The sequence below is a fragment of the Streptomyces sp. NPDC102514 genome, from assembly GCF_055584525.1.
The window spans coordinates 1-56,932 of the sequence record NZ_JBVJLW010000032.1 but is presented as its reverse complement, the minus strand read 5'-3'; the positions used below and the strand labels follow the sequence as shown (position 1 = coordinate 56,932).

Sequence of the window (56,932 nt, the reverse complement as noted above, 5' to 3'; positions counted from 1 at the left end):
GACCGCGCCGTTCCCCGCGCCCCCAAAGGCCCCGCCAGGGGCGCGAGGAACGGCGCGGGTGACCCCCACAAGCCGCACCCGCCCGTGTACCTCGGGAGGCAGACGCGGCTGCGGGACGGTGGGGGCGGGCCCCAGGAGAGGGCTGCGGGCCCCCAGGACGTGTCCTGGGGGCCCGTAGCTGCGTACCGCGGAGCGGTCAGGCCTCGGTCTTCTCCGGGGCGGCCTCGACGGCCTCCTCGGTCGAGCCCTCGTCGGAGGCCTCGGCAGAGCCCTCCGTGGAGGTCTCGTCCTCGTCCTCGTCGTCGAGGTCCACGACCTCGCCGTTCGTGTCCTTGACGGTGGCGGCCTCGACGACCACGGCAAGAGCCTTGCCGCGGGCGACCTCGCCGACCAGCATCGGGACCTGGCCGCCTTCGACGACCGCCTGGGCGAACTGGTCGGGAGACATGTTCGAAGAGGCCGCACGCCGCATGAGGTGCTCGGTGAGCTCCTCCTGGTTGACGTTCAGCTTCTCCTTGTTGACGAGCTCGTCCAGGACGAACTGCGTCTTGATGCCCTTGACCGCCGCGTCCTTGGTCTCGGCGTCGAACTCCTCGGCCGTCTTGCCCTGGATCTCCAGGTACTTTTCGAGGTCGAGGCCCATCTGGCCGAGCTGGTGGTGCTCCAGGTTGTGCTTGCGGGTGTTGATCTCGTCCTCGAGAAGCTTCTCGGGGACGGGCACCTCGACGAGCTCCAGCAGCTTCTCCAGGACTCGCTCCTGGGCCTGCGTGGCCTGGTCGTACTGCTTCATGTTCTCAAGGCGCTTGCGGCTGTCGGCACGCAGCTCTTCGAGGGTGTCGAACTCCGACGCGAGCTGCGCGAAGTCGTCGTCCAGCTCGGGCAGCTCGCGCTTGGCGACCTGGCTGACCTTGACGGTGACCTCGGATTCCTTGCCGGCTGCCGAGCCGCCCTTGAGCTCGGAGGCGAAGGTGGCCTCGCCACCGGCCTCCAGGCCCTTCACGGCCTCGTCGATGCCGTCCAGCAGCTCACCGGAGCCGATGGTGTAGGAGACGCCGCTCGCGACGCCGTCCTCCAGGACCTCGCCGTCGACCTTGGCCTCCAGGTCGAGGGTGACGACGTCACCGTCCTCGGCGGCACGCTCGACGGGAGCGGTCGAGGCGAAGCGCTCGCGCAGCTCCTCGACGGCCTTGTCGATGTCCTCCTCGCCGACCTCGACGGCGTCGACCTCGACCTCGATGCCGGAGTAGTCCGGGATCTCGATCGTCGGGCGCACGTCGACCTCGGCGGTGAAGTTCAGCGTCTCGCCGTCCTTCAGCTCCGTGATGTCGACCTCGGGCTGGCCGAGGACGTTCAGCTCGGCTTCGTTGACCGCTTCGGTGTAGAACTTCGGAAGCGCGTCGTTGACCGCTTCCTCAAGAACCGCACCGCGGCCGAACCGCTGGTCGATGACACGAGCCGGAATCTTGCCCTTCCGGAACCCCTTCACCGTGACCTGCTGGTTGATCTTCTTGTACGCCGCGTCGAGGCTGTCCTTGAGCTCCTCGAAGGGCACCTCGATGCTGAGCCGAACCCGGGTCGGGTTCAGGGTCTCCACGGCGCTCTTCACGGTTCGGTCTCCTTGGGGGCTGACTTCTTTGGGTTCTACTGACGGTCTCCGCCGGATACGGCGGAGCCTCAGCGGACTGGCGGCCCTTGAGGGACGTAAAAATGCAGACACACGGGCGCGCAGTTTGCATACTAGCCGCAGCCGGTACACGCCCCAAAAAGGTGATCTCGCCGGTGGTCCGGCACGGTGGTCGGGGTGGCGGGATTTGAACCCACGGCCTTCCGCTCCCAAAGCGGACGCGCTACCAAGCTGCGCCACACCCCGTCTGGTGCGACACGTAGGGTACATGCCCGCGGACCGTGCCACGCCCGCATTTCCGGGGGCGTCGCCGCCCACCGGAACGGGGTGTGCGGCGAGGGGGTGCGACCCGCTACGATGCTTCAGTGCCGCGGGTCACTGACCTGCGGTGCATGCTGTGCGGGCGTAGCTCAATGGTAGAGCACTAGTCTTCCAAACTAGCTACGCGGGTTCGATTCCCGTCGCCCGCTCCAGATGACGTAGGGCCAGGTCAGAGATCGAAATCTCTGCCTGGCCCTCACGTGTTTCCGGGCCCCGGTCAGTCGCCGAGGAACGTGAGCAGGGCCGCGAGGAGGCGGGCCGGGGCGTCCAGGGGTACGAGGTGGCCGGCGGCCGGGATCGTGCGCAGGCGTGCGCCGGGGATCAGGGCGGCCAGTTCCTCTCCCTTGGCGGGTGGGATCCAGGTGTCCTCCGCGCCCCAGCAGACGGTGACGGACAGGTCCATCGAGGGGTACAGGCCCTGGATCTCGTCGGTGTGGGCCTGGTCGGCCTGGGCGATCTGCCGGTAGAAGGCCGCCTGTCCGTCCTCTCCCGTCCAGGGGGCGACGAGTCCGGTCAGGACGTCGGGCCGCAGTCCGCGATGGCTCGCGGAGCCGACGTACTCACGGACCAGTGCTTCGTGCAGCGGGGCCGGGAGTTGGCCGAAGACGTCGGCGTGCGCGGCGACCAGCCGGAAGAAGGGTGAGCCCCAGGGTGCCAGCGCGACCGGGTCGACCAGTGCGAGACGCCGGTAGGCGGCCCCGTGGAGCAGATGCGCGCGGAGGGAGACGCAGCCTCCGAAGTCGTGCGCGATCACCGAGGGGTTCGTGAGCCCCCAGCGGTCGAGGAGTTGGGCGAACACCTCTCCCTGCGCCTTCAGCGAGACGTCCTGGCCGTCGCTCTTCGCGGAGGCGCCGTAGCCCGGCATGTCCCAGACGTGGACCCGGTGCCCCTCGGCGGCCAGGGCGGGGGCGATCTCGTGCCATACGTACGACGAGAACGGGGTGCCGTGCAGCAGAACCACCGGTGGGCCGTCCTGCGGTCCGAGGCGGTCCCATCGGAGGGTCCCGATCGGACTCTCCCAGCTCTCGCGCAACCGCCAGGAGGTCTTTCCGTCCACTCCGTCCACTCCGGCGTGCTCCTTCGCTCTCGCCGAGTCGCCCGGCGTCCGATGCGGGGGGCGCGGTCACGACCGCGGGCGTCACGGCGACAGAAGCAGCGACAGCAGCGGCGCGCAGAAGCGGTGGCAGTAGCGAAGACGAAGTGCCGATTCCGGGGTCGTCGACGGGCCGGCCGTGCGCGGGCTCCGCCGGGCAACGGGTCCGGGCAGTGCCGTCCCGTCCGCTCCCGCGCCGCGCGCCCATGGATCGCCGGGCCCGTGCACCCGCTCAGAACTGGATCGAGTTGATGGTCTCCGCTATCGAGTTGAGGAAGCGCTGGATGTCGTCCGCCATGCCTGTGGAGGCTAGGAAGAAGCCGAAGAGCACGGCGACTACCGCCGGCCCCGCCTTGATCGATCCACCCCGTATCAACACCACCAGGACGATCGCCAACAGCAGCACCACTGACAGCGAAATGGCCACAACTGATCACACCCTACGGTCGGTCCGCTCTCCCGGCCCGGAGGTGCAACCCCGCACACCCCCGCCAGAACCATCGTGCCACCAACAGGGCCGCCGTATGCGGCGGGTGAGGCATCCATCGGTCACCGACGTGAACGGGCAGGCCCCGCACGGCAATTCGAGGTATCCCTCCCACGAGGAATTCAGAGAGATCGTTTCCATGTCCACACACCTGCGCACACAACCTGTTCGCAGGTAATTCGAATTGTTGGCACAGGCACACCCGCCCCCTGCCGGGCGGGGGACTAACAGGGCACTAAAGCCGACTCGATGGGACATTCCACCAGAGTCGCCCGCGGGTGGTATGCGATGTTTAGTCATGACGAATCAGGACGTAACACCCCTGCCGAATGTGGCGCTCGCCATAGTCATTGCCATGTCAACTTCACCAAATCGGGGGTACCCGAGGGACGATAAGCAGGATTCGACTCAGGGGTTTTACGGAATCCCACAGACAACGCTAGGGTGCTTCAGATGTCCTACGCCGCCTCGTCCCCCGCATGTGCGGCGAGGTCGCGGATCGTCTCCCCCGGCTCCTGGTGGGAGGGTCTGTGACGAACTCGCTCCGTCCGCACGGCCAACAGAGGGCTCCACTCCCACCGGCACAGTCACCGGCCCCAGGAGTACCGAGTCCGCGACCAGCAGGAACACCGGACGCGGGCGCCGCCGCCGCGCCGGAGGTCAGACCCGCCAAACCGCGCGACGCGTTCTTCGACAACGCCAAGTACCTCGCGATCGTCTTCGTCGCGATGGGCCACGCCTGGGAACCGCTGACCGACCACAGCCGCGCCGCCGAGGCGCTCTACATGGTCGTCTACACCTTCCACATGCCGGCGTTCATCATCATCTCCGGCTACTTCTCCCGCAGTTTCGACATGCGCCCCGACCGGCTGCGCCGGCTGATCACGGGCGTCGTCGTGCCGTACGTCCTCTTCGAGGTGGCGTACTCCCTCTTCAAGAGGTGGGCGGACGACGATCCGAGCCATCCGATCAGTCTGCTGGACCCCTGGTATCTCACCTGGTTCCTGGTCGCGCTGTTCGTGTGGCGGATGACCGTCCCGCTGTGGAAGGTCGTGCGCTGGCCCGTACCGCTCGCGCTCGCCATCGCGATCCTCGCCTCCGTCTCCCCCGACATCGGCGACGACCTGGACCTCCAACGGGTCCTGCAGTTCCTGCCGTTCTTCGTCGTGGGCCTGTTCATGAAGCCCGAGCACTTCCAGCTGATGCGGCGCCGTGAGGTCCGGATCCTGTCGGTGCCGGTCCTCGCGCTCACGCTGGCCTTCGCGTACTGGGCGGGACCGCGGATGAACTCGGCGTGGTTCTACCACCGTGACAGTGCCCAGGAACTGGGTGCGCCGTGGTGGGCCGGTGTCGTGATGACGCTCGCGATGTTCGGCTGCTCGATGGTGCTCACGTCGTGCTTCTTCGCGTGGGTGCCGCGGCGCAAGATGTGGTTCACGGTTCTCGGGGCGGGCACGCTGTACGGCTATCTGCTGCACGGCTTCCTCGCCAAGGGGTCCCGGTTCTGGGGCTGGTACGACGACTACGGCTGGCTGAGTCATCCGGTCGGCGAGGTGTTCGTGTCCGTCTTCGCGGCGGCGGTCATCACCGCGCTGTGCACGCCTTTGGTGCAGCGGGTGTTTCGCTTCGCGATGGAGCCGAAGATGGAGTGGGCGTTCCGCCGGGATGCCACGGAGGTTGCTCGCGAGCGGGCCAAGTCTTGACGGGTTGGCCCGTGCGGGTGCCTGAGCGCTTGCGGTAGTGGGGTGTCTGCGGGTCAGTCGTGGCTGGCCGCGCAGTTCCCCGCGCCCCTGGAAAACACCCCCTGCGGGTTCGTTGTCGCTGGCCGCGCAGTTCCTCGCGCCCCTGAAAAGCAACCCTGCGGGTCAGTCGTGGCTGGCCGCGCAGTTCCCCGCGCCCCTGAAGAGCGCCCCCTGCGGGGCGCGTCTCAGGGGTGTTTGGGGGGTTGTAGGCCCAGGAGTTCGTGCATGTTTCTGTACTTTTCTGTCAGGCGGGTGCGGGTCTCTTCGTTCAGGGCCGACAGGCGTTCCGGGTTCGTGTTGTGGGCCAGGTCCGCTTGTTTCACCAGGAGGGCGCCCGGCGTGGTCAGGATGCGGGTGGCGTAGGTCTGTGGGGGCTCGGCCGGGCGTTTGGTGACGGCCAGCACCATGGCCTTCGTACGGGCGGAGAGCGCAGCCCCGCGCAGCCAGTCCTCGGAGAGTGCGTCGTCCTCCACGGAGTCGTGCAGCCAGGCCGCGGCGATCTGGTCCTCGTCGCCGCCACGGGCGCGTACCCCCTCGGCCACCGCCCGCAGATGCTCGGCGTACGGGCGGCCCGCCTTGTCCGTCTGGGCGGCGTGCGCCTCGCGTGCCAGGGCCTCGACCTCGGTGAGGGTCAGCAGCGGGCGGGGCTCGTTGTCGGTCATGCGTCGAGTGTGCCCCGTAGCGCCGCCCTCGCCGGCACGGTCACCGCCGTCAGCCCGAGGATCACCACGGCCGCCACGAACGATCCGTACACCAGCGGCGGTATGTACGGTGCCTCGCCCGTCAGGCCCTTCATCATCGGGACGAGGGTGGCGAGCGCGATGGCCGTGCCGAGGGTGACGCCGGCCAGGGCGACGAGCAGCGCCTCCCAGCGGATCATGCGCATCACCTGGCGGCGGGTGGAGCCGATGAGCCGCAGGGTGCCCAGTTCCCGGCGGCGGTCGAGCACGGTCATCACCAGGGTGTTGGCGGCGGCGACGGCCGCGAAGCCGCCGAGGACGGCCGCCATGACGGTGTTCGCCCACTCGTTCAGTTCGAGGTCGAGGGACCGGGCGGCGGTGTAGTCGCCCCGGGGCAGGACCGTGCCCGCCTTCCCCGCCGCCCCTGCCAGGCCCCCCGCGGTCCCGCCCTTCGTCCACACCTCGGTGGGGAAGGCGGAGGTGACGTGGGTCGCGAGGTCGGCGTGGGCCATGGTGATCCGGGACAGGCCCATGCCCCGCCCGTACGTGGCCACGACGCGCGGCGAGGTCTTCGTACCGTCGGGCAGGCGCAGTTCGATGCGGTCGCCCACTCCGGCGTCGGCGTTCGCAGCGAGGGAGGCGTCGATCGCGACCTCGCCCCGTTGCGGGGACAGGGCGCCCTTCTCGACTCGGTGCCGCCGAGTCGGACGGTCCCCGCGTCCGGCCGGTCGAGGCCGGCCGCGCACTGGAGGAACGTGGACTTGCCCGACCCCGAGGGCCCCATGACGGCGGTGAAGCTGCCGCGCGGGAGGGCCAGGTCGATGCCGCGCAGGGCGTGCACCGCCGAGGAGCCGCGGCCGTACCGGCGCCGGACGCCCCGGAGTTCGACGGCCCCCTCCCCCGCCGGGCCGGACGGGCTCGCCGGGTGACCGGCAGGGGCGGGTGCCGCGTCCCGGTCCTCGCCCCGGCCCTCGTACCGCTTCTTGCGCAGCCCCATGGCCGGGTCCGCCCTTTCGTCGTCCGTCGTGTTCCGCTCGCCGATGCCCCGACGCTACGGATCGGGGACCGACCGTGACCATGAGGACGGCCGCCGGGTCCGGGTGGGGAGAACCCCACCCTTATCGACCCCCCTTAATCGTTTGGTAAACTAAGTACTGACGCTTTCTTGACGTTCTCTTGACCCACTTGTCTTATTCAGCCGACCACCCCCTCGACCAAGGAGGAACGGGCCCATCGGACACGCAGAGCTTCTGATCGCCATGGGCGGTGCCTTTCTGGCCGCCGCCGTTCTCGCCCGCGTGGGTGCCCGGATCGGGCTCCCCACCATCCCCCTCTTCATCCTGGCCGGAATACTCCTCGGTCCCCACACCCCCGGCTTCGTGCTCGTCTCCGACCCGCACGAGATGGAGATGCTCTCCGCGCTCGGCCTGGTCCTGCTGCTCTTCTACCTCGGCCTCGAATTCCACATGGACGACCTCAAGGCGGGCGGGCGCCGGATGGCGCTCTCCGGAGGGACCTACCTCGCCCTGAACGTCGGCGCGGGCCTGGGCTTCGGCTTCGCCCTCGGATGGGGTACGTCCGAGGCGCTGGTGCTCGCCGGTGTGCTCGGCATCTCCTCGTCGGCGATCGTCACGAAGGTGCTGGTCGACACGGGGCGGCTCGGCAACGCCGAGACCAAGCCGATCCTCGGCATCATCGTCGTCGAGGACATCTTCCTCGCCCTCTACCTGGCGGCCCTCCAGCCCATCCTGTCCGGCGCCGACTCGCTCGGCTCGGCCGTCCTGGACGGCGGCAAGGCCTTCGCCTTCCTGCTGCTGCTGGCGCTCGCCGCGCGCTTCGGTACACGGATCGTGAGCCGCCTCTTCGACACCAGGGACGACGAACTGCTCGTCATCTCCTTCCTCGGTGCGGCCGTGTTCATGGCGGGGGTCTCGGAGTGGTTCGGGGTGGCGGACGCGATCGGGGCGTTCATGGTCGGTCTGATGCTCGGCAGTACGACCTCGGGTCCGCGGATCCTCAAGCTGGTGCATCCCCTGCGGGACGCCTTCGGCGCGATGTTCTTCTTCGCCTTCGGGCTGTCCATCGATCCGGGGGATCTGCCGACCGTGCTGTGGCCGGTGCTGGCCGCCGTCGCCCTGACGCTGGTCATGAACGTGCTGGCGGGGCTGGGGGCCGCGCGGATCTACGGGTTCGGGCCCGGGCCCGCCGCGAACATCTCGACGACGCTGCTCGCTCGGGGGGAGTTCGCGCTGATCCTTGCGACGATGGCCGCGGTGGCGGGGCTCGACGAGCGGCTGTCGCCGTTCATCGCGGGGTATGTGCTCGTGCTCGCCGTGCTGGGGCCGTTGGCCGCGGGGCGGTCGGGGTGGCTGGCGCGGATTCTGCCCGGGGGGAAGGCCGCGCGGGCGGCCGAACGGGCCGCCGAGCCACGGGAGTCCGCGCCGGTGGGCTGAGGGAGCCTTTCCTCGCCCCCGCCGCCCCTATCCTCCCCGTCACTGCATGGGGGCTTCGCCCCCTCGCCCCCTTTTGCGCAGTTCCCCGCGCCCCCAGGTGCCTGGGGGCGCGGGGAACTGCGCAGTCTTTTGGGCCCGCCCCCGCCCAGCGGCAGGCGAAAACGCTCAGAGCGTGGCCGGCCCCGTCGTCGCCCCCTCGCGGCAGATCAGCAGCAGCGCCCGGTCGTCGTTCACGTCCTTCGCGACCGCTTCGATCAGATGCCAGGCCGCCCCGTGGAAGCCGCCCGCCACATACCGGTCGGCTTCCCCGGTCAGGCGGTCGATGCCCTCGACGATGTCCCGTTCGGACGTCTCCACCAGGCCGTCCGTGAACAGCATCAGGACGTCACCGGGGCGCAGCGAGCCTTTGACCGAGTCGAACTGCGCCCCGCCGTACACCCCGAGCAGCGGTCCCTCCGCGACCTTCTCCTCCCAGCGGCCGTTGCCCGCGCTGAGCTGCAGGCCCGGCGGATGTCCGGCGGAGAAGAGTTCGTAGTCGCCCGAGTCCAGGTCGAGCACCAGGTGGATGGACGTGGCGAAGCCCTCGTCCCAGTCCTGGCGGAGCAGATAGCCGTTCGCCGCGGGCAGGAAGGCGTGCGGCGGCAGGGACCCCAGCAGGCCGCCGAACGCACCGGACAGGAGCAGCGCACGCGACCCCGCGTCCATGCCCTTGCCGGAGACGTCGGTGAGGACGACCTCCAGGGTGCGCCCGCCGTTCGTACGGGCCGCGACGACGAAGTCGCCGGAGAACGACTGGCCGCCGGCGGGCCGCAGCGCCATCTCCCGGTGCCAGCCCATCGGCAGCTTCGGCAGCTTGCTCTGCACCCGGATCCGCTCGCGCAGGTCGAACAGCATCGTGCCGCCGCGCCGCCACGGCACCCCGACCCGGCTGCGGAACTGGGCGATCAGCAGGCCGAAGAAGCCGCACGCGGCGACCACCAGCACGATGCCCGGCGTGACCCGGGAGGGGCCTTCGGTGTACGGGCCGAGTCTCACGGACTCCACGATGAGCGCGGTGGCGGCTGCGGCGTACAGGCTGAGGAGGCTGGAGGGGCGCAGCAGCAGGCCGCCCGCGACGATCGGCAGGACGAGCATCGCCGGGGAGCACCAGACGGAGTTCATGAGTGTGACGAAGGCGATCACGGGAATGGTCAGCAGGAGCCCGGCGAGCGCGACCCAGTCCGAACCGTCGCCGCGGAAGTAGTCGACAGCGGATCTGCGCAGCCCTGTGCGGACCCGGTGTACCTGCTTCTTCAACCGGGCCGTGAACGTATCGGCTTCTGCGCGCCGCTCTCGTCCTGCTGCCATTAGTTCGGGACCCTATCCATCGGACCAGGTGCTTGGCACGGGAGGTCCCACTTGTCCCCCGTCCGGGGACGGAAGTCACAGGGAAGCCCGGTCATCGCAGAGCGTACGGCCGGATGGGGACCCGGCACCGCCCGCCCGGGAGAAATCCGGTCGCTCATCCCGGATTGCCCTGGTAGGCATGGGGACATGACGACAGACTTGCGCGCGCTGACCCCCGCCGACTGGGACGCGTGGTACGGGAAACTGGAGCTCGCGTTCGGCGGGGTCGCGGAATCGGCCGAGGAGCGCGCTCTGTGGAGCGACCTCACGGAGCACGACCGCTCCCTCGGGGTCTGGGACGGTGGCGAGTGCGTGGGCACGGCCGGCGCCTTCTCCTTCCGGCTCACGGTGCCGGGCGGCGCGTCCGTACCGACCGCGGGCGTCACGATGGTGAGTGTCGCCTCGACGCACCGCAGGCGCGGGGTGCTCACCTCGATGATGCGGCGCCAGCTGGACGACGTACGGTCCTGGGGTGAGCCCCTCGCCGCCCTGACGGCGTCGGAACCGGCCATCTACGGCCGCTTCGGCTACGGCATCGCGACCCAGCAACTGCGTGCCGAGATCGACACGGACCGGGTGCGGCTGTCGGTGCCGGACGGCACGGACGACGTACGGCTGCGGCTCGTGAAGCCGGACGCGGAGGGTGTGCCCGAGGCCTGCGAGGCGGTGTACGCGCAGCACGTGGCCGTGCGGCCCGGGATGCTGGCGCGGCGGCCCGGCTGGGAGCGGCTGGCGCTGCTCGACCCGGAGAGCGACCGCAAGGGCTCCTCTCCCCTGCAGTGCGTGCTCGCGCAGCGGGGCGACGAAGTCGTGGGCTACGCCCGCTACTTCAACAAGCCGGACTGGGACGCGGCCGGGCCGAAGGGCACGATCGAGGTGCGCGATCTGGAGGCGCTGGACCCGGCCGCGTACGCGGCGCTGTGGCAGCACCTCTTCGGTATCGACCTGACGTCGAAGGTGAAGCTCTGGAACAGGCCTCTCGACGACGCCTGGCAGCACCTCGTCTCCGACACCCGCCGGTGCGACCTCGCCCCGCGCGACTCGATGCACGTGCGGCTCGTCGAGGTCGGTGCGGCGCTGGAGGCGCGGACGTACCAGGCGCCGGTGGACGTGGTGTTCGAGGTCGAGGACGCCTTCTGCCCCTGGAACGAGGGGCGTTGGCGGCTCTCCGGCGACGCGAAGGGCGCGTCCTGCGCACGGACCACCGACACGGCCGATCTCGCCCTGTCCGTACGGGACCTGGGGGCGGCCTACCTCGGCGGGGTGTCCCTCGCCTCGCTGGCCGCGGCGGGACGCGTGCGGGAGCTGCGCCGGGGCGCTCTCGCGGAGGCCTCGCTCGGTTTCGCCTCCGTCGTGGCGCCCTGGCTGCCGCACGGCTTCTGAATCGCTTCGCTGTGCCGTCGTGAACCTCCGTGGGAACAGGCGGAGATCGGCCGTGTACGGTCCGGTGCGCTGCGCCTACCCGGTCGGGCCGGACGTATGCGGGCCGGATCGGGGCGTGTCGGCGGTCGCCGGAATTTTTCGGCGGCCCCCGCGCCGTCGCGGGCCGCCACGGGACGACCCCCTGCGCGCCGCCCCGTGGCGTAGGCGCTTCTCCTCCATCACCTGCGGAAACCTTTCCCCCGTACCCCCGCCGTACCCCCGCCGCACCCCCGCGCCACGCCGCCGCGGGGGTGCCGTCGTTCCGGGGTGCGGACGGGCGGCCACCCCCGGGCGGGGCTCCGTCATGCCCTTGACACGTCGCGACGAGCCACTTGTATGGTCTAGGCCAACAGAACGCGCCGTTCCGTTCGGTGAGTTGGCCCTTCGCGGGAGCAATCCGCCCTGGACGGACCGGCCGGAGCGCGTCACCTTCGCGCCTCTTGGCCCCACCCACGAGAGGCCGGTCCCGTCGCGTACGGCCCCCCACACAGCCGTGCGTGCCAGGGAAGGCCTGATGTGAAGGAGTCCCCATGCACGCCAGCAGGAAGACGGCTGCCCTCATGGGCGCCGTACTCGCCCCCGTCGTCGCCCTGAGCCTCCCCGCCGGCTCGGCGAGCGCCCACGGCTACATCTCCGACCCGCCCAGCCGCCAGGCCCAGTGCGCCGCGGGCACGGTGTCCTGCGGGGACATCACCTACGAGCCGCAGAGCGTCGAGGGCCCCAAGGGCCTGACCAGCTGCAGCGGCGGCAACAGCCGCTTCTCCGAGCTGGACGACGACAGCAGGGGCTGGACCGTCACGCCGGTGCAGAAGAACACGACGTTCTCCTGGAAGCTCAGCGCGCGGCACTCGACCAGCACCTGGGAGTACTACGCCGGCGGGCAGCGGATCGCCGTGTTCGACGACGGCGGCGCCCAGCCGGACGCCGTGGTGAACCACCAGGTCGACTTCGGCGGCCTCAGCGGACAGCAGAAGGTCCTGGCCGTCTGGAACGTGGCGGACACGGACAACGCCTTCTACGCCTGCATCGACGTCAACGTCGGCGGCTGACAGCCGAGTCGGGGCCGGTCCGTCGGGGACCGGCCCGCACCGCCCCACCCAGCGCACGCACCACCCCACCCCGCGCACGCACCGCCCCATCCGGCGCACACGCCTGGCGGAAGTCCCCCACCTTCTTCCGCCCGCCCCTTGCGCGCCGTCCCCCCACACCCCATCCCCAGGAGTCGCACCGTGCACCGACGCATACTCGGGCTGCTGACCGCCACCGGCGTGGCCGCCGCCCTCTGCACGCTCACGCTCGCCCCGACGGCCTCCGCCCAGAAGGCCGGCGCGGACACCTCCGCCGCCGCGTTCGTCGTCAGCGAGGCCCAGTTCAACGACATGTTCCCGGGCCGGAACTCGTTCTACACGTACAGCGGCCTGACCGCCGCACTCGACGCCTACCCCGGCTTCAGCAACACGGGCAGCGACACGGTCAAGAAGCAGGAGGCCGCGGCCTTCCTCGCCAACGTCAGCCACGAGACCGGCGGCCTGCAGTACGTGGTGGAGCAGAACACCGCCAACTACCCGCACTACTGCGACACCGGCCAGCCCTACGGCTGCCCGGCCGGCAACGACAAGTACTACGGCCGCGGGCCCGTCCAGCTCAGCTGGAACTTCAACTACAAGGCCGCAGGCGACGCGCTCGGCATCGACCTGCTCAACAACCCCGACCTCGTGCAGAACGACGCGGCCGTCGCCTGGAAGACCGGCCTCTGGTACTGGAACACGCAGACCGGACCGGGCACGATGACGCCGCACGACGCCATGGTCAACAGCGCCGGGTTCGGCGAGACCATCCGCTCGATCAACGGCAGCCTGGAGTGCAACGGGGGCAACCCGGGCCAGGTCCAGAGCCGTATCGACAACTACCAGCGCTTCACCCAGCTGCTCGGTGTCGAGCCCGGCGGCAACCTCAGCTGCTGATCCCGGGCCCGAGCACACCGCCGCTCGGCTCCGGCCCCACCCGGACCGAGCGGCGCCCGCCCGCCCTCAGAACCCGCCCTCAGAACCTGTGTCAATCCCCCACCGACGAGGACCTCATGCACCTGTTCTCTCCCCGCAAGCTGACGGCTTCCCTGGCCGTCGCGGCCGCGCTCGGCGCCGTCGCCGTCGTCGTAGGCCCCGCCGACCGCGCCTCGGCCGTCCCGGACACCATCCCGCTCACCCTGAAGAACACCTCGGGCAGCGGCGAACAGGTGTACGTGTACGTGATCGGCACCGAACTCGCCTCGGGCAAGCAGGGGTACGCCGACGAGTCCGGCGTCTTCCACGCCTGGCCGGCCGGCGGCGCCCCGCCGGTCCCGGCGCCCGACGCCTCGTTCGCCGGCCCCGCCGACGGCGCGTCCAAGACCGTCCAGCTCCCTAAGTTCTCCGGCCGGGTCTACTTCTCGTACGGCGAGAAGCTGGACTTCCGGCTCGCCGACGGCGGTCTCGTGCAGCCCGCCGTGCAGAACGCCTCCGACCCCAACCACGACATCCTGTTCAACTGGACCGAGTACACGTTCAACGACTCCGGTCTGTGGCTGAACTCCACCCAGGTCGACATGTTCTCCGCGCCGTACTCGGTGGGCCTCACCGCCGGTGACGGCTCCGCCAAGGAGACCGGCACGCTCAAGGCGGGCGGCTACCAGGCCGTCGTGAACGGGCTGAAGGAGCAGGGCGGCGGCTGGGAGAAACTGGTCGAGACCCGCGGTGACGGCACCCCGCTGCGGGTGCTCGCCCCCGGCCACGCCATCGGCTCGGGCGCCATCCCGGCCGGTGTGCTGGACGACTACATCGACCGGGTCTGGACGAAGTACGCGAGCGACACGCTCACGGTGACGCCGTTCAAGGACCGGCCCGACACGAAGTACTTCGGCAAGGTCAACGGCGACACGATGGACTTCACCGACGGCACAGGCGCCGTCGTGACGTCCTTCGAGAAGCCCGACTCCGACTCCGTGTTCGGCTGCTACAACAAGCTGGACGCCCCCAACGACCAGGTGCGCGGCCCCATTTCGCGGACCCTGTGCGCCGCGTACAACCGCTCGACGCTGCTCACCAACTCCGAGCAGCCCGACGCCGACGCGTCCGGCTTCTACCAGGACGGCGTCAGCAACCACTACGCCCGGCTGGTGCACGACCAGATGCAGAACGGGCAGGCGTACGCCTTCGCCTTCGACGACGTCGGCAACCACGAGTCGCTGGTGCACGACGGCGACCCGAAGGACGCGACCATCTCGCTCGACCCGTTCGACTGATTCGACCGATTCGGCTGAGCGGACCTGGTGCCCGGTCTGTCAGTTCTTCAGTTCTTCTGACAGACCGGGCACCAGAAGAGGTTGCGGGCGGCGAGACCGGCGGTGCGGATCTCGCCGCCACAGACGAGGCAGGGCATGGTGGCCCTGCGGTACACGTAGACCTCGCCGCCGTGGTCGTCCTTGCGCGGCGGGCGGCCCATCGCCTCCGGCTCGTGCTCCGGGCGGACCGTGTCGATGCGGTTGTTGCGGACCCCCTCGCGCATGAGCACCACCAGGTCCGCCCACATCGCGTCCCACTCGGCGCGCGTGATGTCCCGGCCCGGCCGGTACGGGTCGATGCCGTGCCGGAAGAGGACCTCCGCGCGGTAGACGTTCCCGACGCCCGCGATGACCTTCTGGTCCATGAGGAGGGCGGCGATCGTCGTACGGCTGCGGGAGACACGCTCGTACGCGCTTGCCGGTTCGGCGTCCTCGCGCAGCGGGTCGGGGCCCAGGCGGTCGTGCACCGCCTGCTTCTCCGCGTCCGCGATGAGGGTGCAGGTCGTGGGGCCGCGGAGGTCCACGTACGCGGTGTCGTTCCTGAGCCTCAGGCGGACCGTGTCCGTGGGCGGGAGTGCGGGGGCGCCACCGAAGTTCACCTTGCCGAAGAGGCCGAGGTGGATGTGGATCCAGTCGTCCGTCTCGAAGCGGAGGAAGAGGTGCTTTCCGTGGGCCTCGGCGGTGGTGAGGGCCGTGCCGTCCAGGAGGGCGGCGGCGTCCGTGAACTTGCCCTGGGGGCTGGTCACGTGGGCCTTGCGGCCACCGAATCCGCCGAGGTAGTCCTCGGCCAGCCGATGAATGGTGTGCCCCTCCGGCACGGGTCCTCCTAGCGGGTTCCTTCTCCCCAGCCCCGCCCCTTCCCGAAACTGAGGGCTGCGCCCCCAGACCCCCCTGTCGCGCTCGCGCGCTCGTCCTCAAACGCCGGACGGGCTGAAAATCAGCCCGTCCGGCGTCTGAGGACCGGGGGTCCGGGGGCGGAGCCCCTGAGTACGTGACGGGAACGGGTAGGGGCGGCGGGGGCGAAAAAGGCTTCTAGCCCTGCGGGTTCGGTGGGGGCTGATCGCGCAGTTCCCCGCGCCCCTAGGTACCTAGGGGCGCGGGGAACTGCGCAACGGGGGCGAGGGGGCGCAGCCCCCATGCAGTGACGGGTGGGCTAGCCCTGCGGGTGGTGCGGCGGGATCGGGGGGAGCTCCCGGGTCGTCTCGTACGACGCCAGCATGTCGATGCGGCGGATGTGGCGCTCGTCGCCCGAGAACGGCGTGTTCAGGAAGGTCTCGACGAACTTCGTCGCGTCCTCCTCGGAGTGCATCCGCGCCCCGACGGCCACGACGTTGGCGTCATTGTGCTGCCGCCCGAGCGCAGCCGTCTCCACGCTCCACGCGAGAGCCGCCCGCACCCCCGCGACCTTGTTCGCGGCGATCTGCTCGCCGTTCCCGGACCCGCCGATCACGATGCCCAGACCCTCGGGGTCGGCCGCGGCACGCTCGGCGGCACGCAGGCAGAACGGCGGGTAGTCGTCCTGGGCGTCATAGATGAGGGGCCCGCAGTCGACGGGCTCGTGCCCGGCTGACTTGAGCCACTCGACGAGGTGGTTCTTGAGTTCGAAACCGGCATGGTCGGAGCCGAGGTACACGCGCATGGTCCGAGTGTGACACGGCCGTTTCGGATCGGCCCCGTCGGGGCACGCGCAGGAAACGCTCCGGGGCGAGTGGCGGAAAAGCACTGGTAATCCTATAGAACCTCAGAGAAACCTCAAGTAACGATCTGGATTCAAAGGTTCACGAATCTATTCGCCTGGGATTCACTGGACCGGCTCGCCGAGCCCCACCCCCACCCGCACTCCCCACGGTCCTCCCAGTCCCCACAGTCCCCGGCGCAAAGGAATCCCCCCATGGCCTCGCAGCCGACCCTGACAAAGGCCGGTAACGGCCCCGAAGGTCCCGGAGAACCCGACGGCGGACTCCAGGCCGGGCTCAAGAACCGGCATCTGTCGATGATCGCGATCGGCGGGGTCATCGGCGCCGGCCTCTTCGTCGGCTCCAGCTCCGGTATCGCCACCGCGGGCCCCGGCATCCTGCTCTCCTACGCCCTCGTCGGGACCATGGTCGTCCTCGTGATGCGGATGCTCGGTGAGATGTCCGCCGCGAATCCGACCTCGGGCTCGTTCTCCGCGCACGCCGACCGGGCGCTCGGCCGCTGGGCGGGCTTCTCGATCGGCTGGCTCTACTGGTTCTTCTGGGTCGTCGTCCTCGCGATCGAGGCCACCGCGGGCGCGGTGATCCTGGAGAGCTGGGTCCCGGCCGTGCCGCAGTGGGGCTGGGCGCTGATCGTCATGCTCGTACTGACGGCGACGAACCTCGGCTCCGTCGGCTCGTACGGCGAGTTCGAGTTCTGGTTCGCCGGGATCAAGGTCGTCGCCATCGGCGCCTTCATCGTCATCGGCGGGCTCGCGGTCTTCGGCGTACTGCCGGGTGCCGACACCGACAGCGCCGGGCTCGGGAACCTCACGGAACACGGCGGCTTCCTGCCGCACGGACCCGGTTCGATCCTCACCGGCATCCTGCTCGTCGTCTTCTCCTTCATGGGCAGCGAGATCGCCACCCTCGCGGCCGGCGAGTCCGAGAACCCGCAGCGCGCCGTCACCAAGTCCACCAACAGCGTCATCTGGCGGATCGGCGTCTTCTACCTCGGCTCGATCTTCGTCGTCGTCACGCTGCTGCCGTGGGACTCGGAGTCCATCCAGAAGGACGGTTCGTACGTCGCCGCCCTGAACTCCCTCGGTATCGCCAACGCCGGCGAGATCATGAAGTTCATCGTGCTGACGTCCGTCCTGTCCTGTCTCAACTCCGGCCTCTACACGGCCTCCCGCATGGCGTTCTCGCTCGGCCGGCGCGGTGACGCGCCCAAGGCCTTCGCCCGCACCACGGGCCGTGGCGTCCCGATGACCGCGATCCTCGCGTCGGTCGCCTTCGGCTTCGTCGCCGTGTTCTTCAACTACGAGTTCCCCGACTCGGTCTTCCTCTTCCTCGTCAACTCCTCCGGCGCGGTGGCCCTGTTCGTCTGGCTCGTCATCTGTCTCTCGCAGCTGCGCATGCGGAAGATCATCGAGCGGGAGACGCCGGAGAAGCTGGTCGTACGGATGTGGCTGTACCCGTATCTGACGTGGGCGACGATCGCGCTGATCGTCTTCGTCCTCGGCTACATGCTCACCGACACCGAGCACGACGGCCGCCAGACCGTACTGCTGTCCCTGCTGGTGGCGGCCGTGGTCGTGGGCATCTCGCTGGTGATGGAGAAGCTGCGGCGCGGGAAGGCCGGCCGGCCGCGGGAGTCGTCGAACGCCACTGACACCGAGCAGGTCTGACGGCTGTCCCCGCACCCCCACGACAACCGTTGGTTCGTACGGCGCCTTCGCGGATCCTTTCCGCGGAGGCGCCGTCGTGTGCGGCGTGCGGAGAGTGCCGTGCTCGGAGAGTTCGGTCACAGGGGCGTGAAGCTCTTCTTGATGTTCTCGTAGACGCGCAGTGCCCGTTCCTCCACGTCCGGGTGGTACCAGGTGGTGACCTCGTACGACTTGCCGTCGGCGTCGAAGCCGAGCAGCCGGGCGTGCCAGGGCAGCCCCTTGGCCGTGACCGTGTACTCCCAGACGACGGCGGGCGCCCCCCTGAACGTGGTCTCCTCCAGCCGGATCCGCTGGTAGTCGAGGCCCTTGCTCGTGGTCTCCTCCGTCTTCTTCCACTGGTCCATGAGATCGCCGCGGGCCGGGGAGGCGTTGGCCAGGATCTCCTGCTTGCGGTCCGGTGACGTGTAGTGGACCTCGGCGCCGCTCTGCACGACCCGGTCCCAGCCGTCGGGCGGCACCCAGGCGTACAGGCCCGCCTCCGTGCGGGAGCCCGCCGGGAGGCTCGGCGGGCGGGCGGTGCCCGCGACGGTGGGGCTGCTGCCTTTGACGCCGGACGCGGACGGGCCCGCCTTGTCCTTGTCGTCGGCCGGGCCGCCGAGCATCGGGATGAGCAGGCCGGCGAGTGCCCCGGCGACGACCACGCCCACGGCGGCGATCAGGCCCTTCCGGCCCCGCAGGCCGCGGAGGCCCTGGGTCCGGTCTCCGGTGGGCGGCGCTGCGGGCGGGGTCGGGTCGATCCGGGACCCCGTGGGCAGCCCGGCGTTCCGTTCCTGCTCCGACTCCGCCACCACCACTGGTGGCTCCGACACCGGCGGCTGCGGCGAGTGCGTCGGCTGCGGCAGTTCCGCCTGCGTCGGTGTCGGCTTCGGCGGTTCCTGCCGCTCCGGCCGGACGCCGGGCGCGCGGAACGCCTGCCCTGGTGTGGCTCCCTCGGACGGGATCTCCGGGGTGCCCTCGGGAGGGGCTTCCGAGGACGTGTTCTCCACCTCGGGGGGCGGTTCGGGGGCGGGTGCCTCCGGAGTGCGGGTGTGCCCGGCCGGTACGGCGTCCTCCACCGGCTCCATGAGCGGGATGCGTACGTACAGGGGGGTCGGGCGCTCGGACGGCGGGGGCTCCCCGGCCGGTGAGGGCTCGGCGGCCTCCGCGGGGCCGGTGGCCGCCGGTTCCCCGGGCTCCGGCTCCGGCTGGACCTCCGGCTCGGGTTCCGGCTCGGGTTCCGGTCCCGGCTCCGGGGTCGCAGCCGGGGTCGCAGCCGGGGCGGCCTCCGGAGTCGGCTCCCCGCCGCCGGGGGCCGTGACCGTGAGCGCCGCCGTCGTGCCGTCCGCGGCCGGGCCGAGGAGTGCGGCCAGTTCCTCCAGCGCGGGACGGTCCGCGGGGTCCTTCCGCAGCAGAGCCGTGAGTACGTCCCGCAACTCGCCCTCCCCCGCCGCGGAGGGGATCTCGGGCTCCTCGTACAGCACCGCGTGCAGGGTCGCGAGGGTCGTCGCGCGGGAGAACGGGGAACGGCCGCCCAGCGCCGCGCAGAGGGTGGCGCCCAGGGACCAGAGGTCGGACGGCGGGCCCTGCGGGCGGCCGGAGACGCGCTCGGGTGCCATGTAGTCGGGTGAGCCGACCAGCATGCCGGCCATCGTGAGGGCTTCCGCGTTCTGGATGGCGGCGATGCCGAAGTCGGTGAGGACGACCCGGCCGGCCCGCCGTTCGATCAGGACGTTGCCCGGTTTGATGTCCCGGTGCAGGACACCGCCCGCGTGCACCTGGTCGAGCGCCGCCACCAGTTCGAGGCCGATCCGGGCCGTGGCGCGCGGGCTCAGCGGCCCGTCCTCCGCCACGACCCGTTCGAGGGAGCGGCCGTCGACCAGCTCCATCACGATCCACAGGCGCTCGCCCTCGTCCACGACGTCGTACACGCGCACCACGTTGGGATGGTCGATCCTGGCGGTCGCCCTGGCCTCCCGCAGGGTCCGTTCGCGGCGGGTCCTGGCGTCCTCCTGGTCCATGCCGTCTATGCGCATCTCCTTGACGGCGACCTGCCGGTCGAGCGTTTCGTCGGCGGCCCGCCACACCCGCCCCATTCCCCCTTGTCCAATGCTCTCGACCAACCGGTATCGACCTGTAACCAGCAATCCCGGAATACCGCCCCTCGTTATTTCTGGCACCCCCATGCCCCCCTTCAACACCCGCCACAGAAGAACCGCAAAGAAGCACAATGGCCACAACTTTGTGCCGCACCAGCATAGTGCGGAGAAATCTTGTGGTACCTCTTCAAGTACTGCGAATTCAGGCGCAGTCACGGGGTTACAAGGGGGACGAACATGAGTTCTCGTCGTAGGACGATCGCCACAGGATCGCTGCTCACCGCATCTTTCTCGGCGGTGATGATCCTTTCCTTCTCCGCCGGGGCGGACGATCCGGGACCGATGAGCGACAAAGGGGGAAAGGCCGTTGACGAAGCCCCCACGGGTGTCAAGCTGACGACCTCTCTGCCCGAGAAGATCAGCGTCGACAACGGTTCGCAGAAGACGGCGATCACCGCCACGGTGAAGAACGGGGGAACAAAGGACAGCGGTGCGATTCGACTGCTCGTGGTCGGTTTTGACGGCCTCTCGGTCAAGAGCGTCAAGGGTTGTTCGGAAATCGCCGAGAAGGATCTTCCCGAGGGATCGAACAGCGGCTTCGCCTGCGCCATCGACGGTCTGGCCGCCGGCAAGTCGACGTCGTACGCGGTGGACGCGACGTTCGATCTGAAGAAGGAGGGCAAGATCTGCCTGCCCGTCCAGGACGCCGACGGCAAGAAGACGTTCTGGCAGCAGGGCCCGGTCCCGTTCGGCGCCAACAACCCCTCGCCGAACGCTCCGGCGACACCTCTCCTGCTCGGCACCGACAACAGCCCCGTCACCCCGGGCGGCGACAAGCCCGGTGACTCCGGGGACACGTCGGGCGACAAGTCCGGTGGCAAGGAACTGCCCAGGACCGGTCCGGCCGAGCAGATGCTGCCGCTCGGGGCGGCGGGTGCCGCGCTCATCTCCGCGGGAGTGGCGGGTCTGTGGTGGACACAGCGGCGCGAGGGACGGAGCGAGTCCTGACGAAGGCGGGGCAACGGGGTCGCGGGGCCGCGGGGCCGCGGGGCCGCGGGAAATGTTGACGGTGGGTGTCAGGTAATCCCGTCAGCATGACGTCCGTCAGCGAACCGGCAGCGCTTCGAGTGCGCTTCGACCGCGAAGGACGTCCCCCCGTGAGTCTGCAGGACTTCATCAGCCCCGGCCGTACCGTCCTCGTGCCCGGTGACCCCGGGTACGAGGACGAACTGGACGGTTTCCAGACCGGGTTCACGCTGCGGCCCGACGCCGTGTTCGCCGCCCGGTCCGCCGAGGACGTGGTCGCCGCGGTGACGTACGCGGCGGCCGAGGGGCTGCCGGTCGGTGTCCAGGCCACCGGGCACGGGCTGCCCGGCGACGCCGAGGGCGGGGTGCTCATCACGACGCGCCGGATGGACGCGGTGACGGTCGACGCGCGGGCGCGCACGGTCCGGGTGCGGGCGGGGGTCACCTGGCGGCAGGTGGTCGAGGCGGCCGAACCGTACGGGCTCGCGCCGCTGAACGGCTCCGCGCCCGGCGTCGGCGCCGTCGCGTACACGTTGGGCGGCGGACTCGGCATCCTGGCGAGGGAGTTCGGGTACGCGGCCGACCACGTCCGCTCCCTGGACGTCGTCACGGCGGACGGACGCCTCCGGCACGTCAGCGCCGACAGTGCCGAACCCTCCGACGGCGGCGACCTCTTCTGGGGGCTGCTCGGCGGCGGGGCGAACCTGGGGGTGGTGACCGAACTGGAGATCGGCCTCGTACCGGTGGCACGGCTGTACGGCGGGTCGCTCGCCTTCGACGGGCGCGCGGTGGATCCGGTGGCGGCGCTGCGTACGTACGAGCGCTGGACGGCGACCGTCCCGGACGGTCTGACCTCGTCGTTCGCGGCCGTGCCCTACCCGGACGTGCCCGCGCTGCCGCCGCACCTGCGCGGGCGGTACGTGCTCTCCGTGCGCGTCGCGTACACCGGCGCCGCCGCCGACGGCGAGCGGCTCGTCGCCCCGCTGCGCGGGATCGGCCCGGTGCTCGCCGACTCGCTGCGCGAGATGCCGTACGCCGAGAGCCACACGATCCACTCCGATCCGGACTTCCCCCACGCGTACTACGGGGACAGCGCGGTGCTCGGCGCCCTGGACGAGGACGCCGTGGACGCCGTGGGCGAACTCCTCGCGCTGACCGGCCCGGACGCGCCCTCGATGTACGTCGTCCAGGTCAACCACCTGGGCGGCGCGCTGGCCCGGCCGCGGCCGAACGCCGTACCGCATCGCGAAGGCCACTTCCTCGTACGGGTCCTCGGGGGCGTCGACGGTCCGGCCCGGGAACTGCTGCACCGGGCCCTCGCGACGGTCGAGCCGTGGACGATCGGGCGGGCACTGAACTTCGCGTACGGAGCGGGTGGAACGGAGGGAACGGGTGGGGAGGACGCTCGTGGGGCGCGGGGGCTGTACGACCCCCGGACGCGGAAAAGGCTCGCCGGACTGAAGTCGGCGTACGACCCGGCGAACCTCTTCCGCAGGAACTACGGCGTGGCGGCGGTCAGCTCTCGCGCCTGACGAGCTTCCAGACGGCCGGGAGCACGCCCATCGCCAGGGCGGCCTTGAGGGCGTCGCCGATGAGGAACGGGGTCAGGCCCGCCGCCACGGCCTGGGCGGTCGTCAGGTCTGCGACGACGGCCAGGTACGGGACGCCGATCGCGTAGATGATCGCCTCGCCCAGCAGCATCGCGCCCGCCATGCGGACCACCGAGCGGTCGGCGCCGCGGCGGGCGAGGGCGCCCACGGCGGTTGCGGCGAGCAGCATGCCGAGGATGTAGCCGAAGGAGGCGGTGGCGCCGGAGGAACCCTCGGCGAACCACGGCAGACCGGCGAGGCCGAGCAGCGCGTACAGGGCGAGGGAGGCGAGGCCGCGGCCGGCGCCGAGCGCCGTGCCGACGAGGAGTGCGGCGAAGGTCTGGCCGGTGACCGGGACCGGGGAGCCGGGGACCGGGACCGCGATCTGGGCGGCGAGGCCGGTGAGTGCGGCGCCGCCCGCCACGAGTGCGATGTCCCTGACGCGGGAGGCGGGGAGGAGGTCTGCGAGGACCTGGCGCGGGGTTGTCTGGGCGACGGCGGTGGTCATCGGGGCTCCGGCGGGGGGTGTGGGCGGGGGTCGTTCGTGACGCTATCCCAGGGGGGTCGCGTCGATCTCCGTCAGTGGTCGACAACGGGGTCGGCGGGGGTTGGTGCACCTTCGACAAAGGGTGGGCCGTACACGCCTGGGGGCGTGATGCTGGTCACGGAGGGGGTGTGATCGCCGCCCCTACCCTCCCGTCACCGCATGGGGGCTGCGCCCCCAGGTTCTTGGGGGCGCGGGGAACTGCGCAATCTTTTGGGCCCGCCCCCGCCGGCCCGCAGGCCAGGTCCTCCAGCGAGGGTTCGGGGGCCGGCCCCCGAGGCGGTGACGCCCTGGCTCGGTGGGGGCGTAGCGCCTACCCTCGTCGCATGGTCCCCCAAGCCGAGAACTTCGCGTCGCGTCGATACGTCGACCTGCGCCGCCAGGGCACGGCCACCTGTCGCCACCCCTGAGGCGGGCGCGGAGGGATTCCGGCCCGCCTGGACGAGACAGACGTCGGCGCAGTGTCGGACCCTCCCCGAGGAAGTTCTCCATGCCCAGTTCCTCCCTCGCACCCGTACGTCCGGGCGCAGTCGACAGCGACCGGCGCAGGACCAGCGCCAGCGCGGTCCTGCGGTCGGTCCTGGACCACGGCCCGGTGGCCCGCAGCACCGTGGCCCGGCTGACCGGCCTCTCCCCGGCCTCGGTCACCGGCCACTGCGCCCGGCTCACCTCGCTCGGCCTGATCCGGGAGGCACCCGGACCGCGCCGGTCGAACGGGGTCGGCCGCCCCCACGTACCGGTCGACCTGGACGGCTCCCGGTTCGTCGTGGGCGGCGTGCACGTGGCGGTGCCGTACACCACGGTCGCCCTGCTGGACCTGCGCGGCCGGGTCGTCGCCGAGCGCCGGCTGAGTCATGACGGCACCACCCCCGAACCGGCCCGGGTCCTCGCGAACGCCGCCGCCGGGCTGCGGGCCCTGCTGACGGACGCCCGGGGCCGTACCCCTCTCGCCGTGGGCTTCGCGGCCGGCGGGTGGGTGGACCGGGACTCCGGGACCGTCGTGGAGCATCCGCTGCTCGGCTGGCGGGACGTGCCCGTGCGGGAGGTGATCCACGCGTACACCGGTCTGCCGGTCCATGTGGACGGCCACGCGCGGGCGCTGGTCAACGGGGAGCGGCTGTTCGGGGCCGTGGCGCGTGAAGGGCTGAGCCTGCTGCACCTGTTCGCGGGCAACGTCGTGGACGCCGCGTTCGCCACTCACGACGAGGTCCATCACGGTCCCCGTTCCCAGGCGGGATCGATCGCCCATCTGCCGCTCGCGGGCGGCACGGAACGCTGCGACTGCGGCCGGACCGGCTGCCTGCAGGCGGAGTTGAGCGAGCGGACCCTGTGCCGGCGGGCCCGGGAGGCGGGGGTCATCCGCAGCGCGAACCCCATGCACGTGCTGGCCGCCGCGGCGGGCGGCGACACGGACGCCGTACGTCTGCTGCTGCACCGCTCGCGGATGACGGGGCGGGCCGTGGGGCTGCTGCTCGACGTGCTCAACCCGGACACGGTCGTCGTCACCGAGGTGGGCGCCATCCACCGGGAGGACTGCCTCGCCGCGCTGCGCGAGGAGGTCGGGCCCGGCCGGGCGGCGGCCGTCGCGCCGACCAGTTTCCCGGATTCGGTGCTGGCCGTCGCGGGCGGCTCGGTGGCCCTGGACGTGCTCTACCGGGATCCGCTCGCCGTGTCCCCGGGCAGGCTCCGGGCCTCTTCGGTCTCCTCGGCCTCTTCACCGGGACCTATTTAATTCAGAAAATCCGAATGTTGACAGGCGTCGCACCAGGCCAGGAGCATCATGTCCATGAGCTGCCGCACCTTCTGTTGTTGACCCGCCCGAGCGTGGACACACCGAAGCGTTGACACGTCGACGCGCTGACGATCCGTTCCGTCGGCGTCCGTTCGCGTCCGTCCGTCGCCCTCCCGCCGCGTACCGCGCGTGTGTGTCGTCCCGCTCCTGCGCACCTCTCCTCCGCGTGTCCCACCCTCCCCGGCCGCACCCCGCCGGGTTCTTCGCGCACCCTCCCGCCGTCCGCCGCAGCACGGCCCCGTGCACCGCCCCATGAATTCAGGGAGTCCTCCCATGCCACCTCTGTCCGCGTCCGGAGTCGACCGGCGGCTCTTCCTCTCCTCCCTGCTCGGCGCCGCCGCCGCTGCCGGGCTCAGCGGTTGCGCGGGCAGCAGGGCCGCCGACACCGGCGCCAAGGGGGCGGCGACCGCCCCGCCGGCCGACAAGGTCCCCTCGGGTACGAGCCTCAAGATCTCCTCCTACCAGGGCGTCCAGCAGCTTCAGTTCAAGCTCGCGGGGCTGACCGACCTGCCGTTCGAGGTGTCCTCCTGGGCGAACATCGGCGCCGGTCCCGACGTCATCAACGCCTTCCGCTCCAAGTCCCAGGACGTCGCCAACAACGCGGGCATCCCGCCCATCCAGGCGCACTACCAGGGCTACGACGCGAAGATCGTCGCGATCAACATCACCCGCAAGCCCAACTACCTCTTCGCCACCAGGCCCGGCAGCGACATCGAGTCCGTGAAGGACTTCAAGGGGAAGAAGCTGGCCTTCTCGCAGGGCCAGGCCCAGGGAGTCGTCCTGCTGCGGGCGCTCAAGCAGGCCGGGCTGGCGTACGACGACGTGGATCTGGTGCCGCTGACCAGCAACCAGTTCCTCACCGCGCTCCAGGCGGGCCAGGTGGACATCGCCCCGCTCGCCAACAGCCAGTCGCCCGCCTACCTCAAGCAGTACGGGTCCAAGGGCGCCCACACCCTCCCCACCGACGTCGTGGACCTCCTCAGCCTGCTGTGGGCGCCCACCTCCGTGCTGGCCGACAGGGCGAAGGCCGCCGCGGTCGCCGCGTACATCCCGCGGTGGGCCAAGGGCCAGGTGTGGGCGTACGAGCACCCCGACGACTGGAACAGGGAGTTCTACGTCAAGACGCAGAATCTCAGCCTCGCGCAGGCGGAGGCGATCACCGAGCTGGCCAACAAGCCGCTGTTCCCGCCGAGTTGGGACGAGGCCGTGAAGTGGGAGCAGGAGACCGCGGACCTGCTGGCCGAGGGCGGCTTCGTGAAGGGGTTCGAGGTCGACTCGCTCTTCGACCGCCGCTTCGAGGGCATCGCGGCGAAAGCCGTCTCCGCCGAGTACCGGAAGTGAGTGCGATGACCACCAGCACCGCGGCCACCGCGGCCACTGCCGCCACCACGACCGCCGCGACCTCCGTGTCCGAGAGCGGCGAGACCGGCGAGAGCGTGGCGGCCGGCGAGGTCTCCGGAGGCACCGAGGCCGCCGTCCCCGCACGGCGGACCGCCGGGCGGCGCCGCGCCCTCTCCCCCGGCAAGCGGCTGCCCGCCTCCCGCCTCATCGGGCCCGTCCTGTTCTTCGCGCTCTGGGCCGCCGCCTCCGCCGCCGGGCAGCTGGACACCAACGCGATCCCCGCGCCCTGGACGGTCCTGAAGACCGCGGGTCAGCTGTGGAGCGACGGCACGCTCTCCACCGACATCCTCACCTCGCTGCAGCGCGCCGGAACCGGGTTCGCCCTCGGGCTGACCGCGGGGGTGGTCCTCGCGCTGACGGCCGGGCTCAGCCGGGTCGGCGAGGCGCTGATCGACGGGACGGTCCAGCTCAACCGGGCGATACCGACCCTGGGTCTGATCCCGCTGTTCATCCTGTGGCTGGGCATCGGCGAGACCTTCAAGATCGCGATCATCGCCATCGTCGTCTACATCCCGATCTATCTGAACCTGTACTCCGCGCTGTCCGGCATCGACCACCGGTTCGTCGAACTCGCCGAGGTGCAGGGGCTGTCGAGGCTCCGGTTCATCCGGGAGATCGTCGTTCCCGGCGCGCTGCCCGGGTTCTTCGTGGGACTCCGGCTCGGCGTCACCGGCTCCTGGCTCGGGCTGGTGGTGCTGGAGCAGATCAACGCCACCAGCGGCCTCGGCTACCTGATGTTCCAGGCCCAGAACTACGGCCAGACGGATGTGATCCTCGTCGGCCTGCTCATCTACGGGATCTTCGGCCTGGTCTCCGACAGCGCGGTCCGCCTCATCGAACGGAGGGTGCTGTCATGGCGACGCACACTGAACAGCTGACGTCCAGGCCCGCCCCCACCGCTCCGGCGGCTCCGGCCGTCCGGCTCAGGGGTCTCACCCGCTCCTTCGACGGGCGGATCGTCCTCGACGACGTGGACCTGGACCTGCCGGCCGGGCAGCTCACGGCCCTGCTGGGGCACAGCGGCTCCGGCAAGAGCACCCTGCTGCGCGCCATCGCGGGACTCGACCACGAGGTCGCCGGCAGGGGTGAACTGACCGCCCCGGACCGGGTGTCCGTAGTCTTCCAGGACTCCCGGCTGCTGCCCTGGCGCCGCGTCCTCGACAACGTCCTGCTCGGCACCGACGGCAAGGAGGCGGCGGAGCGGGGCCGCGCCGCGCTCGCCGAGGTGGGTCTCGCGGGACGCGAACGGGCCTGGCCCAACGAGCTGTCCGGCGGCGAGGCCCAGCGTGCCGCCCTGGCCCGCTCCCTGGTCCGGGACCCCGAACTCCTGCTGGCCGACGAACCGTTCGGCGCCCTGGACGCGCTCACCCGGATCAAGATGCACGGGCTGCTGCGCGAGCTGTGGGAGCGCCACCGGCCCTCCGTGCTCCTCGTCACGCACGACGTGGACGAGGCGATCGTGCTCGCCGACCGGGTGCTCGTCCTCGACGAGGGCCGCATCGGCCTCGACCTGACCATCGACCGCGCGCATCCGCGCTCGTACCGCGATCCGCTGCTCGGCGAGTACCGCGAGCGGCTGCTCGCCGCGCTCGGCGTGACGGAGGACCACGCGGGCCGGGAGAACCAGAAGAACCAGGAACACAAGGAGAAACAGGAGACCCACCAGTGACCCGGCGTCGGCTGCACCTCAATGCCTTCCTCATGAACACCGGCCACCACGAGGCCTCCTGGCGGCTCCCGGAGAGCGATCCGTACGCCCATGTGGAGCTGGACCACTACGTCCGGCTGGCGCGTACCGCCGAGCGCGGCACCTTCGACTCGCTCTTCCTCGCCGACGGGCCGCAGCTGTGGAGCAATCTCGCGCAGCGGCCGGCCGGCGCCCTGGAACCGCTCACCCTGCTCACCGCGCTGGCGACGGCCACCGAGCACATCGGTCTGATCGCCACCGCCTCCACGTCGTACAACTCGCCCTACAACCTGGCCCGCAAGTTCGCCTCGCTGGACATCATCAGCGGGGGCCGGGCGGGCTGGAACATCGTCACGACGGCCGGTGCCGAGGCCGCCCGCAACTTCGGCCTGGACGCGGAGCCCGCGCACGCCGAGCGGTACGCCCGTGCCGCCGAGTTCCTCGATGTGGCGCTCAAGCTCTGGGACAGCTGGGAGGACGACGCGATCGTCGCCGACAAGGCGGCCGGTGTCTGGGGCGACGACTCGAAGATCCATCCGCCCCGGCACCGGGGGAAGTACTTCGGCGTCGAGGGCGCCCTCAACGTGCCGCGCTCCCCGCAGGGTTATCCGCTGCTGGTCCAGGCGGGCTCGTCGAAGGACGGCAAGGCGTTCGCGGCCCGGTACGCGGAGGCGGTGTTCACCGCGCAGCAGACCCTGGAGGACGCGCAGGACTTCTACGCCGACCTCAAGTCCCGCACGGCGGCGGCCGGCCGCGCCCCCGACCACATCAAGGTGCTGCCCGGCATCGTCCCGGTGATCGGCTCCACGGAGGCGGAGGCACGCGCGAACGAGCAGGTGCTGGAGGACCACATCGTGTACACGCACGGTGTGGACCGGCTGGAGGGCCTGCTGCACCTGCCGCCCGGAACGCTGGAGTTGGACGGCCGGCTCCCTGCCGACCTGCCGCCCGAGAGTTCCATCGAGGGCGCCAGGAGCCGCTACACGCTCGTCGTGGAACTCGCCCGGCGCGAGCGCCTCACCGTGCGGCAGCTGATCGGCCGGCTCGGCGGCGGGCGCGGACACCTCACCTTCACCGGGACGCCCGAGCAGGTCGCCGACACCGTCGAGGAGTGGTTCACGCTCGGCGCCGCCGACGGCTTCAACATCATGCCCGCGGTCCTGCCGTCCGGCCTCGAAGCGTTCGTCGACCATGTCGTCCCGCTCCTGCGCGCCCGCGGCCTGCTGCGCGAGGAGTACGGCCCGCGCCGGACGCTGCGCGGGAGATACGGCCTCCCCCGACCCGCCAACCAGCACGTCTCCCCTGCATCCGGCTCCCCGGTGCCGGCCCGCGTCTGAACACCCGAGAGGACCCTCCATGCCCGACATCGAGATCCAGAAGGTCACCGCGAGGATCGGCGCGCGGATATCCGGCGTCGACATCGCCAAGCCCCTCCACGAGGAGACCGTCACCGCCCTGCGCGGCGCCCTCGACGAGCACAAGGCGCTGGTCTTCGACGACGTCGACCTGGACGACGAGGGCCAGCAGGCCTTCGCCCGGCACTTCGGCGACCTCACCACCGCCCATCCGACCGTGCCCGCCGTTCAGGGCGCCCCGAACGTGCTGCCCGTCGACAGCGAGCGCGGCCGGGCCGCCAACCACTGGCACACCGACGTCACGTTCGTCCTGAATCCGCCGCAGGCCAGCACCCTGCGCAGCATCACGCTCCCGCCGTACGGGGGCGAGACGCTGATCGCCAGTTCGGCCGCCGCCTACCGTGATCTGCCCGGGCCGCTGCGCCGCCTCGCGGACACCCTGTGGGCCGAACACACCAACGACTACGACTACGCGGTGCCGGACGAGGAGATCGACGCGGCGCACGCCGCCCAGCGGGCCCAGTTCACGTCCATCCAGTTCCGCACCGCCCACCCCGTGGTCCGGGTCCATCCGCTGACCGGTGAGCGCGGGCTGTTCATCGGCGGCTTCGCCCAGCGGATCGTGGGGCTGTCGGTGGGCGAGTCCCGCAAGATCCTCGACCTGCTCCAGGCCTATGTCGTACGGCCCGAGAACATCCTGCGCCACCGCTGGTCGCCGAACCAGCTGGTGCTGTTCGACAACCGGATCACCCAGCACTACGCCATCGACAACTACGACGGTCTGCCGCGCCGCCTGAACCGGGTGACGGTCGCCGGTGACGTGCCGGTCGGCATCGAGGGCAAGGAGAGCCACTCGATCGCGGGCGACGCCTCGCACTACACCCCGGTCGCCGCGTAGCCGGGACATCACCCCAGGTGGCGGGCGTGTCCGGATGGTGGACGGCTCCTTCGCGCGAGCGGAGGGGCCGCCCAGACTGTGGGCGTTTTTGCCCGGTCGCAGTCGCACGCAAGGGACCACCCCCACTCATGTCCCGTACCACTCAGGACGTCGCACCCCCCACCGACGCCTCCCTCACGCACGGCCTCAAGCAGCGCCATCTGTCGATGATCGCCCTCGGCGGGGTGATCGGCGCGGGTCTGTTCGTCGGCTCCGGCGCGGGCATCGCCGCCGCGGGCCCGTCGATCGTCGTCGCGTACGCCGTCTCCGGTCTCCTCGTCATGCTGGTGATGCGGATGCTGGGCGAGATGTCGGCCGCGTATCCGTCGTCGGGCTCCTTCTCCGCGCACGCCGAGCGGGCCGTCGGGCCGTGGGCGGGGTTCACCGCGGGCTGGGCGTTCTGGGTGCTGCTGTGCACGGCCGTCGGCCTGGAGGGCATCGCCGCCGCGAAGATCATGACGGGCTGGCTGCCCGGTACGCCGGAGTGGGCGTGGGTGGCCCTGTTCATGGTCGTCTTCTGCGCCGCGAACCTCGCCGCCGTCAGGAACTTCGGCGAGTTCGAGTTCTGGTTCGCCGCGCTGAAGGTGGGCGCGATCGCCCTGTTCCTGGTCCTCGGCGTCCTGGCGATCACTGGCATCCTGCCCGGCACGGACTCCCCCGGCCTGACCCACCTCACCGGCGAGGGCGGCTTCCTGCCGAACGGCGGCGAGGGCCTCGTCATCGGCCTGCTCGCCTCGGTCTTCGCGTACGGCGGCCTGGAGACGGTGACGATCGCCGCGGCCGAGTCGCAGGACCCGGTCCGGGGCGTCGCGAGCGCCGTACGCACGGCGATGTGGCGCATCGCGCTCTTCTACATCGGTTCGATGGCCGTCATCGTGACGCTCGTCCCCTGGAACTCCGAGGCCGTCGTCGAGAAGGGCCCGTACGTCGCCACCCTCGACCACCTGGGCATCCCGGGAGCCGGGCCGCTCATGAACGTCGTCGTCCTCGTCGCCCTGCTGAGCGCGATGAACGCCAATGTGTACGGGGCCTCGCGCATCGCGTACTCGCTGGTGGAGCGGGGGCAGGGGCCGCGGGCGCTCGGGCGGGTCTCCGGCGGGGTGCCGCGGATCGCCGTGCTCGCCTCCTCGGTGTTCGGCTTCGGCTGTGTGCTGCTCAGCTACTGGCGGCCCGAGGACGTCTTCCCCTGGCTGCTGAACATGATCGGCGCGGTGATCCTGGTCGTCTGGATCTTCATCGCGGTCTCGCAGCTGCGGTTGCGGCGGCAGCTGGAGCGGGAGGCACCGGACCGGCTCGCCGTACGGATGTGGGCGTTCCCGGTGCTGACGTGGGTGGCGCTGGCGGGCATGCTGGCGATCTTCGTCCTGATGGCACGGGAGCCGGACACGCGGGTGCAGCTGTACGCGACGGGCGGGATGACGCTGTTCCTGGCGGCGGTCGGGTACGCCCGGCAGCGGGTGCGGACGGCACGCGCCGGGGTTTGACGAACACACCCCTCACCCCTCTTGCCGCTAGACCGTATTTGCAAGAGACTTGCAACAAGAGCCCGACCTCGTGATCGTCTTCTCACCTTTCACGCGGGCGGGTGAATGAAAGGAAGGCCCCCGCGAGGACGTGACTCGCGGGGGCCTTCCGGTATGCGGGGCTCCGGGTGATGGTTACGGGATGCCGACGACATTCCCCTGCTACACCTGTGGAACCGATGAGCCACACCGTCAGCCCAAGGACGACCGGGAACGGAAAGTGATCCGGAAGCTTGCCGGCAAGAAGAAGGACAACGCGTACGTGGACGACTATTGGATCTGCGTCACCAGCGACCGCGACTGCCGCAACATCCGGTACGCATACGACGACAAGCCCTTCGACCCTCCGCAGAAAATGCCGAACCCGGAGTGAGCACCTGCTACCTCACAGGTTGCTGAAGTCCGGGCCCTGCGTGCGCGTGCGCTTCAGCTCGTAGAAACCCTGCACCGAGGCGACGAGCAGCGTGCCGTCCCACAGCTTCGCGGCGTCCTCGCCCTTGGGGGCCGGGGTGACGACCGGGCCGAAGAAGGCGATCTGCTCGCCGTCGGCGCCGGGGACCGCGATGACGGGCGTGCCGACGTCCTGGCCGACCTTGTCGATGCCCTCCTTGTGGGAGGCGCGCAACTCGGCGTCGAACTCGAAGTCCTTCTGGTCCGCGTAGTCGATCAGGTCGGCGGGGAGGCCGACCTCGTCGAGCGCACCGGCGATCGCCTCCCGCGTCGGGCCCTGGCCGCCGTTGTGGATGCGGTTGCCGAGCGCGGTGTAGAGCGGGCCGAGGATGTCGGCGCCGTGCTTCTGCCAGGCCGCGGTCACCACGCGGACGCCCTCCCACGCGGTGGTGGTCATCATCTCGCGGTAGTGGTCGTTCAGCTCGTCGAGCCTCGGCTCGTTCAGGACCGCCAGGCTCATGATGTGCCAGCGGACCTCGATGTCCCGGACCTTCTCCACCTCCAGGACCCAGCGCGAGGTCATCCACGCCCACGGGCACAGCGGGTCGAACCAGAAGTCGACCGGAGTCTTGGCGGAAGTCTGCTCAGACATGCTTCTCCTCGTTGGGGGGACACCGGCGCCCGGCACTCTGTGACACCAGGCTCATGTTCAACGCGATCGGTCGCTCGTGCCATTCCCGGGTGCCCGGTGTCAGGTGCACATGGGAGGATCGGTCCTGTTCACGCGCATCCATCACGTACCCATGACGCCACGAGGGAGTGCCGCCCGTGCCCGGTGAGAATCTGTCCCGCGACGAGGCCCGCGAGCGGGCAGCACTGCTGTCCGTCGAGGAGTACGAGGTGTCCCTGGACCTGCGCTCCGCGGTGGGCGGGACCGACACCGAGCCGCGTACGTTCCGGTCGGTGACGACCATCCGGTTCCGCAGCGCGGAGCCGGGCGCCACGAGCTTCGCGGATCTGATCGCGCCGGGCGTCACGGCCGTCTCGCTGAACGGCAGGGACCTCGACCCGGGCGCGGTCTTCGACGGCTCGCGCATCCTCCTGGAGGACCTGGCCGAGGACAACGAACTGGTGGTCGACGCCCAGTGCGCGTACAGCCGCACGGGCGAGGGCATGCACCGCTTCGTCGACCCCGAGGACGGCGAGGTCTATCTCTACACGCAGTACGAGCCGGCCGACTCGCGCCGCGTCTTCGCCAACTTCGAGCAGCCCGACCTCAAGGCGCCCTTCCGCTTCGAGGTGCGGGCCCCCGAGGACTGGGTGGTGTGGAGCAACGGCGTCGGTGAACTGGCCGACGGCGTGTGGAAGTTCGCCGGCACCAAGCCCATCTCGACGTACATCACGGCCTTCGTCGCCGGTCCGTATCACTATGTGACCGACTCGTACGAGCGGGTCCTCGACGACGGCACGCGGCTGGAGATCCCGCTCGGCGCGCTCTGCCGCAAGGGCCTGGCCAGGCATTTCGACGCCGATGACGTCTTCCTGATCACCAAGCAGGGCCTCGACTTCTTCCACGACCACTTCGACTACCCGTACCCGTTCGGGAAGTACGACCAGGCGTTCGTGCCCGAGTACAACCTCGGCGCGATGGAGAACCCGGGCTGTGTGACCTTCCGCGAGGAGTTCATCTTCCGCGGCAACGTGACGCAGGCGTCGTACGAGCGCCGGGCGAACGTGATCCTGCACGAGATGGCCCACATGTGGTTCGGCGACCTGGTGACCATGGTGTGGTGGGACGACCTGTGGCTCAAGGAGTCCTTCGCCGACTTCATGGGCACGTTCTCGATGGTCGAGGCGACCCGCTTCACCAACGGCTGGGTCACCTTCGCCAACAACCGCAAGGCGTGGGCGTACCGCGCCGACCAGCTGCCCTCCACCCACCCGGTCACGGCCGACATCCGCGACCTGGAGGACGCCAAGCTCAACTTCGACGGGATCACGTACGCCAAGGGGGCGTCCGTCCTCAAGCAGCTGGTCGCCTACGCCGGACGGGACGCGTTCCTGGAGGGCGCCCGCCGCTACTTCAAGCGGCACGCGTACGGGAACACGCGCCTCGGTGACCTGCTGTCGGTCCTGGAGGAGACGAGCGGGCGGGACATGGCGGCCTGGTCACGGTCCTGGCTGCAGACCGCAGGCGTCAACTCCCTCACCCCGCAGGTGCTCCTTGACGCGGACGGCCGGGTCGGTGAGCTGACCGTCCTCCAGGAGGCCGCCGAGTCGCATCCCGAACTGCGGCCGCACCGGGTCGCGGTGGGCCTGTACCGGCGGGAGGGCGCGGACGGGTCGGGCGACGGCTCGGGCGGCGGTTCGCTCGTGCGGTACGCGCGCGCCGAGGTCGACGTCGACGGGCCGCGCACGGTCGTCGGTGAGCTGGCCGGGGCCGACGCCCCCGAGCTGGTCCTCGTCAACGACGACGACCTCACGTACTGCAAGATCCGCTTCGACGAGGGGTCGCTGGACACGCTGCGGGCCCATCTCGGTGACCTCACCGACCCGCTCGCCCGTGCCCTGTGCTGGTCGGCGCTGTGGAACCTGACCCGTGACGCGCTCATGCCCGCGCGGGACTTCGTCGACCTCGTGCTGCGCTTCGCGGGCCGCGAGTCGGACATCGGTGTGCTCCAGACGCTCCACGCGTGGGCGAACTCCGCGCTCACCTTCTACGTGGCGCCCGAATGGCGGGCCACCGGCGGGCGGCTGCTCGCCGAGGGCGCGCTGCGGGAGCTGCGGGCCGCCGGGCCCGGCAGCCAGCACCAGCTGACGTGGGCGCGGTTCCTCGCGGCGGTCGCCTCCGGCGAGGACGATCTGCGGCTGCTGCGGGAGCTGTTGGACGGGACGGCGAAGATCGACGGGCTCGAGGTGGACCAGGAACTGCGGTGGGCGTTCCTCGAACCGCTCGCCGCGCACGGGGTCGCGGACGAGTCCGTGCTCGCCGCGGAGCTGGCCCGCGACGACACCGCGTCCGGGAAGCGGCATCAGGTGCGGTGCCTGGCCGCCCGGCCGTCCGCGGCGGTCAAGGCGCAGGCGTGGGCCGCCGTGGTGGAGTCGGACTCGCTGTCCAACGCGCTGGTGGAGGCGACGATCGGGGGGTTCGCGCAGGCGTCCCATCGGGAGCTGACCGCTTCCTACGCGTCGAAGTACTTCGACGCGATCGAGCGGGTGTGGGCGGAGCGGTCGATCCAGATCGGGATGGATGTGGTGCGGGGGTTGTTCCCCTCGCTGCAGGACTCTGCCGAGACCTTGGCGGCTGCCGATGCGTGGCTTGCCTCCCGTGGGGAGGCTGCGCCTGCGCTTCGGCGGTTGGTGCTTGAGGCTCGGGACGATCTGGGGCGTGCGTTGCGGGGGCAGGCTTGTGATGGGGCTGCCGCGGGGTGAGTCGTCGGGTGCGGGTGCGTGGGGGCTGGTCGCGCCGTTCCCCGCGCCCCTGAAGAGGCTCCCCTAACGGGGGACAGCACACTGAGGGTTGACTTGTCGGGCGTCCATAACAGTTACGGAATTTGGGTAATCGGTGCCGTGACCCCCTTCTGGACCAGGGGGTTTCGGCAGTTCGGCGGGTGGACTTTAGGGCGGGGTTGTCCGGTTTTGACGACGGGCTTGTAACAGCGGTTAGGCGGCGGATCAGGCGCGGCAGATTCGAGGTCATGAACCACAACACCCCGCTCTCCCCCCGGCCCCTCCGCCACCTGTCCGACGTCCAGCAGCGCGTCATGACCACCGCGCAGCTGCGGTCGCGGGGCGTGAGCACCGCCGACATCAACGCGCAGTGCCGGCCGGGCGGTTCCTGGCAGCAGCTCCTGCCCGGGGTCCACCTGCTCCGCCCGGGACCCGCCACCAGCGAGGAGCGGCTGCACGCGGTCCTCATGTACGCGGCCCGCTGCCCCGGCGCGGAACCGGCCGTCCCCGCCCAGCCCGGCGCCCCCGAACCGCACGCCCCGCAGGAGTACGCCGACGCCATGATCACCGGTCTCGCCGCACTCGCCCTGCACCGCTTCGCCGCCGCTCCCGCGCTGCTCTCCCTGGACCGCGTCGACGTCCTCGTCCCGCGGCTGCGCCGACTGCGTTCGACGGGCTGCGTCCGTATCGTCCGTACACCGGGCATGCCGGAGCCCGTACAGCTCGGCGGTATCCCCGTGGCGCCCGTGCCGCGTGCGCTGGCCGACGCGGTCGCCGACATCACGGACGCGGGAGTCGTACGCCGGCTGCTCACCGAGGCGGTACGCGGCGGGCACTGCGAACCCGCCGCGGTCGTGCGGGAGTTGACGCAGGCCCGGTTGCTGAGCCGGCCGCATGTGGTGGACGCCGTCGACTCCCTGCTCGCCGAGGGCCGGGCCATCGCCGAGGACCGGCTCTACCGCCTGGTCACGGAACACGGGCTGCCCGACCCGGTCTGGAACGTGGACCTCCGGCTGCCCGGCGGCCCGCTCCTCGGCGGGCTCGACGCGTACTGGCCCGACCACGCCGTCGCCCTCGAACTCGACACCCGGGCCCCGCGCCACGACGACGACGCCATGTGGTCCGAGTACGCCCGCAAGCGTGAGCACCTGGAGCGTCTCGGCATCACGGTCGTCCACGTCACGCCGAAGAAGCTGCGGGACTCGATGGAGCAGCAGGCGACGGTCGTCCGTACGGCTCTGATGGCGTCGGGGGATCGCGATCCGGCGGCCTATGTGGTGGTGCTGCCCCGGTAGGGGGAGAGAGGGGCAGGGATCGGAGGGGCTGCCGGGTGGCCGGTGGCCCCTCCTCCTGTCCTGCCTGCTACTTCGGCTTCGGGCAGTACTCCGCCTCGATCACCGCGTCCGTGTCTCCCGACCAGTCGCCGTTGAAGTTGAAGGCGAGCGAGTGGCGGCCGTCCGCCGTCGTCACCGCCTCCGAGGTGGAGCCGTGGATGCCTCCGCCGTGGCCCCAGACGACGACACCGCAGCTCAGCTCGCGCTCGATGAGGCCGAGGCCGTAACCGGCGTTCGGGATCTCCCCGACCCTGACAGTGGTCTTCATCTCGGCGAGCTGCTTCTTCGGCAGGAGCCGGCCGCGCAGCAGCGCCGAGTAGAAGCGGTTGAGGTCACCCGGGTCGGAGATCATCTCGCCCGCCGCGGAGGCGAGGCTCGGATTGAGTTCCGTGACGTCGTAGGTCGGGCCGGTGGCCGTCTCGGCGAGCTTTCCGTACGCCCGGCTGCTGGGCTTCGGCACCTTCGGGTACGTGCCCGGGACGAGGGTGGCGCTCAGGCCGAGCGGCTGGATGATCCGCTGCCGGATCTCGTCGCCGTACGTGTGGCCCGTGGCCTTCTCGATCACCATGCCGGCCAGGACGTAGTTGGTGTTGGAGTAGTTCCACGAGGTGCCCGGCGCGAAGTCCGGCGCGTGGGACGTCGCGATCCGCACGAGGTCGCGGGGCGGCAGCCTGTCGAAGCGGTGCTCGAAGAAGCCGTCCTTCAGGAAGTAGGTGCGGGCGAAGGTGTCGTCGGTCGTGTAGTCGTAGATGCCGCTCGTGTGGTTGAGGAGTTGGCGGAGGGTGATGCGGCGGCCGTCGTGGCCGTTGCCGTGGACGACGCCGGGCAGCCACTTGTCGACGGTGTCGTCCAGCGAGAGCACGCGTTCTGCTTCCAGCTGGAGTACGACCGTCGAGGCGAAGGTCTTCGTGATGCTGCCTACGCGGTAGTGGTCCGCCGCCGAGCGGGGCTTCTTCGTTTTGAGGTCGCCCACGCCCGCGGTGGCCTTCCAGGTGGTGTGGTTCTCGGCGGCCTGGGCTGCGACTCCGGGGACTCCGTCCTTGACCGCCGCGTCCATCGCCCGCTGGGTCGCGGTGTGGTCTCTCGCCCGGGGCGGGGCGTCCGCCAGGGCCGCGGGGGTCGCCAGCGCGGCGGCTGCGAGTGTTGCTGTGGCGGTGAGGGCCAGGCGGGTTGCACGGGCGGTGCGGGGTGACATGTGAGGGTCCTTTCGTCGGGGTGCCGACGGGAGGGACCTGTTCGGTGTCGGGTGGGTTGCCTACGGGTGGGGTGGTTGAGTGGGATTCAGCCGCATTGTGTGGGGGTCGGGGGGCTGTGTGCCGGGTGCGGGTGCGTTGTGGCTGGTCGCGCGGTTCCCCGCGCCCCTCAAGGGCGAAGAGACTGCGTCGTTCCCCGCGCCCCTCGGGGGCTGCGCCCCCTGGCGGCGAAGGGGCCTCAGCCCTTCTTCAGGATCAGTTCCGTGTTGCGGTCCGCCGGGGTCCCGCTCAGGTCCGTCCGGGCGCCCGGGGCGTTGAAGCTGAGCTCTCGGTACAGGGCTGCCAGGCCGGTCTGGGAGAGGTCCGTGAAGTCCGTTTCGTGGGGGGCCGCGGACTCGATCAGCGTGGTGAACAGGGAGATCGTGCCGTCGTGGTTGTCGGCGATCTCGATCACCCGGGCGAGCTGCGGGAAGTCGACGTGGGAGGCGGTGGAGACCTCCCAGAACGAGCGGCCGTCGGGGCCGGAGTGCGGGGTGACGGCGTTCTTGTGGCTGTGGCCGTTCACCCAGGCCAGCACCGGGCGGTGGGCGCCGAGCACGGAGAGCACCTCGTCGCCGCCGTGCCGCCGCTCCCCCGGGTGCGCCGGGTCCTCGCGGAGGTTACGCATCGATGTGCTCGTGTGGTGGCTGAAGACGATGACGTGTTCCTTGTTCTTCTCCGCCGCCTTCAGCGTGCGCTCCAGCCAGCGCAGCTGGGTCGTGCCGATCGAGCCCTCGTAGTGGCCGCCCGGGTCGGTGGTGTCGAGGCTGATGCCGAGCACGTCGTCCGCGATCCGGAACGTGTAGTACTGGGTCTTCGCGGCGAGGTTGGCCTGCGAGTAGCCGTGTCCGACGGGGCCCGTGCCGGCGTGCGCCGGGTCGAGGTGGGCCTGGAGGTACTCGGTCGGCGTGAAGGGGGCGCGGGCCTCGTCCGGGGTGACCGAGCGCATCCTGCGCGCCTGGGACTTGAGCATCGCCTTGAAGCCGGCGCCCTTGGGGTCGCCGCCCTTCTTGACGTTCTTCCAGATGGCGACGCCCTCCGACTCGTCGAGCGTCATCAGCTTCCTGCCGCCGACCGCGAACTCGGCGAAGAAGGAGTCGCCGGGCGCGTAGCAGCCGCCGGGCAGCGAGTCGTGGTTGCCGACCGTGGAGTACCAGGGCAGGTTGAGGCCGGGGCTGCGCACCTCGCGGATCGCGGCGGCGAGGAAGCCCTCGATGCGCGGGAAGCCGAGCTGCTTGTCGGCGTCGCGCAGGGCCGCGTCGGGCTGCCAGTACAGCTTGAGGTCGCTGTTCTGGACACCCTCGTAGCGGGCCGGGTCACCGGAGTTGGGGGTGATGCGGCCACCGCTCATGACCTTCAGGAACCAGTCCAGTTCCGTCTTGGCGTTGTTGTCGGTGTTGTCGCCGGTGGTCATCACGAAGTGCAGGGGCGAGCCGGTGACGGGGGCGCCGCGCAGTGCGTTGACCCGCTCGACGAGCGAGACCGCGCCGGCCACCGACAGGGACTCCTGCGGGCGCCAGGCGCTGGCGGTCTGGGCGCGCAGATACTCGTACCGCAGCGGGTGCTGTACGTCGACCAGGTGCAGATCGGTGAACTGCACGAACGCGGCGAGGGCGGTGCGCCGCCCGGCCCGGCCGGACTGGGCGGCGGCCAGGTCGCCGCGGACGACACGGGACCAGGCGGGTCCGTCGCCGAGCCGCCGGTACCCGGAGCCCGGGCGTGCGGTGGCGATGGTCGAGAGGGTGGTGCCCCGGGTGTAGGGGGCCAGGGGTGCGGCCGGCGCCCTGCGGGAGACGGCGATCGGCCGGCCCTGGGGGGCGGCGGTGTGGGTGGCGGCCTCGCTCGTTCCCGGGCGCAGCGCGAAGCCGATGCCCGCGGAGAGGGACACCGCCCCGGTGGCGGCCAGGAAGGCGCGGCGGTCACGAGCGGCGGTGGCGACAGAGCGTATGCGCGACATGGCGCGGTCTCCCCTGGTGCGGCGCGTCAGCAGTGGTCGCGGTCGGTCCACTGACGCGAACTTCCCGCTCGTACTTGATGGTTGGCACCGGGGGTGACCTGCGCGTTAACTGGACGGCAACGGGCAGCGCCGATCACCGTACGTCGATCTTGGACTACCCTCCGCGTCCACCGAGCCCTCCTCGAACGGAGGGGAGCCGGTCACTCCACGTTCATCTGGCGGGGTAGGGGTGGGTTCCACCGCCCGTTTCGCGGCCGGTTCGCCGGTCGGTTCGTCGGTCGGTCTCAGGTGTCGGCGGGATGTTCCGGGATGCCTGTCACCCGGCCGGGTCCGGGGCGCTCCCGCCACAGGGCGAGTCCCACGTCGACCAGCCCCACGCGTTCCAGCGCGGGCACCTCGTCGAGGGGATGCCAGGCCGCCATGTCGGTCGAGCCGTCGGCCTCGTGGCGCAGTTCGCCGCCGGTCACCCGGGCCTCGTAGACGATCCGCAGGCCCTGGAAGTCGGCGGCGCCGACGCGGCGCGGATAGGTGCGCAGGATCGAGTCGACGCCGAGCAGGGTGAGCGGCTCGACGGTGTAGCCGGTCTCCTCCTCGGCCTCGCGGATCACGGTGTCGTACGGGTCCTCGCCGTGGTCCATGCCGCCGCCGGGCAGGGTCCAGCGCCTGCTGCCGTCGCGTGCCACCCAGCGTGCGAGGAGCATCCGCCCGTCACGCACGCACACGGCGTAGGCCGCCACCCTCAACTCCTTGCGCATGGGCAGACGTTACGACAGGGGCATCCGCACGTCCCGGTTTGGCCGGAGATCGGCTCCATGACGTATGGCGGAATTACGCCATGAACAGTTCACGTCACGGTCAGCTCTCCCCAAACTTCCGTTTCTTACGTAAAGCTGAGCGGTCATCCGGGTTCACATTCCGGACTGACGCGATCGGTCCGACGTCGATCCGATCGTGAACGGACTTTTCCTTTACTCACAAGGATGCTGATGACCCTCCACTCTCAGCGCGCTCCGATCAGCGGGGCGAGACGTGCAGCACGCATAGCCGTCGCCGCAGGCCTCGTGGCCGCTCTCTCCTCGGTCGGGCCGATACCCATGGCCTTCTCCGCAGACGGCCCGGGTACCACCCCCGCCGACACGCCGGTCAAGTCCGCGAAAGGCAAGCTCGGTTCGGCCGACGCCGACCTCCTCGCGCAGGCGCAGGCGTCCGGCGACAAGAACGTCACGATGATGATCGCCACCGCGCCGGGGCAGACCGAACAGGTCGCAGGGCAGCTCGACGCGGTGAAGGGCGGCTCGGTCGGCCGCACCTACGACAAGCTCGGCTACGTCCGCGCGACCGTCCCGACCGCCAAGGCCGAGTCGGCCATCGCGGCGGCCTCCAAGCTCTCCTCCGTGCACGGCATCGACCTGCGCCAGGAGATCGTGCTGGACGACCCGACCCCGTCCGCGGACACGGCCAAGGGTGCCAAGAAGGGCGCCACGGCCGCCGCTTACCCCGCGCCGGGCAAGAACACCCCCGCCGTGAACCCGTACAACCCGTCCTTCGAGACGGGTGCCGTCGACTTCGTGAAGAAGAACCCGAAGGCGGACGGCCGCGGTATCACCATCGGCATCCTCGACTCCGGTGTCGACGTGGCGCACCCCGCGCTGCAGAGGACGACGACCGGCGAGCGCAAGATCGTCGACTGGGTGACGGCGACCGACCCGCTGGTCGACGGCGACGCGACCTGGCGCGCGATGATCAACGCCCGCTCAGGCCCGGTCTTCACCTACGACGGCGAGAGCTGGAAGGCCCCGGCCGGCACCTACGCGGTCAGCCGCTTCCGTGAGTCCGCCTCCGTCGGCGGCGACGCGAACGGCGACCTGAACCGCGACGGCGACACGACCGACAGCTGGGGCGTGCTCTACGACGCCGCCGCGGGAACGGTCCGCGTCGACCTGAACGACAACAACGACTTCACGGACGACGCGCCGATGAAGCCGTACAAGGACGGCTACCAGATCGGCTACTTCGGTACCGACGACCCGGCCACCGAGATCGCCGAGCGCGTGCCGTTCGTCGTGGAGATCCGCAAGGACGTCCCGATGGACCCGCTGGGCGGTGACTGGGTCGGCAAGAAGTCCGACTTCGTCAACATCGGCATCATCGAGTCCGAGCACGGCACGCACGTCGCCGGCATCACCGCCGCCAACAAGCTGTTCGGCGGCAGGATGAACGGCGCGGCGCCCGGCGCCAAGCTCGTCTCCTCGCGCGCCTGCACCTGGAGCGGCGGCTGCACGAACGTCGCGCTCACCGAGGGCATGATCGACCTCGTCGCCAACCGCGGCGTCGACATCGTGAACATGTCGATCGGCGGCCTGCCCGCGCTCAACGACGGCAACAACGCGCGCGCCGAGCTCTACACGCGTCTCATCGACACCTACGGCGTCCAGCTGGTCATCTCGGCCGGCAACTCCGGACCCGGTGCCAACACGATCGGCGACCCCGGCCTGGCCGACAAGGTCATCTCGGTCGGCGCGTCCATCTCCAAGCAGACCTGGGCGTCCAACTACGGCTCGGCCGTCGAGAAGAAGTACGCGATGCTGCCCTTCTCCTCGCGCGGCCCGCGTGAGGACGGCGGCTTCACGCCGACGCTGACCGCGCCCGGCGCCTCCATCAACACCACGCAGACCTGGTTCCCCGGCGGCCCGGTCGCCGAGGCGGGCTACTCCCTGCCGCCCGGCTACTCGATGCTGCAGGGCACCTCGATGGCGTCCCCGCAGGCCGCGGGCGCGTCCGCGCTGCTGCTCAGCGCCGCGAAGCAGAAGCGCATCGACCTGACGCCCGCGAAGCTGCGGACCGCGCTGACCTCGACCGCCGACCACATCAGCGGCACGCAGGCGTACGCGGAGGGCGCGGGCCTCATCAACATCCCGGACGCCTGGGACTCGATCCGTGACGGCGCCACCGCCCACGAGTACAGCGTCAAGGCCCCGGTCGACACCGCCATCGACTTCGCGCTGAAGACCCCGGGCTTCGGCACCGGCCTCTACGACCGCGAGGGCGGTCTCAAGGCCGGCCAGAAGAAGACGTACGACGTCACCGTGACCCGTACGACCGGTGCGGACCGTGCCGTCCGGCACGAGCTGAACCTGGAGAACAACCGGGACCACACGTTCCGGATCATCGGCAAGGACGAGATCTCGCTGCCGCTGAACAAGCCGGTGACGGTGAAGATCGAGGCCAGGCCGGAGAACTCCGGGCTGAGCAGCGCGATCCTGGAGGTCGACGACCCGCGCACCGAGGGCGTCGACAAGCAGATCCTCACCACCGTCGTGGTCGCCGCCCCGCTGTCCGCCTCGCAGAAGTACGCCTACGCGGCGTCCGGCAAGGTCCAGCGCAACTCCACCACGTCGTACTTCGTGACCGTCCCCGAGGGCGCCAAGAACCTCGAGGTCGCGATCGGCGGGCTGAAGACCGGGAGCCAGACCCGGTTCATCGCCATCCACCCGTACGGCGTCCCGATCGACAACACGTCGACGCCGTTCTGCTACAACAACTACCTCGACGGCAACGGCTGCCGCCCCGACCTGCGGTACTACAGCGACCCGCAGCCGGGCGTCTGGGAGATCGAGGTCGAGTCGCGCCGTACGTCGCCGCTGCTCGACAACCCGTACAAGCTGAACGTCGAGGTGCTGGGCGCCGAGTTCGACCCGGCCGTCGTGACCGTCCCGGACGCCAAGGTCGGTACGCCGACCCCGGCCTCGTGGAAGGTGACGAACAAGCTCGCCGCGGTCGACGGTTCACTCAAGGGCGGTCCGCTCGGCTCCTCCAAGAGCACCCGCCCGACCATCGCCCAGGGCGCCACGGACACCGTCACGGTGGACGTGCCCGCGGGCGCCCAGTCGCTCGACGTGAGCATCGGCAACGTCTCCGACGCCGCCGCCGACCTCGACCTGTCCGTCTACGACGCGCAGGGCACCCTGGTCGGCTCGTCCGCGGACGGCGACTCCGAGGAGGCCGTCTCCGTCCCGTCGCCCGCGGCCGGTACGTACACCGTGCTGGTCGACGGCTACTCGGTCCCGGCGGGCACCACCGCGTACGACTACCTGGACGTGTACTTCGCGCCCTCGCTCGGACAGGTGGAGGTCGCCGCGACACCCGTGAAGCTCGCCACCGGCGCATCGACGTCGGTCACCGCGCAGGTCGTCGCGAACGCGGCGCCGCCGGCCGGCCGTACGTTCTTCGGGCGGGTGCAGCTCGTGAACGCGCGGGGCACCGCGGCCGGAACGGGCAGCGTCCTGATCGAGAAGGTCACGCCGTAGCCTCCGGCAGGCACTGACACGGAGGGCGGGCGTCCGGTTCCACCGGGCGCCCGCCCTTCCCGTTCCCCCGCCGCCGCGCTCAGCCCTCGCCGCCCCGGCCGCTCTCCGGGCCCGCGCACTCCATGCCGCGCGCTCCCGGCAGGGCCCCGACGATCTCCTTGCGGGCGTCACCGACCCCCCAGCCGGTCTCCCAGTCCAGCCGGTCCTGCGGGTACACCGGCAACCGCACCAGCGTGTACGTGCCCGCCTTCAGGTCCTTCCGGGCACTCTCCGGGAGCGTGACGGTGATCGTCGGGTGGTCCGCCACCGACCGCTCGGGCCGGTAGTAGCGCTTCACCTCCAGTTCGACGCGTACGTTCCCGTCGGCCGCGGGCGTGATGCTCCGTACGGTCCCCTCGACGAGGACCTTCGCGCACGCGAGGCGCATCTCCGGCGAGAACAGCGACGAGTCGCCCCCGCCGTCCTCGCCCTTCGCGGCCGACGAGTCGCTCTTGGAACTCGCGTCGTTGTCGGCGCCTCCCGCGCCCCCTCCCTGCACGCCGAGCCACACCAGTCCGCCCAGCAGCGCCGTGCCCGCCGCGATCACGAGGGCGCCCATGGCCGCTCCCGCCCAGCGCCGGGCGCGGCGCGGCTGCCGGGGCCCCGTCCCCTTCTTCGGCGCTCCCGGCGGCCTGAGCGGGGCGGACGCCCGGGACTGCCCCGCCCTCCGGCCGTCACCCGGCCGCCCGGGGTCCGCCGCCCCCGCGTCCATCGCCTCCGCGTCCGGTGTCCCCGCGTCCGGTGTCCCGTCGGCCAGGGTGTCGCCCATGATCCGCAGTTGTTCCCTCAGCAGGGCCACGTCCGCGACCGCCGACCGGTGCTCCGCCATGAACTCCGGGTCGTCCCGCGCTCCCGCGGGCAGGGGTTCGTCCGTGAGTGCGGCGAGCAGCGCGTCGATCCCCTCGTACGCGGCTTCTTCGTACTCGGCTCCTCCGTACTCGGGCATGTCACACCACCTCGTCCTCGTGCAGGCGGGTGCGCAGCGCGCGGACCGCCGAATGCAGCCTGCTCTTGACCGTGCCCTCCGGGATGCCGAGCTCCTCGGCGATCCCCCGGACGGGCAGGTCGGCGTAGAAGCGCAGCACGAGGATCTGCCGCTGGGCGTCGGGCAGCTCGTCCAGGCCCTGGGCCACCGCGAGCGACAGCACCTTCGTCTCCTCGCCCGAGTCGCCCCCGGTGTGCTCGGCGGGCCGCAGCGAGGCCAGCCGTTCGCCGATCCGCTCCTGCCGGCGCCTGGCCCGGTGCCAGTCCACGGCCAGGTTCGAGGCGACGACCGCCGCCCACGCCGACACGTCACGCGGCGCCTCCGCACCACTCGCCGCCCGCTCGAGCAGCCGCAGACGGACCTGCTGCACCCCGTCCGGCAGGTCCGTCTGCGGCACCCCGCCGAGCGCGAGCACCGCACGCACCCGACGCTCCTGTGCCGCGTCCAGGGGGTCGTCGAACACTCCCCGGGCCGACTCCTCGGCCCCCTGGACGCGGCGGGTTCTTCTGCGCAGCACAGCACCCCTCCCCTCACCGCGTTTCCTCTAGGACGCCACAGGCGTACGAAACGTTCGGCCGGATACGACCGATCTTCGGGCGGCCCGCTTCGGGCGACGGAGGCGTATGTCACACCGTCTCAGTACGCGGGCAAAGGATTGGACACATGGGCCCGGGTGAGACACATGATGGAAACTCGGCCATGTCCCGGCCAAAAAAAATGAGCAGGCAGATGAGCAGGCAGAAGGAGTCGCTGTGAAGGTAGGAATCGTCGGAGCCACCGGTCAGGTCGGCACCGTCATGCTGAGGATCCTCGCCGAGCGCGAGTTCCCGGTGGAGACGCTGCGTCTGTTCGCCTCGGCCCGTTCGGCCGGTTCGACGATCGCCTACAAGGACAAGTCCGTGACCGTGGAGGACGCCTCCACGGCCGACTACTCCGGCCTCGACATCGTGCTGTTCTCCGCGGGCGGCGCCACGTCCAGGGCCCTTGCCGAAAAGGTCGCCGCACAGGGTCCCGTCGTGATCGACAACTCCTCGGCGTGGCGCAAGGACCCCGAGGTTCCGCTGGTCGTCTCCGAGGTCAACCCGCACGCCGTGGCGGACCGGCCCAAGGGGATCATCGCCAACCCGAACTGCACGACCATGGCCGCGATGCCCGTCCTGAAGCCGCTGCACGCGGAGGCGGGGCTCGAAGCGCTCGTCGTCGCCACCTACCAGGCCGTCTCCGGGTCCGGGCTCGCCGGTGTCGCCGAGCTGCACGGCCAGGCGCAGAAGGTTGTCGCCGACGCGGACAAGCTGACCCACGACGGTTCGGCGGTCGACTTCCCCGAGCCGCAGGTCTACCAGCGGCCCATCGCCTTCAACGTCCTGCCGCTGGCCGGGTCCATCGTGGACGACGGCCTGAACGAGACCGACGAGGAGCAGAAGCTCCGGCACGAGTCCCGCAAGATCCTGGAGATCCCGGAGCTCAAGGTGTCCGGGACGTGTGTCCGTGTGCCGGTGTTCTCGGGGCACTCGCTGCAGGTCAACGCGCGGTTCGCGCGGCCGTTGAGTGTGGAGCGGGCCACGGAGCTGCTGGCCGGTGCGCCCGGTGTCGCCCTCTCGGAGATTCCGACGCCGCTGCAGGCTGCCGGGCAGGATCCGTCGTTCGTCGGCCGCATCCGTGCGGACGAGACGGTGGAGCACGGGATTGCGCTGTTCGTCTCGAACGACAACCTCCGCAAGGGCGCTGCGCTGAACGCGATCCAGATCGCGGAGCTGGTGGCAGCGGAACTCAGCTGACCACTGGCGTGGGGCCGTGAGGGCGGGGGTCCGAGGCGCGATTCGGGTGCGGGCCCGGTGAGGGCTGGCCGCGCAGTTCCCCGCGCCCCTTGGGGGCTGCGCCCCCTGAAGACAAAAGATTGCGCCGTTCCCCGCGCCCCTAAAGGGCAAAAGCTGGGGCGCAGCCCCGCTTTTAGGGGCGCGGGGAACTGCGCGAACGGCCCCCACCGGCCCGCAGACAAATGACGAGCCGGGGGCGCAGCCCCGGTTTTCGGGGGCGCGGGGAACTGCGCGGGCGGCCCCCACCCTGCCGCGGACAAACTACGAGCCGGGGCGCGGCTTCGCTCTTCAGGGGTGGCGGATCTCGTAGAGGTAGCAGCCGTACTCGACGGCCCTGACGTGCACCAGGGCCACCTCGGAGTCCGCGAAGGCCTCCGCGAGCGCCGCGTCCAGCACCGCGTCGGGCCGGTCAGGGATCTCCAGGAAGCGCCCCCCGAGGATGCGCCCCTCGGCGGAGTACCGCCGCAGGGTGCGCAGAACGCCCGGCCCGGCGAAGGGATACCCGCCGAGGTCCGGCCCCGCGCACTCCTCGGCATGGACGAAGACGGGCCCCTGCTCGTCGTACGCCCCGGGCCGCGCACCGGTCTCCGCGGCCCAGCGCCGCAGCGGCGCGTACGAGACGAGGGCGATGCGCTCCCCCGGTTCACTGCGCCGCAGGCAGCAGCGGAGCGGGGCCCCGCCCTCCGGGTCGGTGAAGGGGACGCACGGAAGGCCCGCGTCGTCCGTCGCGCGGAGTTCCTTCAACGCATGGGGTGCGATGGGCCGTACGTGATGGCTGGTCATGCCTCCAGGGTGGCCCCGCATCCCCCACGCACACCGGCGGGAAACGGACATCGCACTCCCGCAGCCGCCGTGGAAGGATGACGCAACTGACCCATCACGAGGAGATGACCGCGTGCCTGGCACAAACCTGACCCGCGAAGAGGCGCAGCAGCGGGCGAAGCTGCTCACCGTTGACTCGTACGAGATCGATCTGGATCTCTCCGGCGCGGTGGAGGGCGGCACCTACCGGTCCGTGACCACGGTGCGCTTCGACTCGGCCGAGACCGGCGTCGGGTCCTTCATCGATCTGGTGGCCCCGGCCGTCCAGGAGGTCGTCCTCAACGGTGACTCCCTCGATCCGGCCGAGGTCTTCAAGGACTCGCGGATCGCGCTGGCGGGCATCCTGGAGGGCCGCAACGTCCTGCGGGTCGTGGCCGACTGCGCGTACACGAACACGGGTGAGGGGCTGCACCGGTTCGTCGACCCGGTCGACCAGCAGGCCTACCTCTACACCCAGTTCGAGGTGCCGGACGCCCGCCGTGTCTTCGCGAGCTTCGAGCAGCCGGATCTGAAGGCCACCTTCCAGTTCACCGTGAAGGCGCCCTCCGGCTGGACCGTCATCTCCAACTCGCCGACGCCGGAACCGAAGGACGACGTCTGGGAGTTCGAGCCGACGCCGCGGATCTCGACGTACATCACGGCGCTGATCCTGGGTCCGTACCACTCGGTGCACAGCGTGTACGAGAAGGACGGGCAGAGTGTGCCGCTGGGCATCTACTGCCGGCCGTCGCTCGCGGAGTTCCTCGACTCGGACGCGATCTTCGAGGTCACGCGGCAGGGCTTCGAGTGGTTCCAGGAGAAGTTCGACTACGCGTACCCGTTCAAGAAGTACGACCAGCTCTTCGTGCCGGAGTTCAACGCGGGCGCGATGGAGAACGCGGGCGCGGTGACCATCCGCGACCAGTACGTGTTCCGGTCGAAGGTGACGGACGCGGCGTACGAGGTGCGGGCCGAGACGATCCTGCACGAGCTGGCCCACATGTGGTTCGGCGACCTCGTGACGATGGAGTGGTGGAACGACCTGTGGCTCAATGAGTCCTTCGCCACCTACACCTCGATCGCCTGCCAGGCGTACGCGCCGAACTCCCGCTGGCCGCACTCCTGGACCACGTTCGCGAACTCCATGAAGACGTGGGCGTACCGGCAGGACCAGTTGCCCTCCACGCACCCGATCATGGCGCAGATCAACGACCTCGACGACGTGCTCGTCAACTTCGACGGCATCACGTACGCCAAGGGCGCCAGCGTCCTGAAGCAGCTCGTGGCGTACGTCGGCGAGGACGAGTTCTTCCGTGGCGTGCAGGCGTACTTCAAGGCGCACGCGTACGGGAACACGCAGCTGTCCGACCTGCTCGGCGCGCTGGAGGAGACCAGCGGGCGCGATCTGGGCACGTGGTCGCAGAAGTGGCTGCAGACGGCCGGTATCAACATCCTGCGCCCGGAGATCGAGACGGACGCGAACGGTGTCATCACCTCGTTCGCGATCCGCCAGGAGGCTCCGGCGTTGCCCGCGGGTGCGAAGGGCGAGCCGACGCTGCGCCCGCACCGCATCGCGGTCGGCCTGTACGACCTGGACGATGCGGAGGGCGGCAGCGGCAAGCTGGTGCGCGGCGAGCGCATCGAGCTGGACGTGGACGGCGAACTGACCGAGGTGCCCCAGCTGGTGGGCAAGCCGCGCGCGGCCGTGATCCTCCTCAACGACGACGACCTGTCGTACGCGAAGGTCCGCCTCGACGAGCAGTCCCTCGCGTTCGTCACCGAGCACCTCGGTGACTTCGAGGCGTCCCTGCCCCGCGCCCTGTGCTGGGCCTCGGCGTGGGACATGACCCGTGACGCCGAGCTGGCGACCCGCGACTACCTCTCGCTGGTGCTGTCCGGCATCGGCAAGGAGTCGGACATCGGCGTCGTGCAATCGCTGCACCGCCAGGTGCTGACGGCGGTCGAGCTGTACGCCGACCCGAACGCCCGCGAGGCGCTGCTGACCCGCTGGACGGACGCCACGCTGGCCCACCTGCGGTCCTCCGCGGCCGGCGGCGACCACCAGCTGGCCTGGGCGCGCGCGTTCGCGTCGACGGCCCGTACGCCGGAGCAGCTGGACCTCCTGGAGGGTCTGCTGGACGGCCGCGAGGCCGTCGAGGGCCTGGCCGTCGACACCGAGCTGCGCTGGTCGTTCGTGCAGCGGCTCGCGGCGGTGGGCCGCTTCGACGACGCCGAGATCACCAGCGAGTACGGGCGGGACAAGACGGCCGCGGGTGAGCGTCACGCGGCGTCCGCCCGCGCCGCCCGCCCGACCGACGAGGCCAAGGCGGAGGCCTGGGCGTCGGTCGTGGAGTCCGACAAGCTGCCGAACGCCCTGCAGGAGGCCGTGATCGGCGGCTTCGTGCAGTTCGGCCAGCGCGAACTGCTCGCCCCGTACACGGACAAGTACTTCGAGGCGGTCAAGGGCGTCTGGGACTCGCGTTCGCACGAGATGGCCCAGCAGATCGCGGTCGGCCTCTACCCGACGGTGCAGGTCTCCGCGGACACCCTGGCGAAGACGGACGAGTGGCTGGCCTCGGCCGAGCCGAACGCGGCACTGCGCCGGCTGATCTCGGAGTCCCGCTCGGGCGTGGAACGCGCCCTGAAGGCCCAGGCGGCGGACACGGCGGCCTCGGCGGCGACCCCGACCGGCGAGTAGCAGAACGGAAGCGGGGGGGGGGGGGGGGGGGGGGGGGGGGCGGGCCGGCCCCCCCCCCCCCCCCCGCTTCCGTATTGAAGGGGGGAGTCACGGCAGCACGACCCAGCCGACGGGGGAGACAACCAGCCCGGCTGCCGTGACTCGTTCAGGACCCCGGCCACTTCCAGGGGCACGGGGAACGGCGCAGTCCTTCGTCATGAGGGGGCGCAGCCCCCAAGGGGCGCGGGGAACTGCGCGACCAGCCACAACGCACCCGCACACGCCCCCACCCCACCCCGAAGCGGAGCTACGTCCGGCTCTTGGCCCGATACAGGTGCATCGTCAGCGGCGCGAAGATCAACGTAATGACCCCGCTGGCCAGCAACACCCACCCGATATCGGCCCCGCTGGCGTCCCCGTGGACGAGCCCACGAACAGCCGTAGCCGCGTTACTGACCGGATTCGCGTTGACGATCGCCTCCATCCACCCCGGCATCGTCTCCGGCTCCACGAAGATGTTGCTCGTGAAGACCAGCGGGAACATCACCAGCATGCTGGACCCCGACACCGTCTCGGGCGCCTTGGCGACCACACCCAGCGCCGCGAAGATCCAGCTGACGCTCACCGCGAAGACCAGCAGGAGCAGCATGGCGGCCAGCACCCCGCCCACTCCCCCGTCGGGCCGGAAGCCCAGCGCGAGCCCGACACCCATCGTGGTGGTCAGCGCCAGCACGTAGCGGACGATGTCGCCGAGGAGGCTGCCCACGATCGTGGCGGGCTGCCAGAACGGCAGGGTCCGGAAGCGGTCGTAGATCCCCCGGGTGATGTCCATGTTGAGCGCGGTTCCGGTGTAGACGGTCGGCATGATGACGGTCTGCACGAGGACGCCCGGCAGGAAGTACTGGAGGTACTCCTTGGTCGAGCCGGCGAACGCGCCGCCGAAGAGGTAGGTGAAGGTCAGCAGGAAGATGATCGGCATCAGCGTGACGTCGAACAGCACGGCCACGCCGTAGTGCTTCATCTTCCGCATCGTGCGCCACGCAGAGACCCGTACAGCGGTCAGCGGGTTGGGGCGGGAGGGGCGGATCTGACTGGTGAGGGCCTTGCGCAGGGCGTCGTTGGGTACGCCCGGGGTGGCCGTCGTCTCGGATGTGAGGGTCATGCCGCTGCCTCCTGGTCGCTGGTGCCGTCTTCCGCGGGGCGCCCGGTCAGGGCGAGGAAGACCTCGTCGAGGCTGGGCCTGCCGAACGCGAAGTCCGAGACGGCGATCTCGGAGCGGGCGAGTTCGGCGAGGGCGCCCGCGACCCGCGCGTTGTCGTCGGTCCGTACCGAGAGCGCGAACGGGTCGGACTCCTGGAAGACCGGCGAGGCGAGGGCCCGGGTGAGCAACTGGGCGGCCTCGGGGCGGGTCTCGGCGTTGACGAGCCGTACGTGCAGGGCTCCGGTGCCGACGGACGACTTGAGCTCGCCGGTGGTGCCCTCGGCGATGACCCGGCCGTGGTCGATGACGGCGATCCGGTCGGCGAGCTGGTCGGCCTCGTCCAGGTACTGCGTGGTCAGCAGGATCGTGGTGCCGAGCGCCACCATGGCCCGCACGCTGTCCCACACCTGGTTGCGGCTGCGCGGGTCGAGTCCGGTGGTCGGCTCGTCCAGGAAGAGCAGGTCGGGGGTGATGACGAGACTGGCGGCGATGTCGAGGCGGCGCCGCATGCCTCCGGAGAAGGTCTTGGACTGGCGTCCGGCGGCTTCCGTGAGGTCGAAGGCCGCGAGCAGTTCCTCGGCCCGCGCGGCGGCCTGGGACCGGGAGAAGCCCAGGAGGCGGGCGAGCAGGGTGAGGTTCTCGGTGGCGGTGAGGTCCTCGTCGATGGAGGCGAACTGGCCGGTGAGGCTGACCCGGCTGCGTACCGCCCCGGCCTCCTTGACCACGTCGTGCCCGAGGACCCGGGCGGTGCCGCCGTCGGGGGTCAGCAGGGTGGACAGCATCCGGATCGTCGTCGTCTTGCCCGCGCCGTTGGGGCCCAGCACTCCGTAGACGACACCTTGCGGGATGGCCAGGTCGACACCGTCGACGGCCCGGGTCTCACCGAAGGTCTTGACGAGTCCCGACGTCTCGATGGCAAGTGTGGATTGCGAACTCAATCTGTGACTCCTTGGTCCTGATGCGCCACGAGAGGCTGTGCGCCATGGCAGGAAGCGAACGACACGCAGAGCAGTAATCAAATTTGATTACTGCCTCCAAGCTAGAGCACGAGTGACCCGCTATGCAAGTTTGATTAGTAGGTCATGCGGAGACGGTGGTTCGTCAACGGCCCGTCGTCCCGGGGCCGATGAGGGCGCGCCACGATCCCGGCGTCCCGAAGGTGGGGCCGTGCTCGCCGGCCATCTCGTACTCGCCGGACCTGACCCTTTCCAGCAGGTCCCGGGTCCACTCGACGCCCAGGTCGGCGTAGCGCGTACGCATGGTCCACAGCTCGCCCAGATGCGCCGGCAGGCCCTCGGCGTGGATCGGGGCGGATTCCTTGCGCAGCACGGCCCGTTGCGCCTCCAGGACGGCCAGGCGGGTGGAGAGGGCCGCCACGGCGCGGTCGCGGGAGAGGGCGGGCATCAGGGCGAGGCCGGCGCTGAGCATGTCGGCGCGGTGCTCGGGCCGTTCCAGGGCGTCGACCAGCAGCCGGAAGAACTCCTCGTCGCCCTCGGGGGTCACGCTGTAGTCCACCCGCCCCGGCCAGTGGACGATCTCGCTGGCCTCCAGCAGGCCGATCTTCGCGAGCTGCCGCAGCGCGTGGTAGATGGAACCGGGTTTGACGTTGGCCCAGTCGTCGATCCCCCAGGACAGCAACTCGGCCCGCACCCGGTAACCATGCGTCCTGCCGAACCCGCGTACCACCCCGAGGACCAGCAACCGCGTCGCCGACATCGTCACCCCGTTCCGTCTGGTGCGGCGTTCTCTGTACGCCGCCTGCCTGGACGTCAGCCTAGTGAGCCGCGGGGCGCGGCAGGGGGCCGCGGCCCGGCGGGCCCGGTGGCGGTCGACGGTGGTCGGCGGCGACCGGTGCGCCCGACCGCCGGACCGGAGGACCGGAGGACCTGCGGTCGGGCTGTCCGGCTGTCTGCGGGTCCGACAGACGCCTGACCCGCGGCAGTTGGCAGGTGGCCTGTCTACCGGCGTCCTGTCGGTCGGCGGCCCGTCTGCCGGCCTGCTCGGTCACGACCTGCGGCCCGCGGGCGTCGGCTGAGCGTCGGGCCGCCGACAGACAGGCCGCCGGACCCACGACCGGATCACGGTCAGCCGGTTGATCGGAGGCCGGTCTACGGACCCCGCGGGCCCGTAGACCAACGGCGTCGGCCGAACGTCCGGCCGGTGGACCGGCGGACCGGCGGATCGGCGGCCGGTGAAGCGACGGCCGGCTGGTCCGCGGTCGGCAGCCACCGGCCGACAGGCCGACGCACCGCCGACCCGCGGCCGACTGGTCGACGGCCGGCCGGTCGGTAGGTCGGTCGGTCGGTCGGTCAGTCGGTCAGAGGCCAGAGGCCAGACGTCCGGTCGACCAGCCGCCCGATCGACGGACCGACCGACCGGCCGACGGTCCACCCGTCCCGCGAACCCGCGGCTGACCGTCCGGCCAGGTCAGGCGCTGGTTTCCAGTTCCACCTTCGGGACGTCCGGCAGTTTGCCCAGTTTGATCAGGAGCGGGCGCATGTTGATGACGTCCCAGTGTTCGACGACCTTGGCGTCCTCGAAGCGCAGTTCCTCCACCAGGTGCCAGCTGACGCGCTCGCCGGTCGGCGGCACGCCCATGAACTCGTGCGAGTGGGTCGCGGTCACGGTGATGCGCAGGGTGACCCGGTCCTCCTCCGCCATGATGCTCTTCACTTCGAGCTGGAGATCGGGGAACGCCTGCAGCCCGCCCTCCATGAGTTTGATCATGTCGGCGGAACTCACCTCGTTGTCCTCGGAGTAGTGCACGATGTCCGGCGACCAGTGCTTGATGATCCCGCTCAGGTCCCACCGGTTCCAGGCGGCGACCATTTCCAGACACAGGGCCTTGCGCTCGGCCATTGACATGGCGATTCCTCACAGTCTCGCGGACGATGTCACGCCAGACTGCCCCTGACCCGCCTGAGAACGGCTGCAGGACCGCTCAAGTCCCGCTGGAGCGGCGCCGGACGCCGCCCGGCACCCCGCCGGGGTGCGCCGAAGTCCATCGGCGCTCACGGAGTCCTCTAGCCCCGCACGACAGCCTGGGCCCCTGGAACCGCCTCTCCCGCAGCGCCTCACGCCGGGGAGAGCACCGTTTCGTACGCCGAGGAGGGGCCTTGAACATCCTGTTGACCGGTGCCACGGGCAAGGTGGGACGCCATGTCGCCCAGAGCCTGGCGGCTTCCGGGCACCACGTGCGGGCGCTCACCCGGACGCCCGCGACCGCCGCGCTGCCGGCCGGCGTCGAGGTCGTCCGGGGCGATCTGGAGCAGCCGCAGACCCTGCCCGCCGCCCTGGAGGGCGTCGACCGGATGTACCTCTTCCCGGTGCCGGAGACCGCCCACGAGGTCGCGGCGCTCGCCCGCAAGGCGGGGGTCCGGCACATCGTCGTCCTGTCGTCCAGCTCGGTGCTCGACGACGAGTCCAACCCCAGCCACCAGCACCACCGCGCGGTGGAACGGGCCGTCGAGGACAGCGGGGCGGACTGGACCTTCGTACGCCCCGACGAGTTCGCCGGCAACACCCTCTGGAAGTGGGGCGACTCGATCCGTACGGAGAACGTCGTGCGCGCCCCCTACGGCAAGGCCGCCCGCGCGATCGTCCACGAGGCGGACATCGCGGCGGTCGTGGCGACCGCGCTGCTGGAGGACGGCCACGCGGGCGCCCAGTACCTGGTGACGGGGCCTCAGGCGCTGACCCAGGTCGAGCAGGTGGCCGCGATCGCGGCGGCGACCGGCCGGGACATCCGCTTCGAGGAGCTGAGCCGGGAGGCCGGGCGGGCGGCGATGAGCGCCGTCATGCCGCCGCCGGTCGTCGAGATGCTGCTCGACTACCTCGCCGAGTCGGCCGTCACTCCCGGCCCGGTGACCGATGCGGTGCGCCGGGTCACCGGCCGTCAGGCACGCACGTTCGCGAGCTGGGCGGCGGAGCACGCCGGCGGATTCAGCGGCGAGGCCGCTGCCACCGGTGCCGGTAGTTCCAGCAGTTCCAGCTGAGGAGGGGAGTCGCCATGTACGGACCCGGGATGGCCGAGATCTACGAGCTGCTGCACGAGTCGCGCGGCAAGGACTACCGGGTGGAGGCCGCCACCGTCGCGGGGCTCGTACGGGCCCGCAACCCCGCGGCGGCCTCGCTCCTGGACGTCGCCTGCGGCACCGGCGCGCATCTGCGGCACTTCGCCCAGCTCTTCGACAAGGTCGAGGGGCTCGAACTGTCCGACGCGATGCTGTCGATGGCCCGCACCGCGGTACCCGCCGCCGTCCTGCACGGCGGCGACATGCGCGACCTCTCCCTGGGACGCTCCTACGACGCGATCACCTGCATGTTCGGCTCGATCGCCTATCTGAAGGACACCGCCGAACTCACCGCGACCCTGAAGTCGTTCGCCGAGCATCTGACACCGGACGGTGTCGTGGCGGTGGACCCCTGGTGGTTCCTGGAGACGGCCCTCGACCGCCATGTGAGCGGGGACACCGTGACCGTGGGCCGGCGGACGCTGACCCGCGTCTCCCACACGGAGCGCCGGGGGCACACCTCGCACATGGTCGTGCACTACGTGGTGGCCGATCCCGACAGCGGTGTGCGGCACTTCGCGGAGGCTCACACGCTGACGCTGTTCACCCGGGCCGCGTACGAGGAGGCGTTCACCCGGGCCGGGTTGAAGGTCGCCTATGTGGAGGGGATCCAGTCGGGCCGCGGCCTGTTCCTCGCGGACCGCGGCTGAACGCCGAGAGGAACGGGAGGGGGCGGGGGGGGGGGCCCGGGCGGCCCGCCCCCCCCCCCCCCCCCCCCCGGCGGCGGGGGGCCCCCCCCCCCCCGGCGGGGCGGTTTAACAGCAGCCCGCGGAACCACACCAGGGTGGTGGGGAGCGCCCCCCGCCCCAC

The 56,932-nt window shown here is 70.8% G+C and carries 45 protein-coding genes, 2 tRNA genes and 1 pseudogene; 25 read left to right on the top strand and 23 right to left on the bottom strand.

The window, feature by feature from the left end:
- Window positions 1-196: 196 nt before the first annotated feature.
- Window positions 197-1,606, bottom strand: coding sequence for a trigger factor (tig, locus tag ACZ60E_RS43470; protein WP_469447878.1), 1,410 nt, complete (start codon window positions 1,604-1,606; stop codon window positions 197-199).
- Between the two features lie 187 nt (window positions 1,607-1,793).
- Window positions 1,794-1,870: transfer RNA gene (locus ACZ60E_RS43465), tRNA-Pro, on the bottom strand.
- Window positions 1,871-2,023: 153 nt separating this feature from the next.
- Here ACZ60E_RS43465 and ACZ60E_RS43460 point away from each other — a divergent pair.
- Window positions 2,024-2,097 (top strand) — tRNA-Gly (locus ACZ60E_RS43460).
- A 65-nt stretch (window positions 2,098-2,162) separates the two neighbouring features.
- On the opposite strand, the gene ACZ60E_RS43455 is transcribed toward ACZ60E_RS43460, so the two are convergent.
- Both ACZ60E_RS43455 and ACZ60E_RS43450 read right to left on the bottom strand, forming a co-directional pair.
- Window positions 2,163-3,011 (bottom strand): alpha/beta fold hydrolase, encoded by an 849-nt coding sequence (locus tag ACZ60E_RS43455; protein ID WP_469447876.1) that lies wholly within the window; start codon window positions 3,009-3,011, stop codon window positions 2,163-2,165.
- 259 nt (window positions 3,012-3,270) lie between these two features.
- Window positions 3,271-3,465: a hypothetical protein gene (locus ACZ60E_RS43450; RefSeq protein WP_107016269.1), complete on the bottom strand. Its 195-nt coding sequence runs from the start codon at window positions 3,463-3,465 to the stop codon at window positions 3,271-3,273.
- Window positions 3,466-4,055: 590 nt separating this feature from the next.
- Between ACZ60E_RS43450 and ACZ60E_RS43445 the strand changes: the two genes are divergently transcribed.
- Window positions 4,056-5,228, top strand: a complete 1,173-nt coding sequence (locus tag ACZ60E_RS43445) for an acyltransferase family protein (protein WP_384809180.1) — start codon at window positions 4,056-4,058, stop codon at window positions 5,226-5,228.
- Window positions 5,229-5,452: 224 nt separating this feature from the next.
- On the opposite strand, the gene ACZ60E_RS43440 is transcribed toward ACZ60E_RS43445, so the two are convergent.
- The 3 genes and pseudogenes from ACZ60E_RS43440 to ACZ60E_RS43430 all read right to left on the bottom strand — a co-directional run.
- The gene (locus ACZ60E_RS43440; RefSeq protein ID WP_469447874.1) at window positions 5,453-5,929 is read right to left on the bottom strand and encodes an HD domain-containing protein; all 477 of its coding nucleotides are present in this window, start codon (window positions 5,927-5,929) and stop codon (window positions 5,453-5,455) included.
- Entirely contained in the window at window positions 5,926-6,222 is a 297-nt protein-coding gene (locus ACZ60E_RS43435; protein ID WP_469447880.1) for an FtsX-like permease family protein, read from the bottom strand. The genes ACZ60E_RS43440 and ACZ60E_RS43435 overlap by 4 nt, the downstream gene beginning before the upstream one ends.
- Before the next feature lie 413 nt (window positions 6,223-6,635).
- Window positions 6,636-6,944, bottom strand: a pseudogene (locus ACZ60E_RS43430) (ATP-binding cassette domain-containing protein); the annotation flags it as partial.
- Between the two features lie 262 nt (window positions 6,945-7,206).
- On the opposite strand from ACZ60E_RS43430, the gene ACZ60E_RS43425 reads away from it, so the two are divergent.
- The gene (locus ACZ60E_RS43425; protein WP_469447872.1) at window positions 7,207-8,400 is read left to right on the top strand and encodes a cation:proton antiporter; all 1,194 of its coding nucleotides are present in this window, start codon (window positions 7,207-7,209) and stop codon (window positions 8,398-8,400) included.
- Between the two features lie 165 nt (window positions 8,401-8,565).
- On the opposite strand, the gene ACZ60E_RS43420 is transcribed toward ACZ60E_RS43425, so the two are convergent.
- Window positions 8,566-9,747, bottom strand: coding sequence for a PP2C family protein-serine/threonine phosphatase (locus ACZ60E_RS43420; protein ID WP_384813782.1), 1,182 nt, complete (start codon window positions 9,745-9,747; stop codon window positions 8,566-8,568).
- 186 nt (window positions 9,748-9,933) lie between these two features.
- Between ACZ60E_RS43420 and ACZ60E_RS43415 the strand changes: the two genes are divergently transcribed.
- From ACZ60E_RS43415 to ACZ60E_RS43400, 4 genes are all read left to right on the top strand, one after another.
- The gene (locus ACZ60E_RS43415) at window positions 9,934-11,169 is read left to right on the top strand and encodes a GNAT family N-acetyltransferase (RefSeq protein ID WP_469447870.1); all 1,236 of its coding nucleotides are present in this window, start codon (window positions 9,934-9,936) and stop codon (window positions 11,167-11,169) included.
- A 569-nt stretch (window positions 11,170-11,738) separates the two neighbouring features.
- Window positions 11,739-12,257, top strand: a complete 519-nt coding sequence (locus ACZ60E_RS43410; RefSeq protein ID WP_453796072.1) for a lytic polysaccharide monooxygenase auxiliary activity family 9 protein — start codon at window positions 11,739-11,741, stop codon at window positions 12,255-12,257.
- A gap of 180 nt (window positions 12,258-12,437) precedes the next feature.
- A complete protein-coding gene (locus ACZ60E_RS43405; protein WP_385839217.1) occupies window positions 12,438-13,172 on the top strand; it encodes a chitinase in 735 nt (244 codons plus the stop codon).
- Window positions 13,173-13,288: 116 nt separating this feature from the next.
- Window positions 13,289-14,488: a glycoside hydrolase family 64 protein gene (locus tag ACZ60E_RS43400; protein WP_469447867.1), complete on the top strand. Its 1,200-nt coding sequence runs from the start codon at window positions 13,289-13,291 to the stop codon at window positions 14,486-14,488.
- A gap of 47 nt (window positions 14,489-14,535) precedes the next feature.
- Here the strand turns inward: ACZ60E_RS43400 and ACZ60E_RS43395 are convergent, their stop codons facing one another.
- Together ACZ60E_RS43395 and ACZ60E_RS43390 are read right to left on the bottom strand one after the other, a co-directional pair.
- The gene (locus tag ACZ60E_RS43395) at window positions 14,536-15,345 is read right to left on the bottom strand and encodes an Fpg/Nei family DNA glycosylase (RefSeq protein WP_385839215.1); all 810 of its coding nucleotides are present in this window, start codon (window positions 15,343-15,345) and stop codon (window positions 14,536-14,538) included.
- Between the two features lie 335 nt (window positions 15,346-15,680).
- The gene (locus ACZ60E_RS43390; protein ID WP_384813796.1) at window positions 15,681-16,166 is read right to left on the bottom strand and encodes a ribose-5-phosphate isomerase; all 486 of its coding nucleotides are present in this window, start codon (window positions 16,164-16,166) and stop codon (window positions 15,681-15,683) included.
- A 252-nt stretch (window positions 16,167-16,418) separates the two neighbouring features.
- On the opposite strand from ACZ60E_RS43390, the gene ACZ60E_RS43385 reads away from it, so the two are divergent.
- Complete coding sequence (locus tag ACZ60E_RS43385) at window positions 16,419-17,891, top strand: amino acid permease (RefSeq protein ID WP_469447864.1); 1,473 nt, start codon at window positions 16,419-16,421, stop codon at window positions 17,889-17,891.
- Window positions 17,892-18,007: 116 nt separating this feature from the next.
- Here ACZ60E_RS43385 and ACZ60E_RS43380 read toward each other — a convergent pair whose 3' ends face one another.
- Window positions 18,008-20,002, bottom strand: coding sequence for a protein kinase domain-containing protein (locus ACZ60E_RS43380; RefSeq protein WP_469447862.1), 1,995 nt, complete (start codon window positions 20,000-20,002; stop codon window positions 18,008-18,010).
- A 240-nt stretch (window positions 20,003-20,242) separates the two neighbouring features.
- Here ACZ60E_RS43380 and ACZ60E_RS43375 point away from each other — a divergent pair, with 240 nt between their 5' ends.
- Both ACZ60E_RS43375 and ACZ60E_RS43370 read left to right on the top strand, forming a co-directional pair.
- Window positions 20,243-21,013, top strand: coding sequence for an LPXTG cell wall anchor domain-containing protein (locus ACZ60E_RS43375; protein ID WP_453796060.1), 771 nt, complete (start codon window positions 20,243-20,245; stop codon window positions 21,011-21,013).
- Window positions 21,014-21,162: 149 nt separating this feature from the next.
- Window positions 21,163-22,563 (top strand): FAD-binding oxidoreductase, encoded by a 1,401-nt coding sequence (locus ACZ60E_RS43370; RefSeq protein ID WP_469447860.1) that lies wholly within the window; start codon window positions 21,163-21,165, stop codon window positions 22,561-22,563.
- Here ACZ60E_RS43370 and ACZ60E_RS43365 read toward each other — a convergent pair.
- Window positions 22,547-23,128, bottom strand: a complete 582-nt coding sequence (locus tag ACZ60E_RS43365) for a biotin transporter BioY (protein WP_384813807.1) — start codon at window positions 23,126-23,128, stop codon at window positions 22,547-22,549. The genes ACZ60E_RS43370 and ACZ60E_RS43365 overlap by 17 nt on opposite strands.
- A 526-nt stretch (window positions 23,129-23,654) precedes the next feature.
- Between ACZ60E_RS43365 and ACZ60E_RS43360 the strand changes: the two genes are divergently transcribed.
- From ACZ60E_RS43360 to ACZ60E_RS43325, 8 genes are all read left to right on the top strand, one after another.
- On the top strand, window positions 23,655-24,896 hold the full coding sequence (locus ACZ60E_RS43360; RefSeq protein ID WP_469447858.1) for an ROK family protein: 1,242 nt from the start codon (window positions 23,655-23,657) through the stop codon (window positions 24,894-24,896).
- Window positions 24,897-25,229: 333 nt separating this feature from the next.
- Entirely contained in the window at window positions 25,230-26,297 is a 1,068-nt protein-coding gene (locus ACZ60E_RS43355) for an ABC transporter substrate-binding protein (protein WP_469447856.1), read from the top strand.
- Entirely contained in the window at window positions 26,294-27,235 is a 942-nt protein-coding gene (locus ACZ60E_RS43350) for an ABC transporter permease (protein WP_469447854.1), read from the top strand. Before ACZ60E_RS43355 ends, ACZ60E_RS43350 begins: the two co-directional genes overlap by 4 nt.
- A complete protein-coding gene (locus ACZ60E_RS43345) occupies window positions 27,211-28,026 on the top strand; it encodes an ABC transporter ATP-binding protein (RefSeq protein WP_469447852.1) in 816 nt (271 codons plus the stop codon). Before ACZ60E_RS43350 ends, ACZ60E_RS43345 begins: the two co-directional genes overlap by 25 nt.
- Window positions 28,023-29,381, top strand: coding sequence for an LLM class flavin-dependent oxidoreductase (locus tag ACZ60E_RS43340; protein ID WP_469447850.1), 1,359 nt, complete (start codon window positions 28,023-28,025; stop codon window positions 29,379-29,381). Before ACZ60E_RS43345 ends, ACZ60E_RS43340 begins: the two co-directional genes overlap by 4 nt.
- Before the next feature lie 19 nt (window positions 29,382-29,400).
- Window positions 29,401-30,297, top strand: coding sequence for a TauD/TfdA dioxygenase family protein (locus tag ACZ60E_RS43335; RefSeq protein WP_469447848.1), 897 nt, complete (start codon window positions 29,401-29,403; stop codon window positions 30,295-30,297).
- Window positions 30,298-30,425: 128 nt separating this feature from the next.
- On the top strand, window positions 30,426-31,820 hold the full coding sequence (locus ACZ60E_RS43330; RefSeq protein ID WP_469447846.1) for an amino acid permease: 1,395 nt from the start codon (window positions 30,426-30,428) through the stop codon (window positions 31,818-31,820).
- Window positions 31,821-32,079: 259 nt separating this feature from the next.
- A complete protein-coding gene (locus ACZ60E_RS43325; RefSeq protein ID WP_469447844.1) occupies window positions 32,080-32,232 on the top strand; it encodes a hypothetical protein in 153 nt (50 codons plus the stop codon).
- 12 nt (window positions 32,233-32,244) lie between these two features.
- Here ACZ60E_RS43325 and ACZ60E_RS43320 read toward each other — a convergent pair whose 3' ends face one another.
- Window positions 32,245-32,901: a mycothiol-dependent nitroreductase Rv2466c family protein gene (locus tag ACZ60E_RS43320; RefSeq protein WP_384813830.1), complete on the bottom strand. Its 657-nt coding sequence runs from the start codon at window positions 32,899-32,901 to the stop codon at window positions 32,245-32,247.
- Between the two features lie 176 nt (window positions 32,902-33,077).
- Here ACZ60E_RS43320 and pepN (ACZ60E_RS43315) point away from each other — a divergent pair, with 176 nt between their 5' ends.
- Together pepN (ACZ60E_RS43315) and ACZ60E_RS43310 are read left to right on the top strand one after the other, a co-directional pair.
- Complete coding sequence (gene pepN / locus ACZ60E_RS43315; protein WP_469447841.1) at window positions 33,078-35,681, top strand: aminopeptidase N; 2,604 nt, start codon at window positions 33,078-33,080, stop codon at window positions 35,679-35,681.
- A 266-nt stretch (window positions 35,682-35,947) separates the two neighbouring features.
- Window positions 35,948-36,994 carry a hypothetical protein gene (locus tag ACZ60E_RS43310; protein ID WP_469447839.1) on the top strand — a complete coding sequence of 349 codons (1,047 nt, stop codon included), beginning with the start codon at window positions 35,948-35,950 and terminating at the stop codon, window positions 36,992-36,994.
- 67 nt (window positions 36,995-37,061) lie between these two features.
- On the opposite strand, the gene ACZ60E_RS43305 is transcribed toward ACZ60E_RS43310, so the two are convergent.
- The 3 genes from ACZ60E_RS43305 to ACZ60E_RS43295 all read right to left on the bottom strand — a co-directional run bounded on the left by ACZ60E_RS43305 (window position 37,062) and on the right by ACZ60E_RS43295 (window position 40,977).
- On the bottom strand, window positions 37,062-38,228 hold the full coding sequence (locus ACZ60E_RS43305) for a serine hydrolase domain-containing protein (protein WP_469447837.1): 1,167 nt from the start codon (window positions 38,226-38,228) through the stop codon (window positions 37,062-37,064).
- Between the two features lie 236 nt (window positions 38,229-38,464).
- Window positions 38,465-40,222: a TIGR03767 family metallophosphoesterase gene (locus ACZ60E_RS43300; protein WP_469447835.1), complete on the bottom strand. Its 1,758-nt coding sequence runs from the start codon at window positions 40,220-40,222 to the stop codon at window positions 38,465-38,467.
- 284 nt (window positions 40,223-40,506) lie between these two features.
- The gene (locus ACZ60E_RS43295) at window positions 40,507-40,977 is read right to left on the bottom strand and encodes an NUDIX hydrolase (RefSeq protein ID WP_384813843.1); all 471 of its coding nucleotides are present in this window, start codon (window positions 40,975-40,977) and stop codon (window positions 40,507-40,509) included.
- Window positions 40,978-41,208: 231 nt separating this feature from the next.
- Between ACZ60E_RS43295 and ACZ60E_RS43290 the strand changes: the two genes are divergently transcribed.
- Window positions 41,209-44,529, top strand: a complete 3,321-nt coding sequence (locus tag ACZ60E_RS43290; protein ID WP_469447833.1) for a S8 family serine peptidase — start codon at window positions 41,209-41,211, stop codon at window positions 44,527-44,529.
- A gap of 79 nt (window positions 44,530-44,608) precedes the next feature.
- On the opposite strand, the gene ACZ60E_RS43285 is transcribed toward ACZ60E_RS43290, so the two are convergent.
- Complete coding sequence (locus ACZ60E_RS43285) at window positions 44,609-45,514, bottom strand: hypothetical protein (protein ID WP_469447831.1); 906 nt, start codon at window positions 45,512-45,514, stop codon at window positions 44,609-44,611.
- Window position 45,515: 1 nt separating this feature from the next.
- On the bottom strand, window positions 45,516-46,070 hold the full coding sequence (locus ACZ60E_RS43280) for an RNA polymerase sigma factor (RefSeq protein ID WP_469447830.1): 555 nt from the start codon (window positions 46,068-46,070) through the stop codon (window positions 45,516-45,518).
- Between the two features lie 235 nt (window positions 46,071-46,305).
- Here ACZ60E_RS43280 and ACZ60E_RS43275 point away from each other — a divergent pair, with 235 nt between their 5' ends.
- Window positions 46,306-47,331 (top strand): aspartate-semialdehyde dehydrogenase, encoded by a 1,026-nt coding sequence (locus ACZ60E_RS43275; RefSeq protein WP_384813851.1) that lies wholly within the window; start codon window positions 46,306-46,308, stop codon window positions 47,329-47,331.
- 327 nt (window positions 47,332-47,658) lie between these two features.
- Here ACZ60E_RS43275 and ACZ60E_RS43270 read toward each other — a convergent pair whose 3' ends face one another.
- The gene (locus ACZ60E_RS43270; RefSeq protein WP_469447828.1) at window positions 47,659-48,153 is read right to left on the bottom strand and encodes a DUF1203 domain-containing protein; all 495 of its coding nucleotides are present in this window, start codon (window positions 48,151-48,153) and stop codon (window positions 47,659-47,661) included.
- Between the two features lie 112 nt (window positions 48,154-48,265).
- Between ACZ60E_RS43270 and pepN (ACZ60E_RS43265) the strand changes: the two genes are divergently transcribed.
- Window positions 48,266-50,869, top strand: a complete 2,604-nt coding sequence (pepN, locus tag ACZ60E_RS43265; RefSeq protein ID WP_469447826.1) for an aminopeptidase N — start codon at window positions 48,266-48,268, stop codon at window positions 50,867-50,869.
- 286 nt (window positions 50,870-51,155) lie between these two features.
- Here the strand turns inward: pepN (ACZ60E_RS43265) and ACZ60E_RS43260 are convergent, their stop codons facing one another.
- The 4 genes from ACZ60E_RS43260 to ACZ60E_RS43245 form a co-directional block, all read right to left on the bottom strand.
- Window positions 51,156-52,010 carry an ABC transporter permease gene (locus ACZ60E_RS43260; protein WP_384802618.1) on the bottom strand — a complete coding sequence of 285 codons (855 nt, stop codon included), beginning with the start codon at window positions 52,008-52,010 and terminating at the stop codon, window positions 51,156-51,158.
- Window positions 52,007-52,987, bottom strand: coding sequence for an ATP-binding cassette domain-containing protein (locus ACZ60E_RS43255; RefSeq protein ID WP_384802615.1), 981 nt, complete (start codon window positions 52,985-52,987; stop codon window positions 52,007-52,009). Before ACZ60E_RS43255 ends, ACZ60E_RS43260 begins: the two co-directional genes overlap by 4 nt.
- A gap of 163 nt (window positions 52,988-53,150) precedes the next feature.
- Window positions 53,151-53,765, bottom strand: coding sequence for a PadR family transcriptional regulator (locus ACZ60E_RS43250; RefSeq protein WP_469447824.1), 615 nt, complete (start codon window positions 53,763-53,765; stop codon window positions 53,151-53,153).
- A 711-nt stretch (window positions 53,766-54,476) separates the two neighbouring features.
- Window positions 54,477-54,914 carry an ester cyclase gene (locus tag ACZ60E_RS43245; RefSeq protein ID WP_384802609.1) on the bottom strand — a complete coding sequence of 146 codons (438 nt, stop codon included), beginning with the start codon at window positions 54,912-54,914 and terminating at the stop codon, window positions 54,477-54,479.
- Between the two features lie 251 nt (window positions 54,915-55,165).
- Here ACZ60E_RS43245 and ACZ60E_RS43240 point away from each other — a divergent pair, with 251 nt between their 5' ends.
- A complete protein-coding gene (locus ACZ60E_RS43240) occupies window positions 55,166-56,044 on the top strand; it encodes an NAD(P)H-binding protein (protein WP_469447820.1) in 879 nt (292 codons plus the stop codon).
- Window positions 56,045-56,058: 14 nt separating this feature from the next.
- The gene (locus ACZ60E_RS43235) at window positions 56,059-56,772 is read left to right on the top strand and encodes a class I SAM-dependent DNA methyltransferase (protein ID WP_469447818.1); all 714 of its coding nucleotides are present in this window, start codon (window positions 56,059-56,061) and stop codon (window positions 56,770-56,772) included.
- The last annotated feature ends 160 nt before the right edge of the window (window positions 56,773-56,932 follow it).

Excerpts from the sequence above, each read along its gene's own strand:
- ACZ60E_RS43330 (WP_469447846.1), top strand. The coding sequence starts at position 30,426 with ATGTCCCGTACCACTCAGGACGTCGCACCCCCCACCGACGCCTCCCTC.
- ACZ60E_RS43270 (WP_469447828.1), bottom strand. The coding sequence starts at position 48,153 with ATGACCAGCCATCACGTACGGCCCATCGCACCCCATGCGTTGAAGGAA.
- ACZ60E_RS43415 (WP_469447870.1), top strand. The coding sequence starts at position 9,934 with ATGACGACAGACTTGCGCGCGCTGACCCCCGCCGACTGGGACGCGTGG.
- ACZ60E_RS43250 (WP_469447824.1), bottom strand. The coding sequence starts at position 53,765 with ATGTCGGCGACGCGGTTGCTGGTCCTCGGGGTGGTACGCGGGTTCGGC.
- ACZ60E_RS43390 (WP_384813796.1), bottom strand. The coding sequence starts at position 16,166 with ATGCGCGTGTACCTCGGCTCCGACCATGCCGGTTTCGAACTCAAGAAC.
- ACZ60E_RS43260 (WP_384802618.1), bottom strand. The coding sequence starts at position 52,010 with ATGACCCTCACATCCGAGACGACGGCCACCCCGGGCGTACCCAACGAC.
- ACZ60E_RS43385 (WP_469447864.1), top strand. The coding sequence starts at position 16,419 with ATGGCCTCGCAGCCGACCCTGACAAAGGCCGGTAACGGCCCCGAAGGT.
- ACZ60E_RS43355 (WP_469447856.1), top strand. The coding sequence starts at position 25,230 with ATGCCACCTCTGTCCGCGTCCGGAGTCGACCGGCGGCTCTTCCTCTCC.
- ACZ60E_RS43440 (WP_469447874.1), bottom strand. The coding sequence starts at position 5,929 with ATGACCGACAACGAGCCCCGCCCGCTGCTGACCCTCACCGAGGTCGAG.
- ACZ60E_RS43320 (WP_384813830.1), bottom strand. The coding sequence starts at position 32,901 with ATGTCTGAGCAGACTTCCGCCAAGACTCCGGTCGACTTCTGGTTCGAC.
- ACZ60E_RS43285 (WP_469447831.1), bottom strand. The coding sequence starts at position 45,514 with ATGCCCGAGTACGGAGGAGCCGAGTACGAAGAAGCCGCGTACGAGGGG.
- ACZ60E_RS43400 (WP_469447867.1), top strand. The coding sequence starts at position 13,289 with ATGCACCTGTTCTCTCCCCGCAAGCTGACGGCTTCCCTGGCCGTCGCG.
- ACZ60E_RS43365 (WP_384813807.1), bottom strand. The coding sequence starts at position 23,128 with ATGACCACCGCCGTCGCCCAGACAACCCCGCGCCAGGTCCTCGCAGAC.
- ACZ60E_RS43235 (WP_469447818.1), top strand. The coding sequence starts at position 56,059 with ATGTACGGACCCGGGATGGCCGAGATCTACGAGCTGCTGCACGAGTCG.
- ACZ60E_RS43410 (WP_453796072.1), top strand. The coding sequence starts at position 11,739 with ATGCACGCCAGCAGGAAGACGGCTGCCCTCATGGGCGCCGTACTCGCC.
- ACZ60E_RS43420 (WP_384813782.1), bottom strand. The coding sequence starts at position 9,747 with ATGGCAGCAGGACGAGAGCGGCGCGCAGAAGCCGATACGTTCACGGCC.
- ACZ60E_RS43310 (WP_469447839.1), top strand. The coding sequence starts at position 35,948 with ATGAACCACAACACCCCGCTCTCCCCCCGGCCCCTCCGCCACCTGTCC.
- ACZ60E_RS43425 (WP_469447872.1), top strand. The coding sequence starts at position 7,207 with ATGGGCGGTGCCTTTCTGGCCGCCGCCGTTCTCGCCCGCGTGGGTGCC.
- ACZ60E_RS43435 (WP_469447880.1), bottom strand. The coding sequence starts at position 6,222 with ATGACCGTGCTCGACCGCCGCCGGGAACTGGGCACCCTGCGGCTCATC.
- ACZ60E_RS43380 (WP_469447862.1), bottom strand. The coding sequence starts at position 20,002 with ATGGGGCGGGTGTGGCGGGCCGCCGACGAAACGCTCGACCGGCAGGTC.
- ACZ60E_RS43245 (WP_384802609.1), bottom strand. The coding sequence starts at position 54,914 with ATGTCAATGGCCGAGCGCAAGGCCCTGTGTCTGGAAATGGTCGCCGCC.
- ACZ60E_RS43290 (WP_469447833.1), top strand. The coding sequence starts at position 41,209 with ATGACCCTCCACTCTCAGCGCGCTCCGATCAGCGGGGCGAGACGTGCA.
- ACZ60E_RS43295 (WP_384813843.1), bottom strand. The coding sequence starts at position 40,977 with ATGCGCAAGGAGTTGAGGGTGGCGGCCTACGCCGTGTGCGTGCGTGAC.
- ACZ60E_RS43360 (WP_469447858.1), top strand. The coding sequence starts at position 23,655 with ATGCCCAGTTCCTCCCTCGCACCCGTACGTCCGGGCGCAGTCGACAGC.
- ACZ60E_RS43305 (WP_469447837.1), bottom strand. The coding sequence starts at position 38,228 with ATGTCACCCCGCACCGCCCGTGCAACCCGCCTGGCCCTCACCGCCACA.
- ACZ60E_RS43375 (WP_453796060.1), top strand. The coding sequence starts at position 20,243 with ATGAGTTCTCGTCGTAGGACGATCGCCACAGGATCGCTGCTCACCGCA.
- ACZ60E_RS43300 (WP_469447835.1), bottom strand. The coding sequence starts at position 40,222 with ATGTCGCGCATACGCTCTGTCGCCACCGCCGCTCGTGACCGCCGCGCC.
- ACZ60E_RS43345 (WP_469447852.1), top strand. The coding sequence starts at position 27,211 with ATGGCGACGCACACTGAACAGCTGACGTCCAGGCCCGCCCCCACCGCT.
- ACZ60E_RS43335 (WP_469447848.1), top strand. The coding sequence starts at position 29,401 with ATGCCCGACATCGAGATCCAGAAGGTCACCGCGAGGATCGGCGCGCGG.